The following is a 56,553-nucleotide window of genomic DNA, read 5'->3' as shown; positions in this document are numbered from 1 at the left end:
GCCGAACATCACCACTGCGAGCGCCGATCCGTAGCCGAGATCGAGGAACGACACCGTGTTCTGATGAATGTACATGGCGAGCGTCGCGGTTTCGGTGCCCGGCCCCCCGCCCGTCATCATGTAGGGAATGTCGAAAGTCTGCAGCGCGGTGATGGTGCGGAAGATCAGCGCGACGACGATCGTGGGCTTCAGTAGCGGCAGCGTGATCTCGAAGAACCGGCGCACGCGCCCGGCGCCGTCGACGTCGGCAGCCTCGTAAAGCGAACGCGGAATGGTTTGCAGGCCTGCGAGAATGATCATCGCCATGAAGGACGAGGCCTTCCAGATGATGGCAAGGCAGATCGCGGCGAAGGCGAGCCGCGGCGAATTGAACCAGATCACGCTCGGCAGGCCGATCCGGTTGAGCACATCGTTGACGACGCCGTACTCGGAATGGAAGAACCAGCCGAAGATCAGACCGGCGAAGGAGAGCGGCAGCGCCCACGGGATCAGCAGAGAGAGCCTCACCGGCCATTTCATCTGGAACGGCAGATTGGCGAGCAGCGCGAGTGCGAACCCCACGACGAGCGAGCCGGGCACGGTGATGAGCGTGATCAGCACCGTGTTCCAGGTCGCCTGCCAGAACACCGGATCATCAGGCATCTGCCTGAAGTTCGCGAGCCCCGCGAACCGCGCCGGCAGGCCTGAGGTCAGCGACAGGTCGAGAAAGCTCGTGTAGATCAGCCGGCTCACCGGATAGACGATCATCACGCTGAGCAGGATCGCCGCGGGCGCCAAAAGTATCACGGCAAGCGTGGTGTCATCAGGATCGGACCAACGCGACAGCCATGGACGCCGCGCGAGCGGGCGATCGGCCTCGCTTTTGAACGTCGATGTCGTCGTCATCAGGTCTGATCCGGATTGCAATACGCGCCTTAGCGGTTGTTTGCGCATGATCTCATCGGAAAACCGCTTCGCACTTTTCCGGATCATGCTTCAGCGGATGATCCGCTTCAGCCGTGCCTCGATCTGGGCGGCGCCATCAGCCGGAGTGGTCGCACCCGCAAGCACCGCATTGACCGTGGTCCGGATCACTTCACTCACCTCGTTGTAGCGTGGCGTCACCGGCCGCGGCTTTGCGGTCTCGACGATCGGCTGGGCGTCGGCAAACCACGGCACCGCCTTGGTCACGTCGGCGTCCTTGTAGAGCTTGCCGTAGGTCGGAAGCAGCGAGCCGTTGATGGCCATGTATTTGGAAACTTCGGGACTCGACAGATATTCGACCAGCTTCTTCGCCTCGTCCTGATGTTTGGAAAAAGCGGAAACGCCCCACTCCCAGCCGCCAAGGCAGGTCGCCTGTTCGCCGCCCTTGATTGCCGGAAGCCGTGCGACGCCGACCTTGCCTGATACCGCGGACTCGGCCCCCTGCGACATCGCCCATGCATAGGCCCAGTTCACCGCGAACAGGACATTGCCGGCCTGGAATTCCTTGCGCGTATCGTCGGTCGCGACCTCGGCAATGTTCTTCTTGGCAACGCCGCTGTCGGCAAAGCCCTTCCAGAGCGCGAGCGATTTGGTCGCCGCCTCGCGATCAAAATCGAGCTTGCCGTCCTTGGTCACCACCTTGCCCTGGCTCCAGTAGGGCACGAGGAAGGTGCAGACCGCGCCTTCGATCGCCTTGCCCTGGAACGACAGACCCTGCAAATTCGGATTCTTCTCGCCATCCGCGACCTTCTTCGCGGCGTCCGCGAGCTCGTCCCAGGTTTTTGGCGGCTGAAGCCCGTATTTGTCCAGCAGGTCCTTGCGATAATAGAGGAACATGGAATCGGCAAAGGCGGGCAGCGCCACCACCTTGCCGTCGATCGTGTTCGCCTCGGCATAGGCACGGAGATAAGCCGACATGTCGGTTGCGATCGGGCTGGTCCAGCCCGCCGCAGCAAACTGCGCCGGGCGGATCACGTCGAGCATCAACACGTCGAGTGAAGAGTCTTTCGCTGTGAGCACCGTGTTGAGATATTGGGCCTGCATATCCGAGGTCGTACCGCCCAGCTCGACGCTGACCTTGATGCCCGGATTGCGCGCTTCGTACTGATCGAGCAGCGTGCGCCAGATGGCGGGCTGCCCTTGGCTCGTGACGAAGACCTTCAAATTGGTCTCGGCGGATGCACCGGTTGCGCACCCGGCCGCTGCACACGCGAGCAGCAATCCCGCCAGCTTTGAAATGCGTCCTGAACTCATGCCGTCCTCCCGGAAAAAATCGCCGCTTGTTGCGGCTTGACTGGCTTGCTGTTGGTGGTCTCGCTTCGCACTCTTTAATGCAAGGCGCGCTCCGTCTCCGGATCGAACAGGTGAATCTTCGCGGGGTCCAGCCCCAGCTTGATCGCCTCGCCGGCCTGCGGGCGCAACTCTGGCGGCAGCCGTGCCGTCAATGTCGCGCCGCCCACCGCAAAATGCACCAGCGTATCGGAACCCAGCGGCTCGACGACCTGAGCCTGGCTGTTCAGGCCGACATCGGACGTCAGGGACGTGAAATGCTCGGGCCTGATGCCGACGATGAATTCACGCCCGTCGGCCGCCGAGAGTTTTGTGCCGGCGACGCCCGCAAGCGGCAGACGGTTGCCGTCGGCGAAATCGAGATAGCCTCGGGCGGCCCTGGCCTTCGCAAAATTCATGGACGGAGCGCCGACGAAGCCACCGACGAAAACGCTCGCCGGATGATTGTAGACTTGGTCGGGCGTTCCGATCTGTTCGATGTCGCCACCGCGCAGGATGACGATGCGATCGGCCAAGGTCATCGCCTCGACCTGGTCGTGGGTGACGTAGACGATGGTGGTCCCGATTGTCTGATGCAGCCGCTTGATCTCCGTACGCACCTGACCACGCAGCTTTGCGTCGAGATTGGAGAGCGGTTCATCGAACAGGAAGACCTGCGGCCGCCGAACGATGGCGCGGCCCATCGCGACCCGTTGACGTTGACCGCCGGAGAGCTGTCCCGGCCGCCGGTCGAGCAGATGGGAGATGCCGAGCATCTCCGCCGCGTCCCTGATCTTGGAGTCCGCGTCCGCCGCATTCGCGCCGCGCACCTTCAGGCTGAAGCCCATGTTCTCGCGAACCGTCTTGTGCGGGTAGAGCGCGTAGTCCTGGAAAACCATGGCAATGTCGCGCTCGCGCGGCGGCAGATCGTTGACGATGCGATCGCCGATCCGAATCTCGCCGCCGCTGATGCGTTCGAGGCCGGCGATCATGCGCAGCGTGGTCGACTTGCCGCAGCCGGACGGACCGACCAGGACGACAAACTCGCCATCCATGATCTCGAGGTCGATCGCCTTGACGACGCGAAGCGCGCCGTAGCTCTTCTCAAGCTTGCGCAGGCTGACCGAAGCCATGAGCCCTTATCTCCCGTCCCGACGGTTCTTGCAGCCGCGGTGATTGTTCATGGTAGCGCTGCGATTTTTAGAAATCAACGACAGAGCCATCTCAGCTCGATCCCGCGGATTAAGGCCGGAGTTTCGTCTTATCTTGCTGATTATAATAATGATATCGCTCGGCTGGCACAATGCGGTTGTACCGCTTCAGAGCTTCAGCTACATAATAGCGCTATTATCTTGAGCCACGATGGCAATGGTCGCATCAAAGCCCCTACGCACCCGGCGCAAGATGCAACGGGTCACGATCATGGATGTGGCGGCGCGCGCAGAGCTGTCGCCCTCCACGGTGTCCCTCTATTTCAGAAAGCCAGATGCGGTCTCGGCGGCGGCGAGCGAGGCGATCGCACGCGCCATCGAAGCACTCGACTACGTGCCGAACCTGATGGCCGGTGGACTGGCAGCCGCCTCATCGCGCGTCGTGAGCATCATCGTGCCATCGGTCCGCAATGCGTTCTTCGCCGAGACCGTCACGGCCCTGCAGGACGAACTCGGCAAGCAGCGACTGCAGGTGATGCTCAGCCACACCGAGTACAAGGAGCACGACGAGGAGAATTTGGTCCGCACGGCACTGTCCTGGGCCCCTGCCGCAGTCGTCTTGACTGGCCTCTCTCACAGCGCTGCAACGCGCAGGCTGCTGCGCGACAGCAAGGTGCCTGTTGTCGAGATTTGGGAGCTTGGTTCCCCGACCATGGACATGGCGGTCGGTTTTCACCACGACCAGGTCGGTCATGCCGCTGCGTCGCACCTTCTTCAGCGCGGGCGCAAGCGATTGTTGTTTCTTGGCGCCCGCCTGCATGAGGATCGCCGCGCGGCTCGGCGCGCCCAAGGCTTCGTCGAAGCGGCGCGAAACGCACCTGACGTCACCGCAGAGATCATCCAGCACCCTGCACCAGCGAGCGCCGAAGTCGGCGCCATGCTGCTCGGCGAGGCCCTGCATCGCTTTCCGAACGTCGACGGGATCGCCTGCTCCAACGACCATATCGCCCTTGGCGTGATCTTCGAATGTCAGCGCTCTGGTGTTGCGATCCCCGAGCGCCTGTCGGTGATGGGCTTCGGCGATTTGAGCTTCAGCGCGGCCGCAAATCCGTCGTTGACGACGATCCGCCCGCCCGGCGACCTGATCGGGAAGGAAGCCGCGCGGCTGATCATCGCGCGGCTCGCGCACCTTGGTGCCGAACCGGAACAAGCCGTCATCGACACGCGCTTCACCCTGCTTCATCGGCAAAGCAGCTGATGATCGGAAAGAGGTCGCCTTTGCTGTAGGATCCCCAATCACCCGCATGGCGCCGTGCCGACGCCGCAAGTTCATATGGATTTATGGTGCGCTCGGAGGGACTCGAACCCCCACGGTGTTACCCACTGCCACCTCAAGGCAGCGCGTCTACCAGTTCCGCCACGAGCGCAAGAAGATACCGGCCTGAGGTCGTTTGGCTGGCCGGATCAGCGGCCGCCGATCTAACAAATCCATCAGGGGGATACAAGCCTGCAAAGGCCCAGAATTCCACAGGCTTGGCAGGAAAGTCTCATCCCCGCCCGGATCGGCCCTATCAAGTGTGTCGAAAGCCCTTGGCGGGTCGCCGGCTTCCCGCGTACCCCCTACCGCGTGCCCGGGGCGCTACCGCGTACCCGGCGTCCGGGGCAGCATCTGCTTGACCTCGACCGCGATCCGGTTGCGGTCGACCAGCACGACGCCGGAGGCGACAGGCAGATTGTTGGCGAGAACCTTGACCTCGTCGGCCTCGGTTGCGTCCAGCTCGATGATGGCGCCGCGGGAAAGACGTAATACTTGATGGATCGGCATGGTGGTCGTCCCGAGGACGACCATGAGATCCACGGTGACTTTATCGAGTGTGGGCACTGTCAGGACCGCCGCAACTGGAGACAACACACCAAGGGACTTGGCATTTGCGCCTGCAATCATCACCACGTTATGGTTAGCCAATGGTTAATTCGCCTCAAAACCCGCGCCAAGCGCTCGATTTGACGTCGTTTTCCGCCGCAGGCGGCTCCCCCGTCGAATGGCGAATCTCGGACGCGCCGGTACCCTATCCGGAGGCTGTGGCCGACATGGAGGCGCGGGTCGCCGCGATCGCAGCAGGCGAGGCACCGGAGCTGGTCTGGCTGCTTGAGCACCCCCCGCTCTACACCTCAGGGACATCAGGCAAGGAGACCGACCTGCTCGATCCCCGCTTCCCGACCTTCGCGACCGGACGCGGCGGCCAGCTCACCTATCACGGGCCCGGCCAGCGGGTGGCCTATATCATGCTCGACCTCAAGCGCCGCCGGCCGGACGTTCGCGCCTATGTCGCGAGCCTGGAGGAACTGATCCTGAAGACGCTCGCCGCCTTCAACGTCCGCGGCGAGCGGCGCGAGGACCGGGTCGGCGTCTGGGTGAAGCGCCCGGACAAGGGCGAGGGGCGCGAGGACAAGATCGCGGCGATCGGCGTGCGGCTGAAGCGCTGGGTCTCGTTCCACGGCATCGCCATCAATGTCGAGCCGGAGCTGGAGCACTTTGCAGGCATCGTCCCCTGCGGTGTGGCTGATCCCCGCTACGGCGTCACCTCGCTGGTCGATCTCGGTCAGCTCGTGACCATGGAAGACGTCGACATCGCGCTCCGGCAGGCCTTCGAGGAGCTGTTCGGGCCGACCCGCGCGCTGCTGCCGGAAGCCACCGCCTGACCCTTTCCTGTTGGCGACACGCCGTGCGCGTTCTCCAGCTGCGTGGAATCGGTTACGCTTGGCTCAGGTGCCGCCCACGCCTCCCCCCTCCGCCGGGAAAGTACAGATCATGCCGGGCGACTAAGCCAACGGACCGACTGTTCGAGCATCGGGCATAAGGAGGGATTGCGCTTTCTGCTCACATCAGGAGGTTCTGACGATGAAGCTGTCTGCACCGATCTATCATCTCAAGCGAAAAGCAAAGCGCCTGTCCCGCGAGGAAGGTATTTCGCTGCACGACGCGCTCGACCGCGTCGCCACAACGGAAGGGTTTTCCGCCTGGAGCTTGCTCGCCGCGAAAGCTGCGGCATTAACGCCGGCCATCAGGCTGTTTCCGCAGCTCCAACCGGGCGACCTGGTGCTGGTCGGCGCCCGCCCCGGTCAGGGCAAGACGCTGATGAGCCTCGAACTCGCCGTGGAGGCCATGAAGTACGGCCATCGCGCCGCGTTCTTCTCGCTCGAATATACCGAGAGAGACGTGCTGAACCGCATGCGCGCGATCGGCGTGGAGCCCACGCAATTCCGTGAGCTCTTTGAGGTCGATTGCTCCGATGCCATCAGTGCCGATTATGTCGTGAAGCAGATGGCCGCGGCACCGCGTGGCACGGTCGTGGTGGTCGATTATCTGCAACTGCTGGACCAGCGGCGGGAAAACCCTGATCTCACCGTCCAGGTGCGCGCGCTGAAATCCTTTGCACGCGACAAGGGGCTGATCGTCGTCTTCATCTCGCAGATCGATCGGTCCTATGACCCGATGGTCAAACCCTGCCCTGACATCAACGATGTCAGGCTGCCGAACCCGCTGGACTTGAGGCTGTTCGACAAGACCTGCTTCATCAACAACGCCGAGGTTGAGTTCCGGGCAGCAAGCTGACCAACGAGCCGCGGGTGAGATGGCTCACCCGCGGCTCGATGCCCTCACGCCGCCTTCAGCGACACGTCGAGCTTGCCGGCAATGTAGCGCCGCTCCTGGGTCAGGCCGCCGAAGCCGTAGGCGTCGCCCTTGACCTCGTCGACATGCAAGTACGTCTCAGGATGCAGCGGCCCCAAAATCTCGGCCATGCGCTTGAACATCGCGGCGAGATAGGCCGCCTTCTCGTCCTTGGTGTTGGTGCCCTCGGTGATATGGATGTCGATCCAGTAGCTGGCCAGCTTTTGGTCTGCGAGCGACTTGCCGCCGGCGAACCAGTCGTCCGCGTCCACGGACTTCACGATGATGGCGGTGACCTTTGGATCCTTGTGCAGGATTTTCGCGGTGAGCTCGGACACGGCGCCTGCGATGTCGGCCTTCAGCGAGGGTGACTGACGGGAGGTGGTGTAGGACACGGTGATCAGGGGCATTGTCGTTCTCCTCAAGATGCCAGCGCTGTTTGCGCGGCGTTGGGGAAAAGCTAGACCTTCCCGCATCATTTTGGTATCTTATCTCATAGGGTATCAGTGATAACCATTCATAATGACAGCCACGATCGACATCGCCACCGTCCAAGCCTTTCTGCTGGTCGCCGACCTCCAGAGCTTTACCCGTGCCGCCGAAGCGCTCGGCACGACCCAGGCTGCTGTCAGCCTCAAGCTGCAACGGCTCGAGACCTTGCTGGGCAAACGTCTCGTCGAGCGTTCGCCGCGCGCGGTCCGGCTCACGGCCGAAGGCGCGAACTTCCTTGATCGCGCCCGCGCGCTGATGGCGGCACACGACCGCGCGCTGTCGGGCGAGGCACCGGCCGCGCAATCGCTCTCCCTCGGCATCTCCGATCATGCCGCAGGCCCCGAGCTGGTGCCCTTACTCGAACGGCTGCATGCGATGTCGTCAAACCTCACCCTCGCCGTCACCATCGGCTTCTCGCGCGAGATGCAGGATGCCTATGACGCGGGCGAGCTCGATGCGGTGATCGTGCGCCAGGAAGGCAGCCGCCGCGGCGGCGAGAAGCTGACCGAGGATGAGTTTGGCTGGTTCGCGTCCCGACGCCTCATGCTGCCGAAGGGCGAGCCGTTGCCGCTCGCAACGCTCGCTCCGCCCTGCGGCGTCCGGGCGATCGCAGTGCGCGCGCTCGACAAGACCGGCACCGCCTGGCGCGAGCGTTTCGTCGGCGGCGGCGTGACAGCGGTGGTCGCGGCCGCGCTGGCCGGTCTTGCGATTGCACCGCTGGCGCGGCGGATTGCTCCGGCCGGACTGATCGACATCGGGCCTGCGCACAAGCTGCCGAAACTCGGCAGCTCGAAGGTGATGCTGCATTCGAAGGTCAGCGATCCCGCCAAACTCGCGGCGCTGCGCGCGGTGGCGGCGACGTTCCGGAGCGCGGCAGGAGCTAACTAGCGCCCGCGTCCCTTCCCGCAGTAGACCAATAGGCGACCCCGGCCAGACATCCGGCCAACGCAAACAGCGCATCCATCTCAACGAGAGTCCCGAAGATGCCGTTCGCAATCAAGGCGCCCATCGCGGCGCCGGCGGCCGCGTAGAATAGCACTGAGCGAACTCGAAATGACTCACCGAGCCATATCACAAGCGCTGATGGCATCCCGCTCAGCAGGCAGGTGAGGATCAATGCGATTGGTAAGGCAAACAAGACCAGGGCGACGATAGGAGCTAATCCATCGGGAAAGCCTCGATCTGGAAGAGACAGAATTGTGGCGAGAAACGGCAACACTCCCAATGTCGCAGTTGCCGCCAGGCATCCGCGAAACCAGCCGTTAAGAGCACGAGGACATGCGGCGCAAGCCATGACATCACCTCACAATATCGCCTCGAATGCGCTACGCAGCGTCTCATGCCGGAACACAAAGCCGCGGCTCAGCGCCTTGTTCGGCAGCACGCGCTGACCGCCGAGCAGCAGCTCGTCGGCAAACCCGCCGCCGATCCGGCGCAAGAGGCCGCCAGGAATGCGGAACACCGCAGGCCGATGCAGGCGACGACCGAGCTCCTCGGTGAACTTTGCGTTGGTGACTGGGATTGGCGCCGTCGCGTTGACGGGCCCGACGAGATCCGGCGTCGCCATCACGTAGGCGATCAGGCGAATGAGATCGTCCCGCTCGATCCACGACATCCATTGCCGCCCCGTCCCGAGCGGTCCGCCGAGCCCGAACTCGAACGGCGTCAGCATGCGCGTGATGAAGCCGCCTTCCGTGCCGAGCACGAGGCCGATACGCAGATTGACAACACGGACGCCGAGCTCCTCCGCCGGCCGCGCCGCTTTCTCCCAGGCCGCGCACAGCTCGTGGCTGAAGCAGGCGTGAGACTTTGCGGACTCGGTCAGCACCTGATCCGCCCACAGGCCATACCAGCCGATCGCGGAGCCGCTGACGAGCACCTCCGGCTTGCGTTCGAGCCGCGCGATCAGCTTGACGACCTCGCCGGTCATATCGACGCGCGAGCCGATGATCTTTGCGCGCTTGGCCTCGGTCCACAGGCCGTTGCCGATCGGCTCGCCGGCGAGATTGACGATGGCGTCGATATGCGTGTCGGCTGTGAGCTGATCGAGGCCAGTGATCAGCGTCACCGGCGGCGGCAGTATCTCGGCTTTGGCTGGGTTGCGGATCAGCGCGATGACGTGGTGCCCTGCTCCGCTGAGGCTTGCCGCAAGGCGGCTGCCGATGAAGCCGGTGGCGCCTGTTATCAATACGGTCTTGCGGCCAGGCAGCTTTTCGACGAGATCGTCCGCGGGAACGCTTCGCATGCGGCCAAGGCGGCGCATCGCGGCAAAATCCCTGAGACCGCAGAGCGCCGCGCCGACCGCGCAGGCGGTCGCGGCGATGCTGAGCAGGCCCTGATTCACGACCGCTACACCGATGGGCTGCATCGCCCAGCCGATCAGCACCGGCAACAGCAGCACCAGGATGGCGCCGTAATTGATCGCGAGCAACGTGTGATTGATCCGCTCGCTCGGCGGCAGCTTGCGGCTCAAATCCTCCTCGACGAAATCCATCAGCGTGATGACGATCTCGGCAACCAGCACGGCGACGATCAGCAGCGCCAGCACGCCATAGGCCTCGAGCCAGCCGAGTATGAGGAACAGCAGCGCATAAAACATGTTGCGGATGCCGTGCAGCTTCAGCTCGAAGCGCTGCGACGGACGCCAGGCGAGGCGCTCGGTGAACTCGTGGTGATAAAAGGTGTCGAATACGCCCATCACGATTTGGATGGCTATGAGCGTCCACAACAGCGCCGTCATGATACGGCCTCCCTGAACAAGGCGGACTGGTGGATCAGCGCGCCGTAACGTGGATGAATGACATCGAGGGTGAAGCGGAAGGCGCCCTCGCCGAGATCGCTGTGCGTCACGGTGAGGTCACCCGGCGTGAGCCATTGCGGCAGCGGGATCCAGAGGCGCCCGAGCTGCAGGCCGTAGCCTGCACTGCGGAAGGTCAGCGCCTCGCCTTCGACGGCGATGCGCAGGGCCATGGAGACGCCGAAGCCAACATATTCCTCCAGCCTGGTCGGGCCGGCGAAACGCTTGGCCGAATGGATCACCTGTGGAAAGCCGCGCTTGCGCGCGCAGATGCGGGTCCAGGTCTGACCGCCTGTCACACCGTCCTCGGTGACAGTCACGATCATCGGCACGCCGGTGTCACGCCCCGTGGGAAGTGGCCCGCCGATCAGGCGCGCGGCTTGCGCAAACCACCAGCCGATGTCGCTGAAGACGACCTCGTCGACCACGCCGACATAGACTACGCTGTCGCCATCGGCGACGCGTTTTGAAAAACGCCGCCAGGTTGCAAGCGGCAATCGGCCCCAATCCTCGTCCGACAGTAGCGAACGGAAGCGGCGGTCATCGAGCAGTTTGATGTGAGCGGAAGTTGGTGCGTTGGAGCCTGATAATCTTGCCGACGTCATCGCACCCTCCTCACACCTATTTGGCCTTGCCCAGCGGCAGCAGGTTGGCGATCTTCTCGCCAAGCCGCATCAAGGCGACCACCCGTGGCCGGGGCACTTTCAGCATCTGCATGAACCAGTGGTCGGCGAGCTCGGTGAAGGCGAGCATCTCCTTCAGCCGTTTGCTCGCGACCGGATTGATGGTCGGATCGTCGGCCGCATCGGTCACGCAGGCCCGCAGCGCAGTGATCGCAGGATCGAGCTCGCGCTCCTTGCGTCGCGCCGCAATGCGGGCTGCGACCTCCCAGATGTCGGTCTCCGCCTCGTAGTGATCGCGGCGATCGCCGAGGATCGGCACGCGCCGGATCAGGTTCCAGGCGAGCAGCTCCTTCAGCGAATTGGAGACGTTGGACCTGGCCATGCCGAGCGTGTCGGCGATGTCCTCCGCCGTCATCGGCGCCTCGGCGAGATAGAGCAGCCCGTGGATCTGGCTGACCGAGCGGTTGACACCCCACTGATCGCCCATGTCGCCCCAATGCAGGATGAAGCGCTCAACCGCGGCGGGGAGTTTCTTCTTTCCGGTTATTTCTGTCATAACAGAAATATCTGACATGTGCGATTGCGTGTCAAGTGCCGTTGGAAGCCTTGCCTCCTGCATACCGTCCGCAATATTTGCCTAAAAACGTCCCAGAAAGCGGGAACCAAACGCCCTTCAGGACGTTTGCCCCCGTCGAGGCGGGGTCCGTAATGGTCAAAAAATCCAGTCAACAGAGAGACTTGTTCGAAAGCGAACGGAGTTTCCGGCTGTTGGTTGAAGGAGTCGCGGACTACGCGCTCTACATGCTCGATCCCAACGGGATCATCACGAGCTGGAACATCGGCGGCGAGCGGATCAAGGGCTATTCGCCCGACGAGATTCTCGGCCAGCATTTCTCGCGCTTCTATACCGAGACCGATCGGGCCAAGGGCAGGCCCGCCCGTGCGCTCGGCATCGCGCGCGACCAGGGCCGCTATGAGGAGGAAGGCTGGCGCGTCCGCAAGGATGGCACCTTCTTCTGGGCCAGCGTGGTGATCGACCCGATCTATGAGGACGGAACCCTGGTCGGCTTCGCCAAGATCACGCGCGACATCACTGAGCGCCGCAACACGCAGCTGAAGCTCGACGCGATGCAGACGCAGCTCGCGGAGTCGCAGAAGTTCGATGCGCTCGGCCAGCTCACCGGCGGCGTCGCACACGACTTCAACAATCTCTTGATGATCATCACCGGCAGCCTTCACATCCTCAAGAAGGGCGATCCCGACGATTCCAGGTTCCAGCGGGCAATCTCGGCGATCGAGACGGCCGCCAAGCGCGGCGCCGCGCTGACGGGCCAACTCCTGACCTTCGCGCGGCGGCAGAGCGTCAATCCGCAGGCTATCCGCTTGGCTGACCGCATCGAGGCGATCCGCGAAGTGCTTTACGCCGGCGTCGGCAGCGCCGTTCGCCTGGCCTTCGACATCGAGCGTGACGTCTGGCCGGTCAAGGCCGACGTCTCGGAGTTCGAGACGGGGCTGCTCAATCTCGTCATCAACGCGCGCGATGCGATGCCCGACGGCGGCACGGTGACGATCGGCGCGCACAACATCATCCTCGACGATCCGCTCCATAGCGGCGAATACGTCGCCATCACCGTCGCCGATACCGGGCTCGGCATCCCTTCCGACGTCGTCGACAAGATCTTCGAGCCGTTCTTCACGACGAAGCCGGTCGGAAAGGGCACTGGCCTCGGCCTGTCACAGGTGCACGGCTTCGCGCATCAGGCCGGCGGCACGATCAAGGTCGCAAGCGAGCTCGGCAAGGGCACGACCTTCACCATCCTGCTGCCGCGCGAAACTGGGACCGCACCGAGCCAAACGCCCGAGGTGGCGCCAGCGCGCGGCAGCGGCACGGTGCTGCTGGTCGAGGACAACCCAGATGTCGCCAACGTCAGCATCGGACTGCTGGAGCAGCTCGGCTACAGCGTGCGCCGCGTTTCGGATGCCGAGTCCGCGCTACGCGAGCTCGAGAAAAACGGCGTCGACTTCGTCTTCTCCGACATCGTCATGCCCGGCAAGATGGACGGACTCGGCCTTGCCCATCTCCTGCGCCAAACGCGCCCAGACCTGCCAATCCTGCTCGCCAGCGGCTACAGCGAAGCCGCCGCTGGCGTCCGCGGCGACTTCCCGATCCTGCGCAAGCCGTATGAGATCCACGAACTGAGCGAGGCGATCTCGAAGCTGCCGCGGTGATGGCTCACCTCCCCGAAGGAAGTGAAAACCGCAGGCTCACCTACACCGTCGGCAAAACCGAGAATGCTTCCCCTGCCCGGCGCAGGTTCAGCTCATCGACGCTGGCGGTCTCGCTGGTCACGCTGTCCACGCGCGATGACGGCGGGCCGTGGCGGCACAGCGCGACCATGTCGGCAACATGCTTCGGCGCCCCCGCGAACAGCGCCTCGACGCTGCCGTCGCGGCGATTGCGAACCCAGCCTTCGAGGCCGCTCGCGCTGGCCTGATATTCGACCCAGGCCCGATAGCCCACGCCCTGAACGCGCCCACGGATCATCACCTGGAGGATCGCCCGGCTCATTTTTTCAGCCCAAGAAGATCGGCGCTGCGCGCTTTGACCTGGGCCTCCCGCATGATGCGATTGGTCAGCTCCACGGACGGCAATCCCTTCAGCGCCTTCGGCAGCGTGCCCTCGCGCAACGCCTTCTGGACGTCGTAAACGGCCTGCGTGGCGGCTGCGATCGGCGCGTGGCCCTGAAGCGCGATGCGCACGCGCTGGCTGGTGAGATAATCGATCGCGCTCAATTCGTCGGGCACGCCACCGAGCACGATCGGAAGACGCGTCGCGGCCACGACGGCTTCGAGCTCCGCGCGCGACCTGATACCGGTGAAGAACAGCGCATCGACGCCAACAGCTTCATAGGCCCTCGCGCGGCGGATGGCATCCTCGATCGAGCTCATCGAGGCAGCTCCGGTTCGCCCCATGATGACCAGCGAGGAATCGCCGCGCGCGTCGAGCGCCGCCTTCATCTTGCCGACGCCCTCCTCCAGCGAGATCAGCTGCGTCTTGGCTTCGCCAAAGGCCGCCGGCAACAACGTGTCCTCGATGGTGAGGCCGGCAGCGCCCGCCGTCTCCAGCTCTTGCACCGTGCGGCGCACGTTGAGCGCATTGCCATAGCCGTGATCGGCATCGACCAGCACCGGCAGGCTTGCGGCGCGCGACATACGCCTCATCTGCTCGGCAAGCTCGGTGAGTGTAATCAGTGTGACATCGGGATCGCCGAGTACAGCGAGCGAGGCGACCGAGCCGCCGAACATGCCGAGCGGAAAGCCAAGATCCTCGGCAATGCGGATCGAGATCGCGTCATAGACCGAGCCGGGATGGACGCAAGCCGAGCCCGACAGGATGGAGCGCAATTTCTCGCGGCGAGAACGAAAGGCCATGGTGCCCTCTCAATTGTTGCGACGCAGCCGCAACATACTCCGTCATTGCGAGCGCAGCGAAGCAATCCAGAGTCTTTCCGCGGAGGCAGTCTGGATTGCTTCGCTGCGCTCGCAATGACGGCATTAGTGGGGCCCGCTAAGGGCCTCACTCACACCCTTACGCAAACTCCAAAATCAGCGCGTCCACCGCGAGCGTCGCGCCGGCGCTGGCGTGGATCTTCTTCACAGTGCCGTCCTGCTCGGCGCGCAGCACGTTTTGCATCTTCATGGCTTCGACCACGGCCAGCGTCTCGCCGGCCTTGACCTCCTGCCCTTCGGTCACCGCGATCGAGACGACCAGGCCCGGCATCGGACAGAGCAGCTTCTTACCGGTGTCGGAGGCGGTCGTCACCGGCATCAACCTTGCCGAGGCCGCTTCCGCTTCGGTCCAGACATAGACCGGCACCTCGACGCCCTGATGCGCGAGGCGGATGCCGTTCGGAATCGGCCGAGTTTGCACCGCGACGAATTGACCGTCGATAGTGCCCTGCCAGACCGGGTCGCCCGGCTTCCACGACGACTGCAACAGATGCGCCTTGCCGGCCTTGCCGTCAGCATCGACGAAGCGGATCGCGATCGCATCGCCCTCGCGGGCAACCTCGAGCGGGATCTCCTGGCGGTCGAGCCAGACCGCGCGGCGGCGCTCGCGCTGCACGGCACGCCCGCCCAGTTGCCCCGAGATCTGCCGCTTGCGCTCACCCAGCACGTGATCGATGGCGGCGCCTACCGCGGCGATGCGACGCGCAACCTCGCCCTCGGGCACGCGCACGGAAAAGCCCTTGGGGAATTCTTCTGCGATGAAGCCGGTCGACAGATTGCCTTCGCGCCAGCGCGGATGATGCATCAGCGCAGACAGGAACGGGATGTTGTGCCTGATGCCGTCGACATAGAATGAGTCGAGGGCGGTCGCCTGCGCCTCGATCGCGGCCGCGCGCGACGGCGCATGGGTGACGAGCTTTGCGATCATCGGATCGTAATAGATCGAGATCTCACCGCCTTCCTGCACGCCGGTGTCGTTGCGCACGGTGATGCCGTCCTTGCTCACTTCCGCCGGCGGGCGATACTTCACCAGGCGGCCGATCGAGGGCAGGAAGTTGCGGAACGGGTCTTCGGCGTAGAGGCGCGATTCCACCGCCCAACCCGTGAGCGTGACGTCCTTCTGCGTCAACGCGAGCTTCTCGCCGGCGGCGACGCGGATCATCTGCTCGACGAGGTCGACGCCGGTGACGAGCTCGGTAACGGGATGCTCGACCTGGAGACGCGTATTCATTTCCAGGAAGTAGAAGCTCTTGTCTTGCCCTGCGACGAACTCGACGGTGCCGGCGGAATCATAGTTCACGGCCTTCGCCAGTGCGACCGCCTGCTCGCCCATCTTGCGGCGGGTGGCCTCGTCGAGCAGCGGCGACGGCGCTTCCTCGATAACCTTCTGGTTGCGGCGCTGGATCGAGCATTCGCGCTCGCCGAGATAGATGACGTTGCCGTGCTTGTCGCCCAACACCTGGATCTCGATATGGCGGGGATCGACGATGAACTTTTCAACGAAGACGCGGTCGTCGCCGAACGAGGCTTTGGCTTCGGCCTTGGCGAGATTGAAGCCCTCGGCAACCTCGGCCTTGGAATGGGCAATGCGCATGCCCTTGCCGCCTCCGCCGGCGGAGGCCTTGATCATCACGGGGTAACCGATCTCGTCGGCGATGCGGACCGCATGCTTGTCGTCCTCGATCACGCCGAGATAGCCAGGCACGGTCGAGACCTTGGCTTTGGCGGCCGCCTTCTTGGATTCGATCTTGTCGCCCATTGCGGCGATCGCGCCGGGGTTCGGGCCGATGAAGACGATGCCGGCCGCTTCCAGCGCCCGCGGAAACGCCTCTCGCTCGGACAGGAAGCCGTAGCCGGGATGCACGGCCTCGGCGCCGGTCTTTTTGCATGCCTCGACGATCTTCTCGATCACCAGATAGCTCTCGGCCGCGGCCGGCGGGCCGATCAACACGGCCTCGTCGGCCATCTCGACATGTACGGCGTCGCGGTCGACCTCGGAATAGACGGCAACCGTCTGAATTCCCATCTTGCGGGCGGTCTTGATGACCCTGCAGGCGATTTCGCCGCGGTTGGCGATCAGGATGCGTTTGAACATGATTTTCTTGAGCTTCGTCCCCTGGGCGGGACCCTACCCCACGCCTTGGCGGGCCGGTGGGACGGGGCCGTATCCTGTCGTGGTACAGCAAAATTGGCCGGAGGCAACGGGCAAAATCCAGCCCGCTCTGGCGTACCAGCGCAAGACCGGCACGGGCCTGGCGAGCCCCTGGCCGCCCTATGGCTTCCCGGCTTTGGCCACGTTGCGGACCAGGCTGTGAATAAAGCCGAGCTTGGCGACCACGGCCGGCGACAGGATGAAGGGATAGAGGTCGCGCAGGCCCATGGCGCGGTTGACGCTGTTCATGGCGAAGGTGAAGGGCAGCCATGCGTCGACGATCGCCTCGACGCCTTTAGCCTCATAAGGATTGAAACGGATCCGCGTCGACAACTCCCCGTCGCGGTCGACCTTGGGGCGCACCTCCATGCCGAACTCGCCAGCCATCTCCAGCGTATCGACGATGTGAAGGTAGTGCGCCCAAGTCTCAGCGAAATCTTCCCACGGGTGCATCGTCGCATAGGCCGAGACATAGTTCTGCTGCCAATCCGGCGGCGGCCCTTCGGCATAGTGCCGCTGCAGGGCCTCACCGTAATCGGCGGAATCGTCGCCGAATACGGCACGGCATTCGTCCACTCTGCCGCCCTCGCGCACCAGCACGTCCCAGAAATAGTGCCCGACTTCGTGGCGGAAATGCCCGAGCAGCGTGCGGTACGGCTCGCCCATCTCCAGCCTGCGCCGCTCGCGCTCGATGGTATCAGTCTCGGTGAGCGCGATCGTAATCAGGCCATTGTCATGGCCGGTCATGATCCTTTGCCCGGTGTTGGGATCATCGGCGAGGAAATTGAAGATCAGGCCGTGCTCGGGATTGTCCTGCCGGGTCTGAAGCGGCAGATTCCAGCGGACCAGCGAATAAAACAGCCGGTGTTTTGCCACCTCCAGCTCGCGCCAGCCGGCGAGCTGCGCGGGGTCTGAGAGATCAGGCACGATGCCGTTATGGCGGCAGGCACGGCAATAGCCGGTGGAATCGCCTGCATCGGTCAGCCAGTTGCAGGCATCGTAATCGGCATTGCGGCAGAGCATCCGGCGTTCGCCCTTGTCCGCAAGCGTCTTCCAACCCTCCCCGTCAGGCTCGATCGCTGGCATCGTCTCCTTGTCCGGCAGGAAGGCGACCCGGTGGCCGCAGCGTTCGCAGGCTCGGTTCTCGAAATAGAGAACGTTGCCGCAATCCTGGCAAACGAAGAGCTTCAAGATTGAGCCTCTTGGGAAAGGGTGTCTTACTGATATCAAATGTGGCGCCACGCACATACGCGCGCAGACCGCTCATCGTTCCTTCTTCGGGAACAAATAGCCAGCCCCCGCGTTCGTTCATACCCGCCCCATGCAGTGCGGCGGGCCTTTCCTTGACCTATTCCCTTTTGAGCAATGGCTATCGCGCTTTGTCTGTGTGAATATCGCTTCGGCACGTGCGCCTCCGCATCACAACGGCCGACGCCTTGAACGATCCTTTGCCCGAGACCATTGCCGCCGAAAGGCTGCGCCAGCACCTCGAAGAGATCGCGCGCGAGCGCGACAATGCCTATCATGCGCTTCAGGAGCGCGAGGCGGAGCTGGCGCGCATCCAGCGCATCGGCAAGGTGGGCGGGCTCGAGGTCGACTTCCGCGAAGGCTTCAAGAACCGCCGCTCGCCAGAATATCTGATGATCCACGGGCTGCCGCCCGAGGGCACCGACGAGACGCATGAGGATTGGGTCAGCCGCATTCACCCCGACGACCGCGATGCCACCGTCAAGCATTTCTTCGATGCGCTGGCCAGCACCAGCGAGGACTATACCGCCGAATATCGCATCATCCGCCCAAGCGACGGCCAGACCCGCTGGATCCGTGTCGTCGCCAAGATCGAGCGCGACCGCGACGGCCGCGCCAGCCGCCTCGTCGGCGCCCATATCGACATCACCGACCAGGCGCTCGCGCGCGAGACGCTGCGGGAGAGCGAGGAGCGGTTTCGGCTGATCGCCGACAGCGCGCCGGTGCCGATCTGGGTGACGAAGCTCGACCGCACGCGCTCCTTCGCCAACCAGGCCTATGTCGACTTCGTCGGCCTGCCCTACGAGCAGGCTATCGCCTTCGACTGGCGCAAGGTGCTGCACCCTGACGACCTGCCGCATGTGTTGCAGCAATCGGTTCAGGGCGAAGCGTCGCTCAAACCGTTCGTGCTCGAGGCCCGCTATAGGGACGCGTCAGGCGAATGGCGCTGGCTGCGCTCGGAATCGCAGCCGCGCTGGGACCCGACCGGCAAGCATATCGGCTTCATCGGCGTCGCGCACGACATCACCGTCGCCAAGCAGGCCGAGATCGAGCTACGAAAGCTCAACGAGACGCTGGAAGAGCGCATCGCCGAGCGCACCGCCGAGCTCGAATCCAACGAGGCCCGGCTGCGCGCCATCCTGGAGACCAGCAACCAGTATCAGGGTCTGGTCAACCTGAAGGGCGAGCTGCTCTACGCCAACAAGACCGCGCTCGACGGCATCAAGGCGAGTTCTGCTGAGGTCATCGGCAAGCCGTTCTGGGACACGCCCTGGTTCACCGGCACGGAACGCATGAGCGCAACCGTGCGTGAGGCCTTCGACACCGTGCTGAAAGGCGAAGCAGTGCGACTTGAGATGCGGCTGCGCCTGCCCATCGGCGAGCGTGATTTCGAGTTCGGCATGCGCCCCGTGCTCGACCGCCACGGCAACATCACCGGCGCGGTGCCAGAGGCCGTCGACATCACCGAGCGTCGCCGCGGCGAGGAAGCGCTGCGGCAGTCACAGAAGATGGAGGCGATCGGCCAGCTCACCGGCGGCGTCGCGCACGATTTCAACAACCTCCTCACCATCATCCGCTCGGCCACAGACTTCCTGCGGCGGCGCGAGCTGCCGGAGGAGCGCCGCCGCCGCTATGTCGATGCCATCTCCGACACCGTCGAGCGCGCCTCGAAATTGACCGCGCAGCTGCTGGCCTTCGCGCGCCGACAGCCGCTGAAGCCGCAGATCTTCAATGTCGGCAGCCAGGTCGAGGGCGTGGCCCAGCTGGTCCGGCCGCTGGTCGGTGGCCGCATCGAGATTGCCGTCGAGATCAACGATGCCGATTGCTTCACCGTCGCCGACATCGCGCAGTTCGAGACCGCGCTGATCAACCTCGCCATCAATGCCCGCGACGCCATGGACGGTGAAGGCCGGCTCACCATTTCAGTGCGCAAGGTCCAGGGCATCCCGAACCTGCGGGCACAGTCGGCGCGCGGCGGCGACTATGTCGCGATCTCGGTCGCCGATACCGGCAGCGGCATCGCGCCGGAAAATATCGACGCGATCTTCGAGCCCTTCTTCACCACCAAGGAGGTCGGCAAGGGCACCGGCCTCGGCCTCAGCCAGGCTTTTGGGTTCGCAAAGCAGTCCGAAGGCGATATCGCCGTGACGAGCACGGCAGGCCAAGGCGCGACCTTCACCATCTACCTGCCGCAGGCTCAAAGCCCCGCGGCCGAGAAGGAAGCCGCCGCGCTCACTAGCGAAGGCGCCACCACCGGACGCGGCTATCGCGTGCTTGTGGTCGAGGACAATGACGATGTCGGCCAGTTCTCGACCGAGCTGCTGGAAGACCTCGGCTACGTCACCCGCCGCGTCGCCAGCGCGTCGGCCGCGCTCGCTATCCTCGGCGAGAACGAGTTTGCGGTCGATCTGGTGTTCTCCGACGTCATCATGCCCGGCATGAACGGCGTCGAGCTCGCCGGCGTCATCCGAGAGCGCTATCCGGGCCTTCCCGTCGTGCTCACCTCCGGCTACAGTAACGTGCTCGCTGAAAACGCCCATCGCGGATTTGAGTTGATTCAGAAGCCGTATTCGGTGGAATCGCTCTCGCGCATCCTGCGCAAGGCGATCTCGGAGAAGCTGTCGGTGGCGAGGTAAGAGAGATCTCCCATGAAACCGGCCCTCTTCTCCGCCTGGCAAACCTGGGCGCTGCTCTCCGCCTGCTTTGCCGCATTGACCGCGATCTTCGCAAAAGTCGGCATCGAGAATATCAATCCCGACCTCGCGACCTTCATCCGCACCATCGTCGTGCTTCTCGCGTTCTCGGTGCTGCTGTTCTTCACCGGACAGTTCACCGTCCCCTCTGCGGTCTCGTCCAAGACCTGGTTGTTCCTGGTGCTGTCGGGGCTCGCAACCGGCGCGTCGTGGCTGTGTTATTTCCGCGCCCTGAAGCTCGGCCCAGCGACGCTGGTGGCGCCAATCGACAAGCTCAGCGTCGTGCTGGTCGCGCTGTTCGCTTTCGCCTTTCTCGGCGAGCGGCCGACAGCGCAGGGCTGGATCGGGATCACCATGATCGGTGCCGGCGCTGTTCTCCTAGCCGTGAAGTTCTAGCCGGGAACCAAGGTCATGAGGGATCGGTTTCTGCCGGGGCGCTTTCCTGCCTCGATCGAGACACCGATGCCGAACGAAAACTCCGATCAGGCAACGCAGGCAGGCCGCGCGCTGGATGCGGCGAACTTCTTCCTCGCCGACGTCCGCGACGGGCTCGGGCCCTATCTCGCGGTCTATCTCCTCACCGAGCAGCATTGGGACGAGGCGCGGATCGGCCTCGTGATGTCGATCGCGACTATCGCGGGCATCGTAGCGCAGACACCGGCCGGCGCGCTGGTCGATGCCATCAGGGCGAAACGGTCAGTCATGGCAGCCGCCGCCATTCTCGTGACGCTGGCGGCACTGTCGTTGCCCCTGTTTCCCGCTTTCCTTCCGGTCGCGATCTCGCAAGGCATCGCGCAGGCTGCCGCCGTGATCTTTCCGCCCGCGATCGCCGCCGTCTCGCTCGGCATTTTCGGCCATGCCGCCTTCACCCGTCGAATTGGTCGCAACGAGACCTTCAACCACGCCGGCAACGCGGTCGCGGCCGGGCTTGCCGGTGTCTCCGCTTACTGGTTCGGGCCGACCGTCGTGTTTTATCTTCTTGGTGCCATGGCGGTTGCGAGCCTCGTCAGCATTCTCGCAATCCCCGAACGGGCCATCGACCACGAGCTTGCACGCGGGCTGGACGACGCCAATGCATCGCGCGAACAGCCCTCAGGTCTTGCCGTGCTCCTGACCTGCCGCCCTCTCCTCGTCTTCGCCATCTGTGTTTTGCTCTTCCACCTCTCCAACGCGGCGATGCTGCCGCTGGTCGGACAGAAGCTCGCGCTCCAGGACAAGAACATGGGCACCACCCTGATGTCGGCCTGCATCGTCGCGGCTCAATTGGTGATGGTGCCCTTCGCGATGCTGGTCGGCGCAAGAGCCGATCGCTGGGGCCATAAGCGCTTCTTCCTCGCCGCGCTGCTGATCCTGCCCATCCGTGGGGCGCTCTACACACTCTCGGACAATGCGCTCTGGTTGGTCGGCGTGCAGCTGCTCGACGGCGTCGGCGCCGGCATTTTTGGCGCGATCTTTCCCGTCATCGTCGCCGATCTCATGCGCAACACCGGCCGCTTCAACGTCGCGCAGGGCGCCGTGATCACCGCCCAGAGCATTGGCGCCGCGCTGTCGACCACCCTCGCCGGTTTCGTCGTGGTCGGCGCCGGCTACAGCGCGGCCTTCATTACCCTCGGAGCCATCGCCGCGATCGGCGCGGCCATTTGCCTGCTCGCCCTCCCCGAGACGCGACAAGTCGCCGACGGCGCCCCGCGCCGGCAGGGGAAGACATCAGCGCCGGCTTCCGCTATCGCTGCCGAATAAACTCTTTCCATAGGGATTGAACGTGCCGTCTCACGCCATCTGGGCCTGGAGCATCATCGTCGCCGCGACCGCCGGCGTCATCATCCGCCCTTTCCGCCTGCCCGAGGCGATCTGGGCCGTGCTCGGCGCCGGCGCGCTGGTGCTGTTCGGCTTCCTGCCGTGGCAGGATGCACTTGACGGCATCGAGAAGGGTGTTGACGTCTACCTCTTCCTGATCGGCATGATGCTGATCGCCGAGCTGGCTCGGCTCGAAGGCCTGTTCGACTATCTCGCTGCACTTGCGGTGGAATATGCCGGTGGCTCGCCGCAACGGCTGTTCCTGCTGATTTACATCGTCGGCACCGTCGTCACCGTGCTGCTCTCCAACGACGCCACCGCCATCGTGCTGACGCCGGCCGTCTATGCGGCGACACGGGCGGCCGGCGCCAAGCCGCTGCCTTATCTCTTCGTCTGCGCCTTCATCGCCAATGCCGCGAGCTTCGTGCTGCCGATCTCCAATCCCGCCAACCTCGTCGTGTTCGGTGCACGCATGCCGCAGCTCACCGAATGGCTGCGTCTGTTCGCACTGCCCTCGGCCGCATCGATCCTGCTCACCTACATCGTACTGCGCCTGACCCAGCACCGCGCACTGAAGGACGAGACCATCGCGCGCAGCGTGCCGCATCCCGAGCTCGGCCGCGGCGGCAAGCTGACGGCCGCGGGCATCGTCGCGATCGGTATCGTGCTGGTCACGGCCTCGGCGCTGGACAAGCAGCTCGGCTTGCCGACCTTCATCTGCGGCGTGGTGACGGCCGCCATCGTGCTGCTGATCAGCCGCCAATCGCCGCTGCCGGTGCTCAGGGGCGTGTCCTGGAGCGTCCTGCCGCTGGTCGGCGGTCTCTTCGTGATGGTGGAGGCGCTGATCAAGACGGGTGTGATCGGCCAGCTCAGCGCACTGCTGCATCAGGCTGTGGAACAGTCCGTGACGAAAGCCGCCTGGAGTGTCGGCATCGCCACCGCGATCGCCGGCAACATCGCTAACAATCTGCCAGTCGGACTCGTCGCAGGCTCGGTCACCGCCAGCGACCATCTGCCCGCGCCCGTTATCAGCTCCATCCTGATCGGCGTCGATCTCGGACCCAACCTGTCGGTCACAGGATCCCTCGCCACCATCCTCTGGTTGGTCGCGTTGCGGCGGGAGAAGATCGAGGTCGGCGCATGGCCGTTCCTCAAGCTCGGACTGCTGGTGATGCCGCCAGCCCTCATCGCGGCGCTCGCGGCGGCGATCCATTAATCGCGCGCAGTTTGCGGCGCATCAATGTGGCGCGGATAGCCGAACCTATACTGCATCTTGTCGCGCAGCCTCATGGGGCGCGGCAAGGAGGTTCATCATGCAAATTCAATCAAAGGCATTGCCGCAGAGCTTTTCCCTGCGTCGCTCGCTTCACGGCTTTTCGGCGCCGGGCGAAGCATCCCATCCGATGCTGGTCCTCAGCACCGTCGTGTTGCTGGTCCTGTTAGCCGTCGTGCAGATCGACCTGCACAGCGCCCAGCTTCAGGCCATCGGCCTGCTCGGCCACACCGCGACCGGGATCGATCCCGTCTTCCTGAGCCCGTAGGCTTGGGGCAAACCGATCGCGGCCATGAGGCCGCGACCGGATAGCTTGTCGTCAGTCGTTCTCGTAGCCGTAGACTTCCGGCAGGATGAAGATTGCAGCAAGCAATCCGATCAGCGGGAAGATCGCGACGAACAGTGTCGCGCTGGCCTGCCCGATCGCCGCGAACAGCGACGGGAACAGGAAGATCGCCAGGAACGACGGCAGCTTCACGAACATGTAGGCGAAGCCGCTGGCGGTGCCGCGGTACTTCGGCTTGGCGACCATGGTCGGGATCGTCATACAGTTCGACGCATCCCAATAATGGCCCCAGAGCATCGCGGCGGCCGCAAACGGCAGCAGCATCTTGTTGTCGGTGTAGAGCGCGAAGGCCGCGACTAGCAGCGAAGCCAGCACGATGGAGAAGCCCGCAATCGCAATGCCGCGATGGCCGATCTTGGGCGTCAACAGGGGGCCGACCCAGCCCGACAGCGCGGCGAAGCAGAACAGGCCCATCGTCACCAGATTGTTGCCGAGCACGCTCGACACGCCGACCATCACGAACAGCACCGGCAGATAGAACGCGAAGGTCGAGAACTCGCTGCCTTGCGCGAAGCAGGCGATCCAGCCGTAGATGGTGGCGCGCCAGCGGATCGGATCCTTTTTGAGGTCGGCGAGAAATGCGCGGGTCGATACCTTCGGCACCTCGACGTCCTGGTCCGGCAGCATGGCGAGATCGTCGTTGAACATCTCGCGCGCGACCTGCTTGGCCTCGCGGTAGCGTCCCTTCTGCACCAGCCACACCGCCGTCTCCGGCACGTCGTGGCGCATCACCAGGATGATCAGCGCCGGCACCGCGCCGAGGCCGAGCGTCACGCGCCACAGCATCTCGTGCTGGATGTCGAGCAGCAGGAAGATGACGATGACGCCGATGGTCAGCACCTCGCCGACGGCGAACATGAATTGCCAGCGGTTGCCCATGACCTCGCGCTCACCTTTGGCCATGGATTCCATGATGTAAGTGTAGCCGGTCGAGATGTCGGAGCCGAGCGGAACGCCGAGCAGGAAGCGGATCACGACCAGCCAGCCGACGCTGGGCACGAAGGCCTGCGCCAGGGCCAGTATGATGAACATCACCATGGTGATCAGGAACATGACGCGGCGGCCGATCTTGTCGGACAGCCAGCCGCCGAGCAGCGCACCGACCAGCGCGCCGCCCTGCGTGCCCGCGGCGGCAAGGCCGAGCATCAGCGGATCGGGATTGTACTGCTCCTTGATGAAGATCAGCACGAAGGCGATCGAATAGAGGTCCCAGGCCTCGACCAGGATCGAGGCCATCATCAGCCAGCCGACCTTGTTGCCCTTGGGGCTGTAATTGGTGATGAGGTAGCGGACCGCGGTTTCGCTCGCGGTCGGTTGCGGCATGGCCATAGTCGACATGTTTGATCCCTTCTTCAAAACTCTTTTGGTGCCGAGTCCTCTTAAGCGCCGAGCAGCGGCTCGATGCTGCAGTCGAGCAGGCGCGGATCGATCCCCGTCTCCATGCCCGTGAACATCTGGCCCATGTAGTCGATCAGCGCATCGCTCGCCTTGACGGCGTCCTCGACGCGGCGGTTCGCAACGGCACTGAGAATACCGAGGTGATGGTCGATCGTTCCCGAGAGATCGGCCTGTCCCGGCATGAAGCGGTGATGGATGTAGCCGATGCGGCGATACAACGTGTGCAGCGGCCGCAGCGTGTGCACCAGGAACGGCTCGCCCGCAGCTTCCAGCACCAGCGCATCGATGCGGCGGTCGATGCTGTTGAACTCGTCGAGGGTCAGGGTGGCGCGACGCTCGCGCAGCAGGCGCTCGATGTGCAGCGCCTGATTGCGATGCGACAGGCTGGCGCGATCTGCCGCGAGGCGAATGACAAAACGCTCCATATCGCGGCGCAGGTCCAGCAGCATGCGCTCGCGCGCCAGATCGATCGGCGCGATGTGCAGGCCGTGGCGCGGACGGATGATGATGAGCGTATCGGCGGACAGACGATTGACGGCGTGATGCACCGGCGTGCGGCCGAAGCCGGTGATCTGCTGCAATTCCAGCATGGTCATGAACTGGCCAGGCTTCAGCTCGCAATGAACCAGGAGCTCTTCAATCCTTTGATAGGCCAGCTCGAAGAAGTTGAGACGGTTGCGCCGAGAGGGCTTGCCCACTCCGTCCTCCGATCTCACCACCTCGAGCGCCCGCTTGCGCCGTGCCATCGAATTTCCTCCCGTCGGCCTGTGCTCTCGCATTGCAGGGCGGCGCCTTGTTTGTAGCATCCTTAAAACATGTTGTGATATATTACAAGCGGCGCTAAGACTTCCGCCGACACCTCATCATGCTGCGGTGCGAAATGAAAACACGACGGGCGCGAGGCGCCTTTGACGGGAGGACTTGCCGTGAAGATCACGTCGATCGAGACGCTGCGAACCGAGGAATTCTCCAACGTCATCTGGGTGCGCGTTCACACCGATAGCGGCGTGATTGGTCTCGGCGAGACCTTCTATGGCGCGGGCGCAATCGAGGCGCAGATCCACGACACCTTTGCCGGCCGCCTGCTCGGCCGTAATCCCCTGCACATCGAAGCGATCCATCGCGACATGCTGAACCTGCCGATGGCGCAGTCGTCGACCGGCGTTGAATATCGTGCAGCGTCAGCGATCGACATCGCGCTGTGGGATTTGTTCGGCAAGGTCTGCAATCAGCCGGTACACCAGATGCTCGGCGGCCTCTGCCGCGACAAGCAGCGCATCTACAACACCTGCGCCGGCACGCAATATGTCCGCTCCACCAATATCAGCCCGGTCTCGAACTGGAATCTCGGCGCGTCCAAGGGTCCTTACGAAGATCTCGACGGCTTCATGAACCGCGCCGATGCGCTGGCCGAAAGCCTGCTGGAAAGCGGCATTTCCGCGATGAAGATCTGGCCGTTCGATCCGGCGGCCCAGGAGAACAAGGGTCTCCACATCACTGCCGCGCAGATGAAACAGGCGATCGAACCGTTCGAGAAGATCCGCAAAGCGGTCGGCGACAAGATGGAGATCATGGTCGAGCTCCACTCGCTGTGGAATCTGCCGACCGCCAAGCAGATCGCGCGGGCACTCGAGCCCTACAAGCCGACCTGGTACGAAGACCCGATCCGCATGAACTCGCCGCAGGCGCTGGCCGAATATGCCCGTTCGACCGATGTCTGGGTCTGCGCCAGCGAGACGCTGGGCTCGCGCTTCCCCTACAAGGACATGCTCGATCGCGACGCCATGCATGTGGTGATGGCCGATCTTTGCTGGACCGGCGGCCTCACCGAGGGCCGCAAGATCGCGGCCATGGCCGAGACCTATCACCGGCCTTTTGCTCCTCATGACTGTATTGGCCCGATCGGCTTCATCGCCGCCATCCACATGTCCTTCAGCCAGCCCAACACGCTGATCCAGGAATCGGTGCGCGCCTTCTACAAGGGCTGGTACAATGAGCTCGTCACCACGATGCCCGTGATCAAGGACGGTTACGTCTTCCCGATGGAAGGCCCCGGCCTTGGCGTCGACCTTCTGCCCGCCGTCTTCGAGCGCTCCGATCTGATCGCGCGCCGCTCCAACGTTTGAGGATTTTGAGATGAGCACCGCCCTGTTCGACCTTTCCGGCCGCACCGCACTCGTGACCGGCTCCTCCCGCGGGCTTGGCCGCGCCATCGCCGAAGGCATGGCCAAGGCCGGCGCCAGGATCATCATCAACGGCGTCGATCCCAAGCGCGTCGAGCAAGCCGTCGCCGAATTTCGTGCGGCCGGCCATCAGGCCGAAGGTGCGGCGTTCAACGTCACCGACGAGCCCGCGATCGTCGCCGCCTTCAACGACTTCGACAAGAAGGGCATTGCCGTCGATATCCTCGTCAACAATGCCGGCATCCAGCACCGCAAGCCGCTGGTCGAGTTCACCACTGACGAATGGCGCAAGGTGATCGAGACCGATCTCACCAGCGCCTTTGTGATCGGCCGCGAGGCCGGCAAGCGGATGATCCCGCGCAAGCACGGCAAGATCATCAATATCGGCTCGCTCGGCAGCGAGCTGGCGCGCCCGACGATTGCGCCCTACACCGCGGCCAAGGGCGGCATCAAGAACCTGACCCGCTCGATGGCGGTGGAATGGGCTCAGCACGGCATCCAGGCCAATGCGATCGGCCCCGGCTACATGCTCACCGACATGAACGAGGCGCTGGTCAACAACCCCAATTTCAACAATTGGCTGATGGGCCGCATCCCCTCCAAGCGCTGGGGCAAGCCGGACGAGCTGGTCGGCGCGGCGATCTTCCTCGCCTCCGACGCCTCCACCTATGTCAACGGCCAAATCATCTATGTCGATGGCGGCATGATCGCCGCGATGTAATCGCGAACACCAGGAAACAAGACCATGCGCGCCGTCGTCATTCACGCCCCCAAGGATCTGCGGATCGACAATTATCCTGATCCGGCGCCCGGCCCGGGCGAGGTCCGTGTCAAGATCGCCAATGGCGGCATCTGCGGCTCCGACCTGCACTATTACCATCACGGCGGCTTCGGCGTTGTTCGCATTCAGCAGCCGATGGCGCTGGGTCACGAGATCGCCGGCGTGGTCGCGGCGGTCGGCGACGGCGTCAGCGGCGTGAAATCTGGGACGCGCGTTGCGGTCAATCCGAGCAAGCCGTGCAGCCAGTGCCTGCATTGCCAGGAGGGCATGCGCAACCAGTGCCTCGACATGCGCTTCCTCGGCAGCGCGATGCGCTTTCCCCATGTCCAGGGTGGCTTTCGCGAATTCATCACGGTCGACGCAACGCAGGCCGTGCCAATCTCCGACAAGCTGTCGCTGGCGGAAGCCGCGGTCGCCGAGCCGCTCGCAGTCTGCCTGCATGCCGGCAAGCAGGCCGGCCCCCTCCTTGGCAAGCGCGTGCTGATCACCGGCTGCGGCCCGATCGGTGCCTTGATGATTTTGGTCTCGCGCTTCGGCGGTGCCTCTGAGATCGTTGTCACTGACGTGGCTGATGCACCGCTCTCCGTTGCCAGCAAGCTCGGCGCCACGCACGCGATCAACGTCGCGACCAAAGCCACCGCGCTCGATCCCTGGCGCGCCGGCAAGGGCGTGTTCGACACGCTGTTCGAAGCCTCCGGCAATCAGGCCGCGCTCCGCACCGCGCTCGACGTGCTCCGCCCCGGCGCAACGCTGGTGCAGCTCGGCCTTGGCGGTGAAATGACGCTGCCGATCAATTCCATCGTCGCCAAGGAATTGCAGCTGCGCGGCACCTTCCGCTTCGATCCCGAGTTCGAACTCGCGGTCCGGCTGATGGGCGAAGGCCTGATCGACGTGAAGCCGCTGATCACGGCGACCATGCCGTTCGAGAACGCAGTCGCCGCGTTTGAGCTCGCCAGCGATCGCTCTCAGTCGATGAAGGTGCAGCTGACCTTCTGAGCTAGTGAGTCGCGACCAGCCTTTCGCTCACGAGCCGGACGGCGCCGCGCTTCCACGAATAGTCGGCGCCGAGGCGCAAGCCGCTGTCGCCGCGCGCCAGCACCGCACCGGTCCTGGTGTCACGGACCTGGAAGCCGAGCGTATATTCGGTGCGGCTGACCCGCCGCACCACGCCGATCAGCGACTGATCCGCACCGAGCTTTTGTGCGATCGCCGCCTCGCAGCCCTCACAGTCGCGGAGCGTATGCGCCTTCACGGCCTGTTCGTTCGCCGGCCCGACATCGACGAGGCGGTAGCGGCCGGATTGGCCCAGCGCCTCGCGCACGCTGCCGGTGACTTCCGCGAGGGTGGACGCATCCGATGTTGCAGACGCACCTACTGCTGCCGCTGTCGTATCCTCGAGCTCGAAATCAAACACCGCCAGCGCGACCGGTGCGGATGCGGCGAGCGCAGCCATGACCTCGCGGGAAACAAACATCTCGGCGCGGTCCCACGATTCGTCGTTGTCGCCGCGGAAGGTGTAGAGCTTGTCCATGACGACCTTTTTGGCGCCGACGTCGATCACTGCGACCTTGGCCCATTGCACCAGAGTGCTGGTCTTCTGGATGCCGCCGATCACCTTGAACGCCGCTCCCTCCTTCACCGACGGCGCCAGCCGGTAGCGCGGGTCGGCAGCAATGTCGCGCCGGAGCGCGACCATGAACGCCTGCAGTCGCCGTTCATGGGCCGCGCTCTGGTCAACCGGCTCGGCCGAGGTATCGGTGTAGCTGAAATCGTCGAGCGCAATCGTGGTCTCGGCCGCGGCTCGGCCATTCAGGCCGGCCGTGAGAAGAACGAGAAGTGGCAGCAACGACAGGGTACGGCGCATCACGGGCCTCGCATGATCGAAAGACCTCTAGGCTAGACGGACGTTTCCAACCCCGCAGCCAGCGTGCTCCCGATCAGTTCCGGGAAAATTTCACGACGTTGCACTGCGGCAAGGGTGCCGCTTTTCGCAGCCGCCGTTCTGCCCTTTAATGCGCGGGCGACAATTCCGTTCGCGTCAGGTGCCCGCCCATGTGGAACCGCCCGAGATTCGATCTCAAGGTCCGCCTGACCTTGCGCGTGGCGGCCATATCGGCCGCCTGCTTCGCCGCGATATCGGCCTATTTCCTGATCACGGCCGACCGCGCCGCACATGCGCGCATCGACGACATCGCCGCCATCGTCGCGAAGACGTTGGAGCTGCAGCAAGGCAAGGTGCTCTGGACGGCGAGCCCGCGCGCGGACTTTCCCAACCTCGATCCTGTTTCGGCCTATGTGATGACGCCCGGCCTTTGTCTGGCGTTCCGCGGGCCGGCCGGCGAAATGATCCAGCGCTTCTGTAGCGGCGCGCCTGTCACGGCCGACCTGCCGCCGCAGATATTCACGGCGTTCTACCATGGCCTGTTCGACCCCGGCCGCGAGGCGGCACGACCTGTGATCCTGCGCGGAACTAAGCTCGGCGAGGCCGTCGTGTCAGTCGACCCGGCCGTGCAGACGGCCGAGGCCTGGCACGAAGCCGGCCGCCTGATGCTCGCGCTTGCGATCGCGCTGCCGCTGTTGTGCGTGCTGGTCTATGCCGCGCTCGCCCGCGCGCTACGCCCCACCCACATGATCCGCGCCGGCCTCGAGCGGATTGCCGCCAATGACCTCACCGCACGGCTGCCACCCTTCGACCTCGCCGAGCTCTCGGCGGTGCGCGACGTCTTCAACCATCTCGCCGAAAGCCTCGACACGGCGCTCGCCGAGCGCGCCGAGTTGACTCGAAAGTTGATCGCGCTCCAGGACGAGGAGCGCCGACACCTCGCCCGCGAGCTGCACGACGAGTTCGGCCAGTCGCTCGCCGCGATCCGCGCCCTCGCCTCCTCCGCCCGCCAGACCGCGGCGCAGGAGTGTCCTTCCCTGCTCGGCGAATGCGACGGCATCGCGCGCACCGCATCGGGCATGATGGAGACACTGCGCGGCGCGCTGTTCCGGCTGCGTCCGCCTGACGTCGAGGAACTCGGCCTCGTCGCCAGCCTCGAGGGCCTCGTTGCGGGGTGGAACGGGCGTAGCCGCGGCGAGACGCGCTTTGCCATTCGTTTCGACGGCACCTTTGAGACGCTGCCAGCCACGATCAGCGCCAATCTCTACCGCATCGTGCAGGAAGCACTGACCAACGCCGCCAAGCATGCCGGAGCGACGAAGGTCAATCTCGAACTGGCGATGCACGCCGACGAGATCGCGCTCGCCATCGACGATGACGGACGCTCCACCGATCCTGTGGCGAAGTCGGGGATGGGCCTGCTCGGCATGCGCGAGCGCGTCGCGGCCCTGCGCGGCCGGCTCAGCTTTGAGGCCGGACTGCAAGGCGGCTCCGCACTGCGCGTCGTCATTCCGCTCACGGCCGCTGGCCCGCAAGCGCTGGAGCACGCGGCATGACCGCGACCATCCTGCTGGTCGACGACCATTCGGTCGTTCGCGAAGGCTATCGTTCCGTGCTCCAGAAGCAGCCGGGCCTGCGCGTCATCGCCGAGGCCGGCGACGGGGCCGAGGCCTATCGCCTGTTCAAGTCGGAGGCGCCCGATCTCGTCATCATGGATCTCAGCATGCCCGGCATCGGCGGCGTCGAGGCCGTCAGGCGCATCAGGCAATGGGACAAGGCGGCCAAGATCCTCGTCTTCACCATGCACGAGAATGCCGGCTTTGCCGTACAGGCGATCCGCGCCGGCGCGAGAGGCTACGTCACCAAGACCAGCCCGCCCGAGACGCTGGTGCGCGCCGTGATGGATGTGCTCGCCGGCAAGATCGCGATCAGCCCCGACATCGACCACGAGCTTGCGCTGAGCCGGATCAGCGGCGAGAGCTCGGCCGCCGATGTCCTCACGCCGCGCGAATTCGAGGTGTTACGGCTGCTGCTCGCCGAGAACACGAACGAGGAGATCGCCGAGACACTCCACGTCAGTCCGAAGACGGTCGCGAATCTGCATTCGCTGATCAAGGACAAGCTCGGCGTCGGCTCCGACATCGAGCTGGTCCGATTAGCGCTGCGCCAGGGGATTCTGACGGCGCCCGATCTCGGCGAGGCCTGAGCGAGGCCGGGAAACGGCCGATCATTCGCGCGCGACCACCTGATCCAACCAGGCGCAGTTCAGCGGCGGTACGCGCGGATCGGGAACACGCACGCCCCGCGCGGCCGCATCCATCCGCATCTCGCGCAGACGTTTGCGCTGCTCTTCCGGCATGTTGAGCCGCTCATGTCCCCATAGCGACGGACCATCAAAGGTCTCGTGCGGCCGCCAGGTCTGGGGATCGATGATGCGCCCGCCCCAGCCATATTCGATGAAGAAGCCGGATGGCGTGTTCACATAGAACGATGTCATGTGGTCGTTGGTGTGCCGGCCCAGCGTATAGACGACGCGGCCGTCTTCGAGCTGCGCGAGGTCGTAACCCTGCCCGACATCGTCGAGGCTGCCGAGCTCGACCATGAAGTGATGCAGCGCCTTGCGACCCGAGCCGACCATCGCAAAGGAGTGGTGGCGGCCATTGACGTGGAAGAAATAGAGGCCGTAGGGCTTCAGCCCGAAATCGGAGACATGGAAGCCGAGCACATCGCGATAGAACGGCAGCAGCGGTTCGACATCCTCGACATTGAGCACCACGTGTCCCATGCCGAGCGCACCGGTGCGGAAACCGGAGATGGGACGGCCCGGCTTGAACGGCTCACTCGCAAGCTCAGGCTTGCAGAAGGCCTCCAGCCGGTTGCCGGAGGGATCAGCGAATGTAATCAGCTCGGCGACATGCCGCTCGTCGGCGAGAGCGCGCGAGCCGCGCGAGACCTTGACGCCATGGCTTTCCAGCCGGCCCGCCAGGTGGTCCAGCTCCGCGGTCGAAGAAACCTCCCAACCCATCACCGCAAGGCCGGCATCGTTGCTGCCATCGACGATCAGGCGCTGCTTGCGATCGTCCATGCGGAAGGCGCGCGTCTTGCCACCACGGTCGACCTGCTGCATGCCGAGCAGGCCCGTCGCCATCTGGCCCCACTGATCGAGCTGCGACGAATTGATGCCGATATAGCCGAGCGCGGTGATTTCCATCGAATTCCTCCCGAGAGCATCGCCTTCGCCGCAGTGCGGCGAACTTGATACCGGTCGCGCGCGATCCTACGGTGCATCACGCAATCGCTTCGCGTTTGCAAGGACGATAGTCGCGCCGTCGTGCGCCACAAGGGAGAAAACACCAAGTGTCCAAGGAGCGGACGCGGACCAGCCAGCCCAGGCAGTCGGAGGGCGTCCGCGCCTTCAAGCGCGGGCTGGACGTGCTGCAGGAGATCAACCGCTCCGGCGGCATTCGCGCCGGCGACGTCGCCCGCGCACTCGACCTGCCTCGCCCGACCGTCTATCGCCTGCTCGAAACGCTGGAGGAACTCGGCTATGTCGCCCGTAGCGCCAGCGACGACCGCTTTCGCGTCACCCGGCTCGCCTTGAGCCTTGGCGATGGCTACGACCCCGGCGTGGTGATCTGCCAGGCGGCAGCCCCTTATCTCGCCGAGCTCAGCAAGACCCTGGTCTGGCCGGTAGATCTCTCCACTTACGAGAACGCCGCGATGGTGGTGCAGGAGACCACGCATTCCCGCAGCCCGCTCTCGATCGACCGCGGCATGATCGGCAAGCGCCTGCCGATGCTGCGGACGTCTGCCGGCCGCGCCTATCTCGCCGCCTGCCCCGCGCGCGAGCGCGACCTCATTGTCAGCCATCTCCGCCGCATCGACGAAGCCGACGACCGTCCCTTCCTCGACCAGGGCCGGCTCGACCAGATGATCGCGGAGACGCAGGCGCGGGGATACGCAATTCGCAGCGAGGGCGAATACAATCCGAAGACGGCATCGATCGCCGTCCCGATCGTGCGGAACGGTGCGGTCTACGGCTGCATCTCCATCATCTGGATCCGCTCGGCGCTGAGCATCGAGGAAGCAACGGCGCAATTCGTCAGCCAGCTTCAGGAGACAGCTGCGGCCATTCCGGTCGAGGTCTAGGGGCCGTCCGCTGGGCGGACACTTCGGCCGACGCCGTTGAAGCGGTGGCAGCTGATGGGGAAGAGATACCCCATGCAAGATAAATCCGGACCTGAAGAGTTTGACGTCGTGATTGTCGGCCGGGGCCCGGTCGGCGCCACGCTGGCCAATCTGCTCGGCCTTTGCGGCCTGCGTACGCTGGTACTGGAGCGCGAGGCGCGGACCTATCACCTGCCGCGCGCGGTGCATTTCGACGACGAATGCATGCGCGTGTTCCAGACCATTGGCCTTGCCGATGCGGTCCTGCCACACGTTATCCTCAGCCCAGGGATGCTGTTCCTCGATGCCGACGGGAAGATGCTGCTGGACTGGTCGCGGCCGCAGACGCTGACGCCGATGGGCTGGAATCTCAGCTATCGCTTCCACCAGCCCGATCTCGAGGACGTGCTGATCGCAGGCCTCGCCCGCTGGCCCCACGTCAGCTTGCGCAGCCGCTGCGACGTCTTCGCGCTAGATCAGGACGAGAACGGCGTGCGGGTCCGCTACGAGGACCTCTCCAACGGCCAGCTCAGCGAGGTCCGCGCCAGCTATGTCATCGGCTGCGACGGCGCGCGATCTCTGGTGCGCCGCGTCATCGGCTCCGGCATGGACGATCTCGGCTTTCACGAGCGGTGGCTGGTGATCGACGTCCTGCTCAAGCGCGAGCGCGACGATCTCGGCGACTACAGCCTTCAGCATTGCGATCCGCGCCGGCCGGCGACCTATGTCCGCGGCACCGGCTCGCGGAGGCGCTGGGAGATCACGGTTCTCCCCGACGAGGATTCGAACGACGTCGCGCAGCCTACAAAGGTCTGGGAACTGCTGTCGCGCTGGATCACGCCTGACGACGCCGAGCTCGAGCGCGCTGCGGTCTACACCTTTCATTCCATCATCGCGCAACAATGGCGGAACGGCCGGCTGCTGCTTGCGGGCGATTCCGCGCACCAGACCCCGCCCTTCCTCGGCCAAGGCATGTGCGCCGGCATCCGCGATGCCGCCAATCTTGCGTGGAAGCTGGCGAGCGTGATTCGCGGCGGCGCCGATGCCAGCCTGCTCGACACCTATCAAAGCGAACGCCAGCCGCATGTCCGCGAGTTCATCGAGCTCGCAATCCGCCTCGGCGGCGTCATCAACACCAAGGCGATCGAGGCCGGCCTCGCCGCCGGGCAGCCGCGCGAGAATGCGCCCGTAAAGCTCGAGGTGAAGAAGCCCCTGCTCGGTCCCGGGCTTGTGCTTGGCGATCTTCCCCTCGCCGGACATCTCGCCCCGCAGTTCACCCTGAAGGACGGCAGCCGCAGCGACGACCGGATCGGTTACAGCCACCTGCTGATCGTCGAGAGCGCCACGCGCTTCGCTCATCCACGGGCAGGAATCAACATCCTCACCAGCGACGATGCCGAAGGCATCGGCCCTTGGCTGCGCGAGCACGGCATCGCGGCCGCGCTCGTTCGTCCCGACCGCTACATCCCCGGCGCCGCCCGCAACGATGCCGAGCTCGACCGGCTCATTGCCACGATTGCGCCTCCCATCCATGTGCCGTCCGCGGCCTGACCGAACACAGGATATCCCATGAAGCTGCTCTCTTTCATCGCCAACGGCCGCGCCTCCTTTGGAGCCGTCAAGGACAATGGCGTGGTCGATCTCGGCACGCGCATGGCAGGATGCACCACCCTGCGGCAGTTGCTCGAAAGCGGCCGCGTTGCCGAAGCTGCAAAGCTGGTTGCGTCCACCGCGCCAGATCATCCGCTCGACGCGATCAGCTTCGCGCCTGTCATCCCCGATCCCGGCAAGATCATCTGCGTCGGCCTCAACTATCGCGACCACGTCGCCGAGACCGGCCGCACCGTCACCGAGAAGCCGGCGCTGTTCGTCCGTTTCCCGTGCAGCCAGGTCGGCCATCTCCAACCGATCGTGAAGCCAGGGGTCAGCGACGATTTCGACTACGAAGGCGAGCTTGCGCTCGTGATCGGCAAGGGCGGCCGGCACATCCCCGCGAGCCGTGCACTTGAATATGTCGCCGGCTATGCGTGCTATAACGAGGGCAGCATCCGCGATTGGCAGCGTCACACCAGCCAGTTCCTCTCCGGCAAGACCTTTGCGGAGAGCGGCAGCTTCGGTCCCTGGCTGGTGACGGCGGACGAGATTCCCGATCCGTCAAAACTCAGACTTCAGACGCGCCTCAACGGCAGCGTGGTGCAGGACACGACGACGGACCTCCTGATCACAGGCATCCCCGAGTTGATCGCCTACATCTCGACGATCTGCCCGCTCGTTCCCGGCGACGTCATCGTGACAGGCACGCCAGGCGGCGTCGGCGCCAAGCGCACGCCGCCTTTGTGGATGCGGCCCGGCGACATCGTCGAGGTCGAAATCTCCGGCATCGGCATCTTGCGCAACAAGGTCATCGCCGAGGCGGACTGACCGCTGCGACCGATCCATCAACGATAAAATCAGGAAACCCCATGGCCACCATCCGCACCCGCTCCACTGCCATTCTGCTGATCACACTGGCGCTGGCAGGCGCCGCGCGCGCCGAGATCAAGGGCGACGCTGTCCGCATCGGCGTCCTCACCGACATGAACGGCATCTTCGCGACCGCGATGGGCCCGGGCTCGGTCGAGGCGGCGCGGATGGCGGCGGAGGAGTTCGGGGGCAAGATCAACGGCAAGCCGATCGAGATTTTGCAGGCCGATCATCAGAACAAGCCTGATCTCGCCGCCTCGCTCGCGCGAAAATGGTTCAGCGACGGCGTGCAGGCGATTGCCGATGGCGGCAGCTCGGGCGCGGCGCTCGCGGTCCAGGAGCTGGTGCGCGGCAACGGAAAGATCTTCCTGGTCTCCGGCGCGGGCGCCAACCAACTCACCGATGAGGCATGCGCGCCCTCGAGCGTGCAGTGGACCCAGGACGCCTATTCCACCGCGACCGCCGTCGTCTCCGGAGTCATGCAGACCAGCAAGGAGCCGTGGTTCTTCATCACCGGCGATTACGCGTTCGGCCACTCCATCGAGGCGACCGCGCGCGACCGTATCGCCGCACTCGGCGGTAAGGTCGCCGGCAGCGTCAAGGCGCAGCTCGGCACGCCCGATTACTCGTCGTTCCTGCTCCAGGCGCAGTCCTCGGGCGCCAAGATCCTGGCGATCAATGTCGCCGGCGACAATGCCACCGCGATCAAGCAGGCGGAGGAGTTCGGCCTCGCCGATCAAGGCATCAAGATCGTCCCGATGTCGTTCCAGAATGTCGACATCGAGGCGGTCGGCCTGAAGGCGACGCGCGGCGATCTCATCGTCACCTCGTTCTTCGAGGACGTCTCACCGGCGGCGCGAAAGTTCTCCGACGCGTTCTACGCGCGCCGCAAGGCGATGCCTTCGCAGATCCAGGCCGGCGTGTACTCCGCCGTGCGCCACTATCTGCAAGCGGTGAAGGACACGGACTCGGACGACAGCGCCACGGTGATGGCGAAGATGAAGGCGACGCCGGTGTCGGATGCCTACACGCCCAATGGCCGCATCCGCGAGGACCAGCGCATGGTGCATGATCTGTATCTGGTGCAGGTCAAGACGCCAGCGGAATCCAAGGGCCCGTGGGATTTCGTCAAGCTGGTCGCGACCATTCCGCCCGATGAGGCTTTCCGCCCGCTCGACCGCAGCAAGTGCAGCCTGGTGGGGAAATAACCTTCAGGCCAAGTACCGCGTGAGATAGCCTTCCATGGCGTAGAGCGCGCAGAGCGCCAGGCTCGACCACACGGCGGCGCTGAAATACAGGAACATCCAGGTCAGCTCGCCCTTCCAGTGTGCGATGTCGTGGGTCACCACCCATCGCGTCGCGACATCATGCAGGCCTTCGAGGAAGCCGAGGAGCTTGTTGCCCTCTTCATGGCCTGCCCGCCAGCGGCTGAGATACATGGGAACGTCGACGGTGACGAGGAAGGCGAGGAAGCAGGCGATGCCGACGATGCCGGACATCAGCGCCCAGCGCACCACACCCTGGAATTCCGGCGTCAAGCGGCACAGCGCGATGCCGGCGAGGAAGAAAGTCACCGCCCAGAGCGAGTTCTCGATCGCGTTGAAGAGGAAGTTGGTCGTCACCACCGCGTACCAGGAGAAGCCCTCTGCGATGACAATGATCGGCACGATCACGAGCGCGATGTTCACCGCGGTCTGTGCGCCAGTCATCCGACCGAGCTGATGCAGGATGATCGCCCATTGCGCGGCGAAGCAGACTTCGGCCACGGTTGCCACCGTGCGCCCGACAAACACGCTCGACAGCCAGGTGTCGAACAGGCAGATGCGCTGCACGTCGGCGCGCGGCAGCACCGAGCGGAAGGCACAGCCGAACACATAGGCCGCGCAGAGCAGGAACATCAATCCGATATCCGAGCCGCCGCCGACGCTGCTGGCGACGGTCGGATAGAACTCGCGGTACAGCATGAACCAGACGAGAATGTTCGCAGCGCTGACCAGCGTCAGGGACCCCCACCACCACGCCAGGGGATTTGACCGTGCCTGCCACTGCAACATGAACCGCTCCGTCGTAGTCATCTTGACATCCAACGGTAGCAATTCTGTCATAAACCTGAAGCGCGACGCGACAAAAATCTGCGTGACGCCACTGTCATAATTCGCCAGCGCGCTGTCATAATCGCGATGGCGTCCGCGCTTCTAGGCTTAATCCGGGGACGCCATATCGAAGGCGCCCCCGAATCACGCGGGGCTATTTCTTCAACCCACCGACATAGGCCGCGAGCTTGTCCAGCGTCTGGTAGCCGTATTCGACAGCGCCGAAGCCGATCATGCCGTCGCGCTGCTCGGTGCTCGCCGCCAGCTGTCGCATCATCAGCACGGTCTTGCCGTTGGCCTGCTCGGCGAATGTGATGGTGAAGCGGAACATGCCGGGATCATCGTCCTGATCGTCGCCGTGGTACATCTCCATGAAGGACGGCCGCTCGATGCGGAGGAAGCGCATGCGGTTCCCATAGATGGTGCCATCGGGACCGATCATGTTGAAACGCCAGACGCCGCCGACACGCACGTCGATCTCGAAGGTCTCGATCTTGAAGCCCTTCGGGCCGAACCATTGCGGCAGATGTTTTGGGTCGGACCACGCCTCGAACACCAGATCACGCGGCGCGTCGATCACGCGGGACATCACGATCTCGCGGTCCATCGACCATTGCGACAGGGCAGCGTTCGTCATTACTCAGTACCTTTCCGTTTGCTTGGCTTGTTGGTGGTCTTCTCGGTCGCTTTGGACGACTGCTTGGCAGCCGCCCTCTCCTTCTTGAGCTTCATGACGTAAGCCTCGAACCGGTCGAGCCGTGCCTCCCAGATCGCGCGCTGGTGCTGGAACCAGTCTTCCGCACCGACGAGCGCCTCGGGGCTGAGGCGGCAGGTTCGCACGCGGCCGGACTTCTCCGACTGCACGAGCCCGCTCAGCTCCAGCACGTGGACGTGCTTCATGAAACTCGGCAGGGCCATCTCGAACGGCTCGGCGAGCTCGCCGACCGAGGCCTCGCCGGCGCAAAGCCGCATCACGATCGCGCGCCGCGTCGGATCGGCGAGCGCTGCGAAGACCTGGTCGAGCTGGGATAATTGGTTAGCCATCAAGCTAACTATAGACACGCCGCGATCGCGGCGTCAATGATTGTTAGCCTATGAGTTAAGTTTTTTGTCCGGCGATATGGAACTCACAACGCGCAATCGTGAATTGGGACGCCGCCCTCGCCCGGCTAAACAGCAATGGGGGCGCACCGCAAGATCAGACCGAGCACGTGCCGCCTGTTGCCATCTCCCCGTACATCACAAGGCGATCCCTCGCCCGCGCCGCACTTGTTCCCCTGGCGGTCGCGCTGGCGAGGCCACGCCGCGCCTTGGCGGATTCCGACATGATCGCGCTGATGCGCGACATCGTCGCGGCCGAGCTCGCGCCCACCGCGACGCCGGATCATCCGGGCGGCCTCGCCGCTGCGCTCTATGCCGGCCGTCATGTCGAATTCTTCAGCTACGGCCTTGCCGACGAGGCCGCCAAGCGGCCCGTGACGCCGGACACGCTGTTCAACCTCGCCTCGCTGCGAAAGCCATTCGAGGCGACGCTGACGGCATCAGGCACGCTGCGCGGCGAACTGAAGCCCGACGATCCCGTACCGAAATATCTGCCGGAGCTGAGCGGTGACTACATCCGCAACGTCACCGTCGGCGAGCTCGCCACGCACACATCAGGACTGTTGCTGCCGACCGATCACCCGCCCTGGCCGAACGATTCCTACTCGCAAGCGCAGTTCATCGCGATGCTCAACGCCTTCGTGCCGCCCGCGGGTGTGGCGCCGGGGAAGCAGCGCATCTACAGCCATGCCGGCTATGTCCTGCTTCAGCTCGTGCTCGAGCGCTGCTATCGCACGCCGATCGCAAGACTGATCGAGAGCCGGGTGCTCAAGCCGCTCGGCATGCGCGCAACGTCCGCTCCCGAACGCGGACCGGACAACCGCGCGATCATGGACGAGGCCACGATGCGGCGCGTCGTGCAGGGCTATTCCGACCAGGGCAGCGCGATCGGTCCGATCGGAGGCCAGCAAAGCTATTTCGACTTCCCCGGTACGGGCCAGATGTTCTCCTCCGCGCGCGATCTTGCGACCTTCGTCGCGGCCTGCGTCGACGGCCGCACGATCGACCCGCGTCTCCGGGAAACGCTGCGGATGACGCAGCGCGAGTCCTTCCACGTCGACCAAAGATACGAGCAGGCGACCTTCGGGCAGGCCATGGCGTGGGAGACCGTCCACCTTCCCGATGTCACGATCGTCGACAAGCCGGGCGGCCTCAACAACGCATCGGGCTACATCGGCCTCGTCCCGGCGCACCGGATCGGCATCGTGCTGCTCGCCAATCGCGGCGACTATCCGCACGAGATTGCCCGCTACAAGATCCTGCCTGCGCTGGCGAGGCTGGTGGCACACAGCGGCTGAGCCAAAAATAGAAAGCCCCGGCGAGGCCGGGGCTTTCCAGGTCATCATCAGAGTAGGATGCCTAGTACCGCGCGACGACCGGTCCACCGAATTTGTAGTTCACGCCGACCCGCACGATGTTCGACTTGATATCAACCGAGTGGGTGTAGACGTTGCTCGGGAAGGAAATGGCCGGCACGAAAGCTGCGAGATTGGTGCTCGTCGCGCTGGCACGGCCGAGGTCGACGTAAAGGTATTCGGCCTTCAACGACCAGCCGCCACCGAACGCATATTCGGTGCCGGCGCCGGCGGTCCATCCGACCCGCGTGTCGCGGATCGCGGCGGATTCGGTCGCCGCCGCGAACGTATCGGTGAAGTTGAAATTACCCTTCACCTCGGCGATTGCGGCACCGCCCGTGGCGTACAGCAACCAGGTCGGAGCGGCGAGGAAGCCGATGCGACCGCGGATAGTGGCGAGCCAGTCGGCCGAGACCTGCGACGAGACCGTGAAGGCCGTCGGCGCGCAGCACGGATAGACCGCGGAACCCGTCGCACCGCCCTTGAAGCCGAAATAGTTGATGTCGCCTTCCAGGCCGAGCACGGCGCGGCTGACCTGCCAGTTATAGCCGGCAGTGAAACCACCGGTCACGCTGGAACTGTTGACGTTCTGGGCGCCAACCGCGGCGATGCCGGGGACGCTGCTGGCCGCGAAGTAGCCCGTCGGAGAAAACACCGTCGAAGTGGTCGGATCAGCACTGCCCCACTGCCCGCCGACATTGCCGCCGATGTAGAAGCCCGTCCAGTCATAGGCCGCCGCCATCATCGGCGCCTTGGTATAATGCGCTGCGAGATCAGCGGCCTGCACGGACGCGGCGCCCAACACAACCGACACGGCCGCCAGCAAAAGCTTTCTCATTCCAGTCTCCTTGCCCCACGCGATCAAAACGCGCGCTTTCCGAATGCACCGGCTTGGTGATTTCGGCATGGGCTAGGCATAGGCGGCACACCGCCCAGCGTCTTGGGCTGCAACGAAGTTCGCATGGACTGTGACGTAGCGTGCGGTCCGCTGCACCCGAAGTGTGACGAGTGTGCCTCAAACGCCACGACACGACGGCGCGCAACGCTGGATCCGTGTCGCGACAAGAGCAAACATGCCAGCACAGCCGGCGAATCTTCTGTTGACGAGCAACCCGACAACCTTCGCGAGTTCCATCGAGATGGGGCAGCGCCGCTTGCCTATTGCGTGTGAACCCTACGGTTGACTCGCGATGCCCGCTGCCTACACTCCGCGGATTGCTGCGATCAATTGCCGAGACATGGAGCTTAAGGCCATGGCCTCCGATTTTTTCCTCAAGTTCGACGGCTTCGACGAATTCCTCGCGCACAAGCTCGATCACGACTTCCTCAAATTCGGACATGATTTCGATCGCGTCGGCGATGCGCTCACGGATCTGTTCTCCGAGAATCTGAAGTTCGACGAGCACAAGGTCGCGATCGACTTCAAGCATGATGTCGAGCACGTCGCCTTCGACTTCATCAAGCTCGGCTTCGATACGCTGAAGCTCGACGACGTGCTGCACAAGTTCGACGACGTCATCCTGAAATACGCCGACCAGGCGCCCACGGTGAGCACGTTCGCCGAAACCGGCGGCGACGGCGGCGGGCTCAAGCTGTCCGACGATTTCATCAAGCTCGACACGGATTTTCAGGCCGCAAGCTTCGAGGCGATCAAGCTCGGGGTCGATACGCTCAAACTGCACGTATCGGGCGAAGGCGCCAATGACTCCTTCATCAAATGGGCCGGCGATCTCTCCGATTTCAGTGCCGGCCTGCACAAGGTCGGCGACGATTTCCAGAAGGTCGGCGAGGATTTCCTCAAGCTCGGCGATCTCAAGGGATCCGAGACGATCGACGAGGCCTTCATCAAGCTCGGCGGCGGCGCGCTGAAGGTCAGCGACGACCTGCACAAGGTCAGCGACGACTTCCTCAAGATCGCCACTGACATCACCGGCTCCCAGGACAATTTCGGCACCCTCAAGATCGACCAGATCGCGCTGAAGTTCGGCGATGATTTCCACAAGCTCGATGCGGATTTGCACAAGCTCAACACCGATGTCGGCGCGCTCGGGGATGACTACATCAAGCTGGCCGGTGCGCTGACGGGCCATGGCGGGAACCAGGGCGGCGGCACGACGACGACTTCCGTCGACAGCGACGCGCTGCATCAGTTGCTGCAACACGCGCACGATTTTTCGCTGCTGTAGCTAGGCTACTCCGAGGCGTCCGAGCAGCGGCAGGATTCGCGCGTCGATCACGGCGATCCTGCCTGATATCTCGGCGCGAACCTCGTCCGCGGAGAGCTTCTGGCCCTCCTTCTCAAAACGCTCGCCGCTGGCGGTGGCGAGGCTTGCCAGCAACGCGGCGGGGTCGGCGATGCCCTTGCGCCGCGCCTGCATATAGAGCTGCGTAAGCGGATCGACCCTGACCCCGCCGCCGGTGACGGGCGAGGCGAGATAACGCAGCTCCGACGTCTCCTTGGCGCGCGCCGTCACCGCCGCGTTGAACGCCTGCGTCGATGTCTGCCGCGCCGCCTCTTCCTCCAGCGGCAGCGCCGGCGCGAGGTGCCCCTGCCCAACCAGCACCTTGATGGCATCGGTGAGCGAGGCCCAGCCCATCGTCGTCTCCGGCAGACGTTCGACCACCTCGCGCAAGCTGAGCGGCCCTGCGGCAAATGCGTCGATCACGGGCTGGTAGATCTCGCTGCGCAGCTGGAAGCGGCCCAGCGGCGTATCGAAGGTCAGCTCGATATCGTCGCGCGGGCTCGTCAGCACGAAGCGCGTCGCCAGCCAGCGTTCCCGCGCCGCCATCGGCGCCATTGGCGTAAACCCCTTGGCGAAGATGTCTCGACGAAACTGGCGACCGATGATCATGTCGCGCGCGGTCTCAACGATCAAGGGATCGGCGAGATCGGCCAGCAGCGCCCGCTGGGCGTCCGTGAAGTTGACGCGATCGACATGATCGGTGAGATGGGCCGAGCCGAGAAAGGTCAGCTTCGCGTCGGCGAGCTCCTGGGCGAGATCGGCGAAGCTGAAAGCCTGCCAGTCGCGCGTCAGAAGCTCGTGCGCGAGATAGGACGCTGGCAATTTGCGCAGCCGTTCGAGCTGCACGGCGGCCTGCGGATACATGCGATAGAAATGCGCGCCGGCCTCCTTCAGCCCGTCGGCAAGCGCCAGCGCCTGGTCCAGTGCCCGTTTCGACGAGACCTGCGGCTGGGCGCCCTGCAACTGCACCATCAGCCGCCGCAGCGGCGCCATTCCAGCCCAGCCGGGCATCGCATCATATGAGACGTAGACGAGCCCGCCGGGCTTCAAACGCCGCCGGATCAGCGCGACGATCGCCTTGCGATGATCCGCGCCGATCCAGCTATAGACGCCGTGGAGTGCAATAATATCGAACTCGGGCACCGAGGCATCCTCGGCAAGCTCGGCGAAATCGGCCTCACGAAAGACGATGTTCTCGAGCCCCGCGGCATCGGCCAGCGACCGCGCGCCCGCGATATGGGTCGGGTTGAAGTCAGCCGCGAACACTGTTGTATTGGGGTTGGCGGCTGCGACGATGGTGGCGGTCAGCCCCTGCCCGCAGCCGAGATCGCAATAATGAAGCGGCTCGCCACGTCCGCCGGGCGCCGCCACGCCCTTGGCGAGCGCGGCAAAGCTGAGCATAGCCGGCACCTGCACGCGGCAGAAATCGTGCACATAGGCCGTGTCGATGACGTATCCGGATCCCCAATCGGCCATGCGACCCTCGCGAGGACATCCAACAACGCTGCGAAACCACGGTCGCACAAGTCGGCGGACGGCTCAAGCGAGGCCAAGCCTTGGACCAAATAAGCCTTGGACCAAATAAGCCTTGGACCAAACAAGCCCTAGACTGAGCGGGTCAGGCCGCCGTCAACGCGGATGTTCTGGCCGGTGATATAGGCGGCGCCCTCGGACGCCAGGAACGAGACGGTCGCCGCGATCTCCTCGACCTTGCCGTAACGCTTCAGCGGCACGCTGTCGCGACGCGCATCCGTCTGCGGCAGGCTGTCGATCCAGCCGGGCAGCACGTTGTTCATGCGGATGTTGTCGGCCGCATGGGTGTCGGTGAAGATTTTCGTAAAGGCGGCAAGGCCCGCGCGGAACACCGCCGAGGTCGGAAACATCGCGCTCGGCTCGAACGCCCAGGCGGTCGAGATGTTGATGATCGCACCGCCCTTCTGCGACTGCATCACCGGGGTCACCAGCCGGGTCGGACGGATCACGTTGAGCAGATACGTATCGAGACCAATGTGCCACTGCTCGTCGGTGATTTCGGTGATCGCCGCGCGCGGGCCGTGGCCAGCGCTGTTGACGAGCACGTCGATGCGTCCCCATTTCGCCAGCGCCCCGTCGACGAGGCGTTTCAGATCATCATTGGACTTGTTGGAACCGGTCACGCCGAAGCCGCCGAGTTCGGTCGCGAGCGCCTCGCCCTTGCCGGAGGACGACAGGATCGCAACGTGAAAACCGTCGGCGGCAAGCCGCCGCGCGGCCCCCGCCCCCATGCCGCTTCCGCCTGCGGTGACGAGTGCGACCTTCTCTGCTGCCATGACCTGATATCCCTGTGATAGCGTAGAGGCGAGCCCAAGGTTCTCTGCTATGGCTCAGCCTGTCATCAGGCCTTCTACAGCCATCCTTGCCCGCAGGTCCATTGCCCGAGGCGCCACGACATGAGCGATATGCAGATCCGCAATCTGCGGCCGGAGGAGATCTCCATTGCGATCGACTGGGCCGCGTCCGAGGGCTGGAATCCCGGCCTGCGAGATGCCGCCTGCTTCGCGATCCCCGATGCAAAAGGCTTCTTCGTCGGCGAGATCGACGGCGAGCCGATCGCGTCAGTCTCCTGCGTCACCTATGACGAGCGCTTCGCCTTCCTCGGCTTCTACATCGTGCGCGCGGATTTCCGTGGCAGAGGCCACGGCCTGCGCATCTGGAACGCTGCGATCGCGCATGCGGGCGCGCGCGTGATCGGTCTCGACGGTGTCGTGGCGCAACAGGACAACTACAGAAAGTCCGGCTTCCAGCTGGCTTACGCCAATATCCGCTATGGCGGCATCGTTGCCGCGCCGCCAAGGCCGCCCGCCGAGATTGTTGCGCTCGACACGATCCCATTTGCGCTTGTGCAAGCCGACGACGCCACCGTCTTCCCTGCCCTGCGCCCGGCCTTCTTGCGCGCCTGGATCAACACGCCGGGACACGTTGGCCGCGCACTGCTGCGCGACAGCAAGCTTGCCGCGTGGGGCGTGATCCGTCCCTGCCGAACTGGCCGCAAAATCGGCCCGCTAGTAGCCGATGACCGCGCCGCGGCGGAGGCCGTATTGCAGGCTTTGCTGGCGAGCCCTGGTAGCAACGAGATTGTGCTCGACATCCCCGCGATGAACCGCGATGCTATCACGCTTGCGGAATCCCTCCGCCTGAAGCCGACATTTGAAACGGCGCGAATGTACACTGGACCGATCCCGTCACTGCGGCTTGGCCGCGTGTTCGGTGTAACCACCTTTGAATTGGGCTAGAATCGATTTTTTTAATTTAGGCACGTGCCGTCCTGGAATTTGTAATCTGGTTCACGTCGCCGCTCCGGCGCAACGTGTATTCGTGTTGCATCCGCCGATTTTGCCGGACGGCTCGAACGATATTTTTTGACCATCGATATTTCATGCGAGGATTTCATGATCGAAGCCAGAACCAAGGCCCGCTCTTCCCAGCACACGGCCGACGACACGCAGCGCCTGGGCATCGCGGCCGCGTTGGTGCTTGCCGTTGTGACGGCCCTCGGGGTTCATGCACTCGCCTCCGCGCCGGCGATCCGGGAGGCCGCGCAGGCCGAGCTCGCACGCGTCATTGCCGATGAGGATCGCGATGTCTGCGGTCAGTTCGGGCTGCGCCCGGGAACGACCGCGTTTGTGGCTTGCAGCCGTGAGCTCGCCAATGTCAGGCAAAAACAGTCCGACCGCGACCAGGCGGCCGCGGCAGGCATTCTATAGCGAACCGCGAAATGCCTCGCGTGCTCAGTAGCAGCGCATGATGTTGACGGTGTGCTCACCGCCGCCGCGGCCGGGCACGGTGACCTGCTCGGTCGGACAGCTCGGCACATAGGGCCGGTCGGACGGCACGACGTTCGGCGGGAAGCGATGCGCCCAGTCCCAGGGAACGTCGTAGGTGTAGGTGTAGCGAACGTCGTTGGTGACGGCCTGGCCGGCATTGGCGAACGGGTCGCTGTAGCCGGCTCCGTCGTCGGTGTAGAAAGCGCCGCCACCCGGCCAGTAAACCCAGGGATTGTTGAAGCGGTTGCCGCGACCGTGGAACCGCGCGCCCGGCGCGATCGGCGGACGCACTGCTGCCGACGGCGCGGCAGCGGTCACCATGCCGTGGGGCGCGGCGCCGCCCGGTCGTGCAAAGCTCTCGCTGGAGCTGAGGAGCAGCGCGGCTGCGCTGAGCGAGGCGAACAAGGCCCCATATGATCTGGACATCATGATACGCACCACACTCGTTTGGCTTCGCGATACTGCTCCCCATCGCAACGCTAGGCCGGTCCATCACCCGCCCGCAAACCTATAATTAATTATTGGTTAAGGCACGGGATTAACGGGGAACCCGGTGCGGAATCTTGCATGGTTTTCAGCGGCTGTAGCCCGGGTGGAGTGTAGCGAAATCCGGGACCGCTGTGTCCATAGGGATGGAATCCCGGATTACGCTGCGCTCCAGATATGGCGTTGCCCGTCGGGCAAAGCACCCAAACATCGGGTCAATCCATCTCGTCAAAAATATTCCACTTACCGAAATTCGGAAATGGTGCATGTGTCGCGCAACCCGGCCCAAGGACGAGGGGCGTATGCCGCTGTGCAGCCTCTTGTAGCGCATCCTTCGCACAGCGGACCGCGGGTGCCAGTCGGGCACCCGGTCTTCCCTGCGCCCTCTTTCAGCTAAGGGTGAAGCGACGAAGCATAGCTCGGGCGATATGGGCCGCGAGGATACGAAGGAGTGTCTGCGATGAAGATGCGGATTGAAAGAGCGACGCCGCCACCACACACTCCGTCATTGCGAGCGCAGCGAAGCAATCCAGAAATGTATCCGCGGAAAGACTGGATTGCTTCGCTGCGCTCGCAATGACGATGTCGAGAGAGATTTGCACCAAACTTGGCTCTCGTGTCCCGGAGTCGCCATCCCGTCGTGACGAATCCGTGGATGCCGCCTCGCCTCCCCGTCACTTCTGCATGCCGATCCGGTCTTGTAACATAACCGTCATACAGCAAAACTAAACGATTGCCGGGGGCCGCGGTCGGCGGCCAAGCCGCCTCACCGCCAGGAGATTTTGATGCGACGTTCACTGCTGCTGCTGTCAGCCGGACTGACACTATTGTCCAGCGGTTTTGCCTCCGCTGAGAACAACACGCCCCGCAACCTGATCCTGTTCATTCCCGACGGGCTACGCGCCCTGAAGATCAACCCCGAGACCGCGCCGGCCATGGCCGAGGTCCGCGACAAGGGCGTCAACTTCAAGAACTCGCATTCGCTGTTCCCGACCTTCACCATGGCCAACGGCTCGGCGATGTCGACCGGCCATTATCTCGGCGACACCGGCGTGTTCTCCAACACGATCTGGACCAACTACACGTCGGTACCCGCCGGCGAGACCGTGGTCCCCTTCATCGAGAACGACGCCGTGCTCGGCGACATCGACGAGCATTTCAAAGGCGACTATCTCAGCGAAGAGACTATCTTGAAGATGGCCCGCGACAAGGGCCTCAGCACCGCGGCGATCGGCAAGGTCGGCCCGACCTACCAGTTCGACCACACTGACCATCCCGAGAAGGCCGGCCAGCATTCGGTCGTGTTCGACGATTCCACCGGCGGCAAGAACGGCGTGGCGCTGTCGGACGAGGTCAAGGACGCCCTGACCAAGGCCGGCCTTCCCCTCGCCGCGCCGTCGCGCGGCGACAACGCAAAGGCGGGCGACGCCAAGACGCCCGGCACCACGGTCGCCAACGTCGCGCAGCAGGCCTATTTCGCCGACGTCGCCACCAAGGTGGTCCTGCCGATGTTCAAGGCGCGCAACAAGCCGTTCGTGCTGGTGTTCTGGTCGCGCGATCCTGATGGCACCCAGCACAATCAGGGCGACAGCCTCAACCAGATCATGCCTGGTATCAACGGCCCGAGCACGATGGCAAGCATCAAGAACGTCGACAACAACCTCGCCCAGATCCGCAAGGCGCTGGACGAGCTCGGGCTCGCCGCGAGCACCAACATCATGATCCAGGCCGACCACGGCTTCTCGACCATCTCCAAGGAGAGCAAGACCAGTCCCTCGGCCAAGGTCAGCTATGACGACACGCCGAAGGACTTCCTGCCGATGGGCTTCGTCGCCCTCGATCTGGCCAAGGCACTCGACCTGCCCCTGTTCGATCCCAACGACAAGAACGCCGCCGTCACCGGCAACGCTCATCCGAAGGCCGGCAACGGCGTGCTCGGCAAGGATCCGACCAAGCCCGATCTCGTCGTCGCCACCAATGGCGGCTCGGACCTGATCTATCTGCCCAGCAAGGACAAGAAGCTGGCGGCGAAAACCATCAAAGCCCTGCTCGAGCAGGACTACGTCTCCGGCCTGTTCGTCGACGACTCCCTCGGCCGCTTCCCCGGCACGCTGCCGCTGTCGCGTATCAATTTGCGCGGCAACGCGGCGACGCCGACGCCGGCGATCGTGGTCAACTTCCGCTCCTATGCCAGCGAATGCGGCGAGGCGCCGACCAATTGCTCGGTGCAGGTGGCCGACACCGTGCTGCGCCAGGGCCAGGGCATGCATGGCAGCTTCAGCCGCGGCGACACCTATAACTTCATGGCCGCGATCGGTCCGGACTTCAAAGCCGGCTATGTCGACGAGCTGCCGGTCAGCAATGCCGACGTCGGCATGACCGCCGCCCGGCTCCTCGGCCTGCGCGGTTCGCACAATGGCGGCCTGGTCGGTCGCGTGATGTCGGAGGCGCTGCCCAACGGCGTCGTGCCGAAGGCATTCAAAGGCGTCGAGCGGTCAAAGAAGAAGTCCGAGAATGGTCTGGAGACCGTGCTCGACGTCCAGCGCGTCGGCAGCCAGCGTTATTTCGACGCCGCCGGATTCCCCGGCCGCACGCTGGGCCTCGAGCCGGAAAGCGGCAAACAAAAAACGGCGGGGAAATAACCCCGCCGCTTGTTCTCGCGCCTCGCAAGGGGCGCGGAAATTACATGCCGATGTCGAACACGTTCGGCAGTTGGCCCGCCAGAGGCAGCGCGGTGGCGCCCAGGAAGGTCGCCACCATCGCCATCAGGCGACGGTTGTTCTGGCGCTTGCCGCGCATCTGGCCGGCGATCCACTCCAGCATCTCGCTCTTGACCTTGGAGGCATAGGACGGCGCCCAGCTCTCGATGTCGGTGCCCTGCGCCAGCGCGACGCTGCGCGGCGGCACTTTCAGGCCCGAGGCGCTCGCGGCATAATGGGCGACGGCCTTGGCCAGCAAATCGTCGAACCGGCCGCCGTCGGCACGTTCGGTCGCGGCCTCGTTGATTTCGAACAGCGCCTCGGCTTCGGCGCGGCTGACCGGCTGGTCGTTGACGGCAGCGGCCGTCAGGATCCGGGCGCACCAGGCGGTGTCATCGGCATCGATGGAGCGGGAAAAGTGCACCCTGCCCTTGGTGGTCGGGCCTTCGGCCGTGATCACGCCGTCGCGTACGATGGTGAGGGCATGGGCCGCGGTATCGCGGCAGGACGGTTCGAGGGACGGCGACTCAACGGACTTTTCGGCGGCCTTTTCAAAGGACTTGGGCAGTGCGGCAGACATAGTTCACTTCCAGATTTCTTCTGATCGACCAGCATTTTCATGCCGGCGTAAAGGGGTGGTTAATGATTCGATGCGGGGATCGCGACTTTTCTCAATGGTTGCCGATTAGTCGCTGCGAGCACCGTTTCGGTTCCGGAGAGCGTCGGGCGTGCGTGATGCGGGTCATAAAAGGCATTATCGGGGCAATCGAGACCGTGAAGCCCCTGTGGGGTTGTTTCGCCGCAGGCGCCGCCGTAACAAAATTGTGCTGAGAAATCAGCCCTTCAGAGGAGGAATTCACATTTTACTTCAAGCAGTTCAGTTGCCGTTCACTTGACGTCGCCAAGCCCCTATACTGGGGACGACGGCCAGACAACAATTCCCAAGCAAATTCAATGCGATGAGGTCAAACCATGACACTTCCGATCGGCACCACCGCCCCTGACTTCGAAGCCGAGACCACTGAAGGGAAGATCAAGTTCCACGACTGGATCGGCAACAGCTGGGCCCTGCTGTTCTCGCATCCCAAGGACTTCACGCCGGTTTGCACGACCGAGCTCGGCGCTCTCGCCAGGTTGAAGCCGGAGTTCGACAAGCGCGGCGTCAAGCTGATGGGCCTCTCGGTTGATCCGGTCGACCGCCACGCGAAGTGGTCGGAGGACATCAAGGAGACGCAAGGCGCGGCTCCGAACTACCCGATGATCGGCGACACCGATTACAACGTCTCGAAACTGTATGGCATGCTGCCGGCTGCGATCTCGGGCGATCCCCTCACCCGTACCGCCGCCGACAACCAGACCGTCCGCAACGTCTTCATCATCGGGCCAGACAAGAAGATCAAGCTGGTGCTGGTCTATCCAATGACCACCGGCCGGAACTTCCAGGAAATCCTGCGCGTGATCGACTCGCTCCAGCTCACCGCCAAGCATCGCGTGGCAACACCTTCCGACTGGAAGCAGGGCGAGGACGTCATCATCGCGGGCTCGGTTTCCAACGACGAGGCCAAGACGATCTATCCGCAGGGCTGGAAGGAACCGAAGCCCTACATCCGCATCGTGCCGCAGCCCAAATAAGAGCCTAACCGATCATACGATCCGCCATCAACAGACCCGCGGTCGACGAGACCGCGGTCACCACCGCGCCCCAACCGATGTCGACGAACGCGACCGGCCAGCTCCAATGCTTGAGCAGCGCCAGCGCGGTGAGATCGAACGTCGCATAGCAAAACAGCCCGAACAGCGCGCCATAGAGCAGCGTCGACTGCCATGTCACGCCGGCTGAGCCGCTGACGAAGATCAGAACGCCGACGACATAGATAAGGTAGAACAGCACGGCGGGCACCGGCCTCAGATCACCGAGCATGTCGCCAACCTGCGCGGTGAAAAAGCCCTTGGCGATCAGCCCGAGGAATAGGAAATCCAGCCCGGTCAGGACGACAAGGGTTGCGACATAAAGCACGGCGATGCGGTTCACTGGCGGCCTCCCTGCCCGCGAAGCACAGGCAGTCACATCATGCCGTCAGCTACGTCACGGCGGGCCGATGGTTTCAGCCCGCCATTCCCTGATCAAGCCGCTTGCACGCGGTCGAGGAAGCTGTCGACCTCGGCCTTCAGGTTCAGGCTCTCGCCCGACAATGCCTGTGCGGAGGCAAACATCCGGCTCGAGGTCTCGCCGGTCTCGCTCGCGCCCTCGGCCGCGTGACGGACATTGACCGCCACGTCGGCGGTGCCCGAAGCCGCGGCGCGAACGCTGGCCGCGATATTATGGGTGGCGCTGCGCTGCTGCTCGACCGCAGCCGAGATCGAGCCCGCGATACCGCTGATGCGCTCGATGGTCTCGGTGATCGCCTTGATGGCAGTAACCGACTCCTCGGTCGCAAGCTGCATGCTCGCGATCTGGGTCGAGATCTCGTCGGTCGCCTTCGCGGTCTGGCCGGCGAGCGTCTTGACCTCCTGGGCCACCACCGCAAAGCCGCGGCCCGCATCGCCCGCGCGCGCGGCCTCGATGGTCGCGTTCAGAGCCAACAAATTGGTCTGCTCGGCGATCGAGGTGATCAGCTTGACGACGTCGCCGATGCGCGCGCCCGCTTCCGAGAGCTGTGCGATGCGCTGGTCGGTGGCCTCGGCCTGGTGCACCGCCTCGGCGGAGATCGCGTTGGATTCCTGCACTCTCTTGGTGATCTCGGAGATCGAGTGCGACAGTTCGTCGGAGGCCGATGCCGCTGCACGGACGTGATCAGAGGCCTGCTCGGATGCGCCGGCCGATTTCGCCGACAATTCAGCGGTGGAGCGCGCGGTATCGGTCAATTGTCGCGCCACGCGCTCGAACTCGCCGGAGGAACGCAGAACCTTGTCGAGGATGCCGCCGACACCGCTGCGGAATTCAGCGACGAAGTTGCGAAGGTCCGCCTTGCGCTGCTCGGCTGCCGCTGCCGTGGCTTCCGCCTGTTCGCTGCGCAGCCGCGCCCGCTCCAGCGAATTGTTCTTGAACACAGCAACGGTGCGCGCGATCTCGCCGATCTCGTCGGCGCGGTCCTCACAATCGATCGCGACATCGCTCTTGCCATTGGCGAGTGCCGTCAGCGAGCGGGTGACCGAGGTCAGCGGCCCGGTGACGCGGCGCACGACCAGCATGGTGAGCACCAGGACCAGCAGCGCCGCGATACCCGCCGCGATCGCCATGCTCGCGATTGCATGAGACAGCATTGTCTCGTACTGGGCCATGGGGATGCCGACATAGAGAATGCCGACGATTTTGCCAGTCGCATCCGCAATCGGGAAATAAGCGGTCATGAAGGACTTGCCGAACAGCGTGGCCGGCCCCTTATAAGCCTCGCCACGGCGCAGGCCTGCTTGTGCCGGATGGTCGGCGGCAAGCTGGGTGCCGACGGCACGGTCGCCGTTCTCCTTCTTCACATTGGTCGAGCGGCGGACGAACTGCCCGCTCGCATCGTCGAACACGAACAGGGTCGCATTGCCCCCGACATAGGACACCGCACGATCGACGATGGCGTGATCTTTGAACTCAGGCATCTTGGCGATTTCGGCGCGCGCCACCGCGCCATCGCGCATCGTGATCTTCGCGTCAGGAACGACCTCGGCGAAGGCCAGCGCGAGCGTGCGCAGGCTGACCTCGATGTCGCGCAGTGCGCGATCGTTGAAGGCTGAGGTGAGAGACCAGTAGCCGGCGCCGACCACCAATGCGGTATTCATCGCAATCAGCAGGACGGCACACAAGACGGCCTTGGTACCCAGCTTGAACTGCGGCACGAACTTCGCCGTTAACGAGTTGGTCATGAATGGAACTACCCCCGGAATTCCTGCATAATCATGCAATTCGCTTACGACCCCATTAACGCTGGTTCACAGCACCGGCATGCTTTCCAAGATGTAAACGAGGACGCGCCCTGCCCCCACCAAGCCCCCCGCCGGTCATCGTCTGGTTCCGCGACGACCTTCGCCTGTCCGACCATCCCGCGTTACACGCCGCCGCCAAATCAGGCGCGCCTGTGATTTGCCTTTATGTGCTCGACGAAGCGGCCGGACGGGCCCCTGGCGGCGCTGCGCGCTGGTGGCTGGCCCGGTCGCTGCGCGCGCTCGGTGCCGACATCGCAGCGCGCGGCGGATCGCTGGTTTTACGCAAGGGATCGGCAGCCCGCGTCATCCCCGAAGTGGCGCGGGAGACGGGCGCAGGTGCCGTCTATTGGATTGAGATCGCTCAGGCCCCGCATCAATTGGTCGAGAAACAGCTCGAAGCAGCGGTGGCAAAGCTCGGCGTGGACTCGCAAAGTTTTCCGGGCGACCTGCTGGTCCAGCCCTCGGCGATCCGCAACAAGGAAGGCCGCGGCTTGCGCGTGTTCACGCCGTTCTGGCGACGGGTGCTGTCGCTCGGCGACCCACCCAAGCCGCTGCCCGCCCCGAAGGAGCTGCGCCCGGGTCCGAAGATCGCGAGCGACAGACTGGAGAACTGGAAGCTCGAGCCGACCAAGCCCGACTGGGCCGGCGGCCTGCGCGAGACCTGGACGCCGGGCGAGGCATCAGCCCGGACGCGCCTGCGCGACTTCCTCAAGCACACCGCGCGGACTTACGTCGGCGACCGCGACCGCCCTGATCGCGAAGGCACCTCAGGCTTGTCACCGCATTTGCGGTTCGGCGAGATCAGCCCGCGCCAGGTATTTCATGCCGCGCGCTTTGCCGCCGAGGAGAATCCGGCGATCGCATCCGGCACCGAAAAGTTCCTGAGCGAGCTCGGCTGGCGCGAATTCTGCCGCCACCTGCTCCACGACCATCCAAATCTCGCCACCGAGAACCTGCAGACCAACTTCAACGACTTCCCCTGGAAGGCCGACAAGAAGGCGCTCGCCGCCTGGCAGCGCGGCCGCACCGGCTATCCCATCGTCGATGCCGGCCTGCGCGAGCTCTGGCACTCCGGTGTAATGCACAACCGGGTCCGGATGGTGGTCGCATCGTTCCTGGTCAAGCATCTGCTGATCGATTGGCGCGATGGCGAAGCCTGGTTCTGGGACACGCTGGTCGATGCGGACGCCGGTAGCAATCCGGCCAATTGGCAATGGGTCGCCGGCTGCGGCGCGGACGCCGCACCTTATTTCCGCGTGTTTAACCCAGTGCTCCAGGGCGAGAAGTTCGATCCTGAGGGAACCTATGTCCGGCGCTGGGTGCCGGAGCTGAAGGACATGCCGGCTAAGCTGATCCATCAGCCGTGGCAGGCGACACCGATTGAACTTGCGAGCGCAGGCATCACGCTCGGAAAGACCTATCCGCATCCGCTCATCGATCACGTCAAGGGACGCGAGCGCGCGCTCGCCGCTTACGCAAAGATCCGCAAAGGTTGAACGTTGCTTTGACACAATTATGAAACTCGCTATCGTCGTCACTCCATGCAAACCGTGGGGGACACGATATGGACGACGAGAAGCCGATCACCGCGCAGGTGATGGAGACGATGACCACCGCTGTCGAAGCGACCAAGGACGCCGCCGTCACCGCAGTCAAGAAAGTGAAGAAAGCCGCCAAGAAGGTCGCGAAGAAAGCCGCGCCCAAGAAGGCAAAGAAGGCTTCGAAGAAGACAGCCAAGAAGTCATCGAAGAAGGCAGCCAAGAAGTCCGTGAAGAAGGCCGCCAAGAAGACGGCAAAGAAAGCGGCCAAGAAGAAAAAGGCCAAGAAAGCGAAGCGCTGATTTCGGCTCGAGCGCACGTCTCCGGGTGCGGGCGCCCCCGGAGACGCCCCTCCAAGATGCCTAGAGCGTTTCACATTTTTATTGAACCATAGCCGGCGCTGGCGAAGTAGTTGGCGCATTCGCGAGGTTGGATGTCTTGGACGAGGTGGCCGATGTG

At 64.2% G+C, this 56,553-nt stretch carries 53 protein-coding genes and 1 tRNA gene (1 of these 54 only partly in view); 27 read left to right on the top strand and 27 right to left on the bottom strand.

All coding sequences use genetic code 11. The features are described from left to right. The 3 genes from L6637_RS33865 to L6637_RS33855 all read right to left on the bottom strand — a co-directional run. On the bottom strand, window positions 1-885 hold the 5' portion of the coding sequence (locus tag L6637_RS33865; protein WP_237861579.1) for a carbohydrate ABC transporter permease. The gene continues 63 nt to the left of window position 1, outside the view; 885 of the gene's 948 nt are visible here — the first part of the coding sequence; its start codon is at window positions 883-885; the stop codon falls past the left edge of the window. Window positions 886-975: 90 nt separating this feature from the next. Next, complete coding sequence (locus L6637_RS33860; RefSeq protein ID WP_237861578.1) at window positions 976-2,217, bottom strand: ABC transporter substrate-binding protein; 1,242 nt, start codon at window positions 2,215-2,217, stop codon at window positions 976-978. Between the two features lie 74 nt (window positions 2,218-2,291). After that, window positions 2,292-3,365, bottom strand: coding sequence for an ABC transporter ATP-binding protein (locus tag L6637_RS33855; RefSeq protein ID WP_237873334.1), 1,074 nt, complete (start codon window positions 3,363-3,365; stop codon window positions 2,292-2,294). Window positions 3,366-3,636: 271 nt separating this feature from the next. Between L6637_RS33855 and L6637_RS33850 the strand changes: the two genes are divergently transcribed. Beyond that, window positions 3,637-4,641, top strand: coding sequence for a LacI family DNA-binding transcriptional regulator (locus L6637_RS33850; protein WP_237873332.1), 1,005 nt, complete (start codon window positions 3,637-3,639; stop codon window positions 4,639-4,641). Window positions 4,642-4,725: 84 nt separating this feature from the next. Here L6637_RS33850 and L6637_RS33845 read toward each other — a convergent pair. Both L6637_RS33845 and L6637_RS33840 read right to left on the bottom strand, forming a co-directional pair. Continuing rightward, window positions 4,726-4,810 (bottom strand) — tRNA-Leu (locus tag L6637_RS33845). A gap of 212 nt (window positions 4,811-5,022) precedes the next feature. Beyond that, complete coding sequence (locus tag L6637_RS33840) at window positions 5,023-5,265, bottom strand: FliM/FliN family flagellar motor switch protein (RefSeq protein ID WP_011088012.1); 243 nt, start codon at window positions 5,263-5,265, stop codon at window positions 5,023-5,025. Window positions 5,266-5,348: 83 nt separating this feature from the next. Here L6637_RS33840 and lipB point away from each other — a divergent pair, with 83 nt between their 5' ends. Further along, on the top strand, window positions 5,349-6,086 hold the full coding sequence (gene lipB, locus L6637_RS33835; RefSeq protein WP_237861574.1) for a lipoyl(octanoyl) transferase LipB: 738 nt from the start codon (window positions 5,349-5,351) through the stop codon (window positions 6,084-6,086). A 199-nt stretch (window positions 6,087-6,285) separates the two neighbouring features. After that, window positions 6,286-6,999, top strand: coding sequence for a DNA helicase (locus L6637_RS33830; protein WP_237873330.1), 714 nt, complete (start codon window positions 6,286-6,288; stop codon window positions 6,997-6,999). A gap of 44 nt (window positions 7,000-7,043) precedes the next feature. Here the strand turns inward: L6637_RS33830 and L6637_RS33825 are convergent, their stop codons facing one another. Next, window positions 7,044-7,466, bottom strand: a complete 423-nt coding sequence (locus L6637_RS33825; RefSeq protein WP_237873329.1) for a tautomerase family protein — start codon at window positions 7,464-7,466, stop codon at window positions 7,044-7,046. Between the two features lie 112 nt (window positions 7,467-7,578). Between L6637_RS33825 and L6637_RS33820 the strand changes: the two genes are divergently transcribed. Then, window positions 7,579-8,436 carry a LysR family transcriptional regulator gene (locus tag L6637_RS33820; RefSeq protein ID WP_237873327.1) on the top strand — a complete coding sequence of 286 codons (858 nt, stop codon included), beginning with the start codon at window positions 7,579-7,581 and terminating at the stop codon, window positions 8,434-8,436. 415 nt (window positions 8,437-8,851) lie between these two features. Here the strand turns inward: L6637_RS33820 and L6637_RS33815 are convergent, their stop codons facing one another. Genes L6637_RS33815 through L6637_RS33805 form a run of 3 tightly spaced genes read right to left on the bottom strand, consistent with a single transcriptional unit; the run spans window position 8,852 to window position 11,524 of the window. Next, on the bottom strand, window positions 8,852-10,288 hold the full coding sequence (locus L6637_RS33815) for a TIGR01777 family oxidoreductase (protein WP_237873325.1): 1,437 nt from the start codon (window positions 10,286-10,288) through the stop codon (window positions 8,852-8,854). Then, window positions 10,285-10,950: a DUF4166 domain-containing protein gene (locus L6637_RS33810; protein WP_237861566.1), complete on the bottom strand. Its 666-nt coding sequence runs from the start codon at window positions 10,948-10,950 to the stop codon at window positions 10,285-10,287. Before L6637_RS33810 ends, L6637_RS33815 begins: the two co-directional genes overlap by 4 nt. 16 nt (window positions 10,951-10,966) lie before the next feature. After that, a complete protein-coding gene (locus L6637_RS33805) occupies window positions 10,967-11,524 on the bottom strand; it encodes a GbsR/MarR family transcriptional regulator (protein WP_237873323.1) in 558 nt (185 codons plus the stop codon). 152 nt (window positions 11,525-11,676) lie between these two features. Between L6637_RS33805 and L6637_RS33800 the strand changes: the two genes are divergently transcribed. Beyond that, window positions 11,677-13,197, top strand: a complete 1,521-nt coding sequence (locus tag L6637_RS33800; RefSeq protein ID WP_237861564.1) for a PAS domain-containing sensor histidine kinase — start codon at window positions 11,677-11,679, stop codon at window positions 13,195-13,197. A 40-nt stretch (window positions 13,198-13,237) separates the two neighbouring features. Here L6637_RS33800 and L6637_RS33795 read toward each other — a convergent pair whose 3' ends face one another. The 4 genes from L6637_RS33795 to L6637_RS33780 form a co-directional block, all read right to left on the bottom strand. Continuing rightward, window positions 13,238-13,537, bottom strand: coding sequence for an acylphosphatase (locus tag L6637_RS33795; protein WP_237861563.1), 300 nt, complete (start codon window positions 13,535-13,537; stop codon window positions 13,238-13,240). Next, window positions 13,534-14,400: an isocitrate lyase/PEP mutase family protein gene (locus L6637_RS33790; protein ID WP_237873322.1), complete on the bottom strand. Its 867-nt coding sequence runs from the start codon at window positions 14,398-14,400 to the stop codon at window positions 13,534-13,536. The genes L6637_RS33795 and L6637_RS33790 overlap by 4 nt, the downstream gene beginning before the upstream one ends. 157 nt (window positions 14,401-14,557) lie before the next feature. Then, a complete protein-coding gene (locus L6637_RS33785; protein WP_237873321.1) occupies window positions 14,558-16,573 on the bottom strand; it encodes an acetyl-CoA carboxylase biotin carboxylase subunit in 2,016 nt (671 codons plus the stop codon). Between the two features lie 177 nt (window positions 16,574-16,750). Continuing rightward, window positions 16,751-17,821: a zinc-binding metallopeptidase family protein gene (locus tag L6637_RS33780; protein ID WP_237873320.1), complete on the bottom strand. Its 1,071-nt coding sequence runs from the start codon at window positions 17,819-17,821 to the stop codon at window positions 16,751-16,753. Between the two features lie 215 nt (window positions 17,822-18,036). Between L6637_RS33780 and L6637_RS33775 the strand changes: the two genes are divergently transcribed. From L6637_RS33775 to L6637_RS33755, 5 genes are all read left to right on the top strand, one after another. Then, complete coding sequence (locus L6637_RS33775) at window positions 18,037-20,514, top strand: PAS domain S-box protein (protein WP_237873319.1); 2,478 nt, start codon at window positions 18,037-18,039, stop codon at window positions 20,512-20,514. Window positions 20,515-20,526: 12 nt separating this feature from the next. Further along, window positions 20,527-20,967: an EamA family transporter gene (locus L6637_RS33770; RefSeq protein ID WP_237861555.1), complete on the top strand. Its 441-nt coding sequence runs from the start codon at window positions 20,527-20,529 to the stop codon at window positions 20,965-20,967. Window positions 20,968-21,033: 66 nt separating this feature from the next. Further along, window positions 21,034-22,311, top strand: coding sequence for an MFS transporter (locus L6637_RS33765; protein ID WP_237862552.1), 1,278 nt, complete (start codon window positions 21,034-21,036; stop codon window positions 22,309-22,311). 22 nt (window positions 22,312-22,333) lie between these two features. Next, the gene (locus L6637_RS33760; RefSeq protein WP_237873317.1) at window positions 22,334-23,584 is read left to right on the top strand and encodes an arsenic transporter; all 1,251 of its coding nucleotides are present in this window, start codon (window positions 22,334-22,336) and stop codon (window positions 23,582-23,584) included. Window positions 23,585-23,681: 97 nt separating this feature from the next. Continuing rightward, window positions 23,682-23,909: a hypothetical protein gene (locus tag L6637_RS33755; RefSeq protein WP_237861553.1), complete on the top strand. Its 228-nt coding sequence runs from the start codon at window positions 23,682-23,684 to the stop codon at window positions 23,907-23,909. A gap of 51 nt (window positions 23,910-23,960) precedes the next feature. Here the strand turns inward: L6637_RS33755 and L6637_RS33750 are convergent, their stop codons facing one another. Continuing rightward, window positions 23,961-25,325, bottom strand: coding sequence for an MFS transporter (locus tag L6637_RS33750; RefSeq protein WP_237861552.1), 1,365 nt, complete (start codon window positions 25,323-25,325; stop codon window positions 23,961-23,963). A gap of 41 nt (window positions 25,326-25,366) precedes the next feature. Next, on the bottom strand, window positions 25,367-26,131 hold the full coding sequence (locus L6637_RS33745; protein ID WP_237861551.1) for a GntR family transcriptional regulator: 765 nt from the start codon (window positions 26,129-26,131) through the stop codon (window positions 25,367-25,369). A gap of 180 nt (window positions 26,132-26,311) precedes the next feature. Between L6637_RS33745 and L6637_RS33740 the strand changes: the two genes are divergently transcribed. The 3 genes from L6637_RS33740 to L6637_RS33730 are packed head-to-tail and all read left to right on the top strand — an operon-like array spanning window position 26,312 to window position 29,345. Further along, entirely contained in the window at window positions 26,312-27,511 is a 1,200-nt protein-coding gene (locus L6637_RS33740) for a mandelate racemase/muconate lactonizing enzyme family protein (RefSeq protein WP_237861550.1), read from the top strand. Between the two features lie 10 nt (window positions 27,512-27,521). Further along, entirely contained in the window at window positions 27,522-28,289 is a 768-nt protein-coding gene (locus L6637_RS33735) for an SDR family oxidoreductase (RefSeq protein ID WP_237873316.1), read from the top strand. A gap of 24 nt (window positions 28,290-28,313) precedes the next feature. Continuing rightward, window positions 28,314-29,345 carry an L-idonate 5-dehydrogenase gene (locus L6637_RS33730; RefSeq protein ID WP_237873314.1) on the top strand — a complete coding sequence of 344 codons (1,032 nt, stop codon included), beginning with the start codon at window positions 28,314-28,316 and terminating at the stop codon, window positions 29,343-29,345. Window position 29,346: 1 nt separating this feature from the next. On the opposite strand, the gene L6637_RS33725 is transcribed toward L6637_RS33730, so the two are convergent. Further along, on the bottom strand, window positions 29,347-30,213 hold the full coding sequence (locus tag L6637_RS33725; RefSeq protein WP_237861546.1) for a DUF3280 domain-containing protein: 867 nt from the start codon (window positions 30,211-30,213) through the stop codon (window positions 29,347-29,349). Window positions 30,214-30,401: 188 nt separating this feature from the next. Between L6637_RS33725 and L6637_RS33720 the strand changes: the two genes are divergently transcribed. Both L6637_RS33720 and L6637_RS33715 read left to right on the top strand, forming a co-directional pair. Continuing rightward, window positions 30,402-31,787, top strand: coding sequence for a sensor histidine kinase (locus L6637_RS33720; protein ID WP_237873312.1), 1,386 nt, complete (start codon window positions 30,402-30,404; stop codon window positions 31,785-31,787). Beyond that, a complete protein-coding gene (locus tag L6637_RS33715; protein WP_237873310.1) occupies window positions 31,784-32,437 on the top strand; it encodes a response regulator in 654 nt (217 codons plus the stop codon). The genes L6637_RS33720 and L6637_RS33715 overlap by 4 nt, the downstream gene beginning before the upstream one ends. A 21-nt stretch (window positions 32,438-32,458) precedes the next feature. Here L6637_RS33715 and L6637_RS33710 read toward each other — a convergent pair whose 3' ends face one another. After that, on the bottom strand, window positions 32,459-33,442 hold the full coding sequence (locus L6637_RS33710; RefSeq protein ID WP_237873309.1) for a VOC family protein: 984 nt from the start codon (window positions 33,440-33,442) through the stop codon (window positions 32,459-32,461). 146 nt (window positions 33,443-33,588) lie between these two features. On the opposite strand from L6637_RS33710, the gene L6637_RS33705 reads away from it, so the two are divergent. The 4 genes from L6637_RS33705 (at window position 33,589) to L6637_RS33690 (ending at window position 38,069) form a co-directional block, all read left to right on the top strand. After that, complete coding sequence (locus L6637_RS33705; RefSeq protein WP_237861542.1) at window positions 33,589-34,380, top strand: DNA-binding transcriptional regulator; 792 nt, start codon at window positions 33,589-33,591, stop codon at window positions 34,378-34,380. A 72-nt stretch (window positions 34,381-34,452) separates the two neighbouring features. Beyond that, window positions 34,453-35,949, top strand: coding sequence for a bifunctional 3-(3-hydroxy-phenyl)propionate/3-hydroxycinnamic acid hydroxylase MhpA (gene mhpA, locus L6637_RS33700; protein ID WP_237873307.1), 1,497 nt, complete (start codon window positions 34,453-34,455; stop codon window positions 35,947-35,949). A gap of 18 nt (window positions 35,950-35,967) precedes the next feature. Beyond that, complete coding sequence (locus tag L6637_RS33695) at window positions 35,968-36,819, top strand: fumarylacetoacetate hydrolase family protein (protein ID WP_237873305.1); 852 nt, start codon at window positions 35,968-35,970, stop codon at window positions 36,817-36,819. Between the two features lie 41 nt (window positions 36,820-36,860). Further along, window positions 36,861-38,069, top strand: coding sequence for an ABC transporter substrate-binding protein (locus tag L6637_RS33690; RefSeq protein WP_237873303.1), 1,209 nt, complete (start codon window positions 36,861-36,863; stop codon window positions 38,067-38,069). A 3-nt stretch (window positions 38,070-38,072) separates the two neighbouring features. Here L6637_RS33690 and L6637_RS33685 read toward each other — a convergent pair whose 3' ends face one another. The 3 genes from L6637_RS33685 to L6637_RS33675 form a co-directional block, all read right to left on the bottom strand. Next, on the bottom strand, window positions 38,073-38,915 hold the full coding sequence (locus tag L6637_RS33685) for a hypothetical protein (RefSeq protein WP_237873428.1): 843 nt from the start codon (window positions 38,913-38,915) through the stop codon (window positions 38,073-38,075). Window positions 38,916-39,108: 193 nt separating this feature from the next. Then, window positions 39,109-39,591: an SRPBCC family protein gene (locus tag L6637_RS33680; RefSeq protein ID WP_237873301.1), complete on the bottom strand. Its 483-nt coding sequence runs from the start codon at window positions 39,589-39,591 to the stop codon at window positions 39,109-39,111. Next, window positions 39,591-39,998 carry an ArsR/SmtB family transcription factor gene (locus L6637_RS33675; protein ID WP_237873299.1) on the bottom strand — a complete coding sequence of 136 codons (408 nt, stop codon included), beginning with the start codon at window positions 39,996-39,998 and terminating at the stop codon, window positions 39,591-39,593. Before L6637_RS33675 ends, L6637_RS33680 begins: the two co-directional genes overlap by 1 nt. Window positions 39,999-40,279: 281 nt before the next feature. Between L6637_RS33675 and L6637_RS33670 the strand changes: the two genes are divergently transcribed. Beyond that, complete coding sequence (locus L6637_RS33670; RefSeq protein WP_237873297.1) at window positions 40,280-41,353, top strand: serine hydrolase; 1,074 nt, start codon at window positions 40,280-40,282, stop codon at window positions 41,351-41,353. 61 nt (window positions 41,354-41,414) lie between these two features. Here the strand turns inward: L6637_RS33670 and L6637_RS33665 are convergent, their stop codons facing one another. Further along, entirely contained in the window at window positions 41,415-42,248 is an 834-nt protein-coding gene (locus tag L6637_RS33665; protein WP_237873295.1) for an outer membrane protein, read from the bottom strand. Window positions 42,249-42,663: 415 nt separating this feature from the next. Here L6637_RS33665 and L6637_RS33660 point away from each other — a divergent pair, with 415 nt between their 5' ends. Then, a complete protein-coding gene (locus tag L6637_RS33660; protein WP_237873293.1) occupies window positions 42,664-43,596 on the top strand; it encodes a hypothetical protein in 933 nt (310 codons plus the stop codon). Here the strand turns inward: L6637_RS33660 and L6637_RS33655 are convergent, their stop codons facing one another. Beyond that, complete coding sequence (locus L6637_RS33655; RefSeq protein WP_237873291.1) at window positions 43,597-45,129, bottom strand: class I SAM-dependent methyltransferase; 1,533 nt, start codon at window positions 45,127-45,129, stop codon at window positions 43,597-43,599. It lies immediately after the preceding gene. 128 nt (window positions 45,130-45,257) lie between these two features. Continuing rightward, window positions 45,258-45,962: an SDR family oxidoreductase gene (locus tag L6637_RS33650; RefSeq protein WP_237861528.1), complete on the bottom strand. Its 705-nt coding sequence runs from the start codon at window positions 45,960-45,962 to the stop codon at window positions 45,258-45,260. A 120-nt stretch (window positions 45,963-46,082) separates the two neighbouring features. Between L6637_RS33650 and L6637_RS33645 the strand changes: the two genes are divergently transcribed. Together L6637_RS33645 and L6637_RS33640 are read left to right on the top strand one after the other, a co-directional pair. Next, window positions 46,083-46,925, top strand: coding sequence for a GNAT family N-acetyltransferase (locus L6637_RS33645; RefSeq protein WP_237873290.1), 843 nt, complete (start codon window positions 46,083-46,085; stop codon window positions 46,923-46,925). A gap of 126 nt (window positions 46,926-47,051) precedes the next feature. Then, window positions 47,052-47,396, top strand: coding sequence for a hypothetical protein (locus L6637_RS33640; protein WP_237873289.1), 345 nt, complete (start codon window positions 47,052-47,054; stop codon window positions 47,394-47,396). Between the two features lie 24 nt (window positions 47,397-47,420). On the opposite strand, the gene L6637_RS33635 is transcribed toward L6637_RS33640, so the two are convergent. Further along, window positions 47,421-47,885, bottom strand: a complete 465-nt coding sequence (locus tag L6637_RS33635) for a hypothetical protein (RefSeq protein ID WP_237873288.1) — start codon at window positions 47,883-47,885, stop codon at window positions 47,421-47,423. A gap of 842 nt (window positions 47,886-48,727) precedes the next feature. Between L6637_RS33635 and L6637_RS33630 the strand changes: the two genes are divergently transcribed. After that, on the top strand, window positions 48,728-50,584 hold the full coding sequence (locus L6637_RS33630; protein WP_237873286.1) for an alkaline phosphatase family protein: 1,857 nt from the start codon (window positions 48,728-48,730) through the stop codon (window positions 50,582-50,584). A 40-nt stretch (window positions 50,585-50,624) separates the two neighbouring features. Here L6637_RS33630 and L6637_RS33625 read toward each other — a convergent pair whose 3' ends face one another. After that, on the bottom strand, window positions 50,625-51,221 hold the full coding sequence (locus L6637_RS33625) for a hypothetical protein (RefSeq protein WP_237873285.1): 597 nt from the start codon (window positions 51,219-51,221) through the stop codon (window positions 50,625-50,627). 392 nt (window positions 51,222-51,613) lie between these two features. On the opposite strand from L6637_RS33625, the gene L6637_RS33620 reads away from it, so the two are divergent. After that, window positions 51,614-52,273 (top strand): peroxiredoxin, encoded by a 660-nt coding sequence (locus tag L6637_RS33620; protein WP_237861522.1) that lies wholly within the window; start codon window positions 51,614-51,616, stop codon window positions 52,271-52,273. Between the two features lie 4 nt (window positions 52,274-52,277). On the opposite strand, the gene L6637_RS33615 is transcribed toward L6637_RS33620, so the two are convergent. After that, a complete protein-coding gene (locus L6637_RS33615) occupies window positions 52,278-52,673 on the bottom strand; it encodes a DUF2177 family protein (protein WP_237873283.1) in 396 nt (131 codons plus the stop codon). A 92-nt stretch (window positions 52,674-52,765) separates the two neighbouring features. Then, entirely contained in the window at window positions 52,766-54,496 is a 1,731-nt protein-coding gene (locus tag L6637_RS33610) for a methyl-accepting chemotaxis protein (RefSeq protein WP_237861520.1), read from the bottom strand. Between the two features lie 164 nt (window positions 54,497-54,660). Between L6637_RS33610 and L6637_RS33605 the strand changes: the two genes are divergently transcribed. Together L6637_RS33605 and L6637_RS33600 are read left to right on the top strand one after the other, a co-directional pair. Further along, entirely contained in the window at window positions 54,661-56,052 is a 1,392-nt protein-coding gene (locus tag L6637_RS33605) for a cryptochrome/photolyase family protein (protein ID WP_237873425.1), read from the top strand. Between the two features lie 68 nt (window positions 56,053-56,120). Continuing rightward, window positions 56,121-56,396, top strand: a complete 276-nt coding sequence (locus L6637_RS33600) for a hypothetical protein (protein WP_237861519.1) — start codon at window positions 56,121-56,123, stop codon at window positions 56,394-56,396. Window positions 56,397-56,553: the final 157 nt, after the last annotated feature.

Origin of the sequence: Bradyrhizobium zhengyangense (assembly GCF_022012435.1) — a bacterium.
Classification (GTDB): Bacteria; Pseudomonadota; Alphaproteobacteria; order Rhizobiales; family Xanthobacteraceae; genus Bradyrhizobium; species Bradyrhizobium zhengyangense.
The sequence above is the reverse complement of the archived record's forward strand: the minus strand, read 5'-3'. Positions and strand labels throughout refer to the sequence as shown.

Bases quoted from the DNA above. Each gene is read 5' to 3' on its own strand.
- L6637_RS33800 (WP_237861564.1), top strand. From the start codon at position 11,677: ATGGTCAAAAAATCCAGTCAACAGAGAGACTTGTTCGAAAGCGAACGG.
- L6637_RS33815 (WP_237873325.1), bottom strand. From the start codon at position 10,288: ATGACGGCGCTGTTGTGGACGCTCATAGCCATCCAAATCGTGATGGGC.
- L6637_RS33675 (WP_237873299.1), bottom strand. From the start codon at position 39,998: ATGGCTAACCAATTATCCCAGCTCGACCAGGTCTTCGCAGCGCTCGCC.
- L6637_RS33855 (WP_237873334.1), bottom strand. From the start codon at position 3,365: ATGGCTTCGGTCAGCCTGCGCAAGCTTGAGAAGAGCTACGGCGCGCTT.
- L6637_RS33685 (WP_237873428.1), bottom strand. From the start codon at position 38,915: ATGTTGCAGTGGCAGGCACGGTCAAATCCCCTGGCGTGGTGGTGGGGG.
- lipB (WP_237861574.1), top strand. From the start codon at position 5,349: ATGGTTAATTCGCCTCAAAACCCGCGCCAAGCGCTCGATTTGACGTCG.
- L6637_RS33710 (WP_237873309.1), bottom strand. From the start codon at position 33,442: ATGGAAATCACCGCGCTCGGCTATATCGGCATCAATTCGTCGCAGCTC.
- L6637_RS33715 (WP_237873310.1), top strand. From the start codon at position 31,784: ATGACCGCGACCATCCTGCTGGTCGACGACCATTCGGTCGTTCGCGAA.
- L6637_RS33805 (WP_237873323.1), bottom strand. From the start codon at position 11,524: ATGACAGAAATAACCGGAAAGAAGAAACTCCCCGCCGCGGTTGAGCGC.
- L6637_RS33785 (WP_237873321.1), bottom strand. From the start codon at position 16,573: ATGTTCAAACGCATCCTGATCGCCAACCGCGGCGAAATCGCCTGCAGG.
- L6637_RS33745 (WP_237861551.1), bottom strand. From the start codon at position 26,131: ATGGCACGGCGCAAGCGGGCGCTCGAGGTGGTGAGATCGGAGGACGGA.
- L6637_RS33735 (WP_237873316.1), top strand. From the start codon at position 27,522: ATGAGCACCGCCCTGTTCGACCTTTCCGGCCGCACCGCACTCGTGACC.
- L6637_RS33725 (WP_237861546.1), bottom strand. From the start codon at position 30,213: ATGCGCCGTACCCTGTCGTTGCTGCCACTTCTCGTTCTTCTCACGGCC.
- L6637_RS33665 (WP_237873295.1), bottom strand. From the start codon at position 42,248: ATGAGAAAGCTTTTGCTGGCGGCCGTGTCGGTTGTGTTGGGCGCCGCG.
- L6637_RS33650 (WP_237861528.1), bottom strand. From the start codon at position 45,962: ATGGCAGCAGAGAAGGTCGCACTCGTCACCGCAGGCGGAAGCGGCATG.
- L6637_RS33810 (WP_237861566.1), bottom strand. From the start codon at position 10,950: ATGACGTCGGCAAGATTATCAGGCTCCAACGCACCAACTTCCGCTCAC.
- L6637_RS33820 (WP_237873327.1), top strand. From the start codon at position 7,579: ATGACAGCCACGATCGACATCGCCACCGTCCAAGCCTTTCTGCTGGTC.
- L6637_RS33750 (WP_237861552.1), bottom strand. From the start codon at position 25,325: ATGTCGACTATGGCCATGCCGCAACCGACCGCGAGCGAAACCGCGGTC.
- L6637_RS33635 (WP_237873288.1), bottom strand. From the start codon at position 47,885: ATGATGTCCAGATCATATGGGGCCTTGTTCGCCTCGCTCAGCGCAGCC.
- L6637_RS33795 (WP_237861563.1), bottom strand. From the start codon at position 13,537: ATGAGCCGGGCGATCCTCCAGGTGATGATCCGTGGGCGCGTTCAGGGC.
- L6637_RS33655 (WP_237873291.1), bottom strand. From the start codon at position 45,129: ATGGCCGATTGGGGATCCGGATACGTCATCGACACGGCCTATGTGCAC.
- L6637_RS33680 (WP_237873301.1), bottom strand. From the start codon at position 39,591: ATGACGAACGCTGCCCTGTCGCAATGGTCGATGGACCGCGAGATCGTG.
- L6637_RS33720 (WP_237873312.1), top strand. From the start codon at position 30,402: ATGTGGAACCGCCCGAGATTCGATCTCAAGGTCCGCCTGACCTTGCGC.
- L6637_RS33755 (WP_237861553.1), top strand. From the start codon at position 23,682: ATGCAAATTCAATCAAAGGCATTGCCGCAGAGCTTTTCCCTGCGTCGC.
- L6637_RS33825 (WP_237873329.1), bottom strand. From the start codon at position 7,466: ATGCCCCTGATCACCGTGTCCTACACCACCTCCCGTCAGTCACCCTCG.
- L6637_RS33610 (WP_237861520.1), bottom strand. From the start codon at position 54,496: ATGACCAACTCGTTAACGGCGAAGTTCGTGCCGCAGTTCAAGCTGGGT.
- L6637_RS33765 (WP_237862552.1), top strand. From the start codon at position 21,034: ATGCCGAACGAAAACTCCGATCAGGCAACGCAGGCAGGCCGCGCGCTG.
- L6637_RS33790 (WP_237873322.1), bottom strand. From the start codon at position 14,400: ATGGCCTTTCGTTCTCGCCGCGAGAAATTGCGCTCCATCCTGTCGGGC.
- L6637_RS33830 (WP_237873330.1), top strand. From the start codon at position 6,286: ATGAAGCTGTCTGCACCGATCTATCATCTCAAGCGAAAAGCAAAGCGC.
- L6637_RS33600 (WP_237861519.1), top strand. From the start codon at position 56,121: ATGGACGACGAGAAGCCGATCACCGCGCAGGTGATGGAGACGATGACC.
- L6637_RS33690 (WP_237873303.1), top strand. From the start codon at position 36,861: ATGGCCACCATCCGCACCCGCTCCACTGCCATTCTGCTGATCACACTG.
- L6637_RS33770 (WP_237861555.1), top strand. From the start codon at position 20,527: ATGAAACCGGCCCTCTTCTCCGCCTGGCAAACCTGGGCGCTGCTCTCC.
- L6637_RS33660 (WP_237873293.1), top strand. From the start codon at position 42,664: ATGGCCTCCGATTTTTTCCTCAAGTTCGACGGCTTCGACGAATTCCTC.
- L6637_RS33850 (WP_237873332.1), top strand. From the start codon at position 3,637: ATGCAACGGGTCACGATCATGGATGTGGCGGCGCGCGCAGAGCTGTCG.
- L6637_RS33630 (WP_237873286.1), top strand. From the start codon at position 48,728: ATGCGACGTTCACTGCTGCTGCTGTCAGCCGGACTGACACTATTGTCC.
- L6637_RS33860 (WP_237861578.1), bottom strand. From the start codon at position 2,217: ATGAGTTCAGGACGCATTTCAAAGCTGGCGGGATTGCTGCTCGCGTGT.
- L6637_RS33625 (WP_237873285.1), bottom strand. From the start codon at position 51,221: ATGTCTGCCGCACTGCCCAAGTCCTTTGAAAAGGCCGCCGAAAAGTCC.
- L6637_RS33645 (WP_237873290.1), top strand. From the start codon at position 46,083: ATGAGCGATATGCAGATCCGCAATCTGCGGCCGGAGGAGATCTCCATT.
- L6637_RS33620 (WP_237861522.1), top strand. From the start codon at position 51,614: ATGACACTTCCGATCGGCACCACCGCCCCTGACTTCGAAGCCGAGACC.
- mhpA (WP_237873307.1), top strand. From the start codon at position 34,453: ATGCAAGATAAATCCGGACCTGAAGAGTTTGACGTCGTGATTGTCGGC.
- L6637_RS33730 (WP_237873314.1), top strand. From the start codon at position 28,314: ATGCGCGCCGTCGTCATTCACGCCCCCAAGGATCTGCGGATCGACAAT.
- L6637_RS33695 (WP_237873305.1), top strand. From the start codon at position 35,968: ATGAAGCTGCTCTCTTTCATCGCCAACGGCCGCGCCTCCTTTGGAGCC.
- L6637_RS33670 (WP_237873297.1), top strand. From the start codon at position 40,280: ATGATCGCGCTGATGCGCGACATCGTCGCGGCCGAGCTCGCGCCCACC.